The 55,507-nt window shown below is 71.1% G+C and carries 54 protein-coding genes and 5 tRNA genes (2 of these 59 cut by a window edge); 41 read left to right on the top strand and 18 right to left on the bottom strand.

Translation table 11 applies throughout. The features are described 5' to 3' along the window. Positions 1-982: the 5' portion of a threonine/serine exporter ThrE family protein gene (locus Q2K20_RS12850; protein WP_269505114.1), read on the bottom strand. 401 nt of this gene lie to the left of the window's left edge; only the first 982 of its 1,383 coding nucleotides appear in the window; it begins with the start codon at positions 980-982; its stop codon lies beyond the left edge, outside the window. A 77-nt stretch (positions 983-1,059) separates the two neighbouring features. Here Q2K20_RS12850 and Q2K20_RS12845 point away from each other — a divergent pair. The 3 genes from Q2K20_RS12845 (at position 1,060) to Q2K20_RS12835 (ending at position 2,094) form a co-directional block, all read left to right on the top strand. Then, a tRNA-Thr gene (locus Q2K20_RS12845) sits at positions 1,060-1,132 on the top strand. Positions 1,133-1,310: 178 nt separating this feature from the next. After that, a complete protein-coding gene (locus Q2K20_RS12840) occupies positions 1,311-1,685 on the top strand; it encodes a nuclear transport factor 2 family protein (protein ID WP_132064016.1) in 375 nt (124 codons plus the stop codon). 16 nt (positions 1,686-1,701) lie between these two features. Next, a complete protein-coding gene (locus Q2K20_RS12835) occupies positions 1,702-2,094 on the top strand; it encodes a nuclear transport factor 2 family protein (protein WP_235027712.1) in 393 nt (130 codons plus the stop codon). Positions 2,095-2,154: 60 nt separating this feature from the next. On the opposite strand, the gene Q2K20_RS12830 is transcribed toward Q2K20_RS12835, so the two are convergent. Next, positions 2,155-2,583 carry an HIT family protein gene (locus tag Q2K20_RS12830; protein ID WP_067711927.1) on the bottom strand — a complete coding sequence of 143 codons (429 nt, stop codon included), beginning with the start codon at positions 2,581-2,583 and terminating at the stop codon, positions 2,155-2,157. A 126-nt stretch (positions 2,584-2,709) separates the two neighbouring features. On the opposite strand from Q2K20_RS12830, the gene Q2K20_RS12825 reads away from it, so the two are divergent. Both Q2K20_RS12825 and purD read left to right on the top strand, forming a co-directional pair. Beyond that, the gene (locus Q2K20_RS12825; protein ID WP_187700044.1) at positions 2,710-3,414 is read left to right on the top strand and encodes a TetR/AcrR family transcriptional regulator; all 705 of its coding nucleotides are present in this window, start codon (positions 2,710-2,712) and stop codon (positions 3,412-3,414) included. 58 nt (positions 3,415-3,472) lie between these two features. Then, positions 3,473-4,729: a phosphoribosylamine--glycine ligase gene (gene purD, locus Q2K20_RS12820; RefSeq protein ID WP_119191921.1), complete on the top strand. Its 1,257-nt coding sequence runs from the start codon at positions 3,473-3,475 to the stop codon at positions 4,727-4,729. 14 nt (positions 4,730-4,743) lie between these two features. Here the strand turns inward: purD and idi are convergent, their stop codons facing one another. Together idi and Q2K20_RS12810 are read right to left on the bottom strand one after the other, a co-directional pair. Then, positions 4,744-5,328, bottom strand: a complete 585-nt coding sequence (gene idi / locus Q2K20_RS12815; RefSeq protein ID WP_386850702.1) for an isopentenyl-diphosphate Delta-isomerase — start codon at positions 5,326-5,328, stop codon at positions 4,744-4,746. 83 nt (positions 5,329-5,411) lie between these two features. Further along, positions 5,412-6,563 (bottom strand): acyl-CoA dehydrogenase family protein, encoded by a 1,152-nt coding sequence (locus tag Q2K20_RS12810; RefSeq protein ID WP_163375509.1) that lies wholly within the window; start codon positions 6,561-6,563, stop codon positions 5,412-5,414. 164 nt (positions 6,564-6,727) lie between these two features. Here Q2K20_RS12810 and Q2K20_RS12805 point away from each other — a divergent pair, with 164 nt between their 5' ends. The 10 genes from Q2K20_RS12805 (at position 6,728) to Q2K20_RS12760 (ending at position 19,059) form a co-directional block, all read left to right on the top strand. Continuing rightward, positions 6,728-8,359: an AMP-binding protein gene (locus tag Q2K20_RS12805; protein WP_317176841.1), complete on the top strand. Its 1,632-nt coding sequence runs from the start codon at positions 6,728-6,730 to the stop codon at positions 8,357-8,359. 109 nt (positions 8,360-8,468) lie between these two features. Continuing rightward, positions 8,469-9,941: a family 43 glycosylhydrolase gene (locus tag Q2K20_RS12800; RefSeq protein ID WP_317176840.1), complete on the top strand. Its 1,473-nt coding sequence runs from the start codon at positions 8,469-8,471 to the stop codon at positions 9,939-9,941. Between the two features lie 89 nt (positions 9,942-10,030). Then, positions 10,031-11,719: a DASS family sodium-coupled anion symporter gene (locus Q2K20_RS12795; protein ID WP_317176839.1), complete on the top strand. Its 1,689-nt coding sequence runs from the start codon at positions 10,031-10,033 to the stop codon at positions 11,717-11,719. Between the two features lie 30 nt (positions 11,720-11,749). Continuing rightward, positions 11,750-12,925: an aminotransferase class I/II-fold pyridoxal phosphate-dependent enzyme gene (locus Q2K20_RS12790; protein ID WP_317176838.1), complete on the top strand. Its 1,176-nt coding sequence runs from the start codon at positions 11,750-11,752 to the stop codon at positions 12,923-12,925. 68 nt (positions 12,926-12,993) lie between these two features. After that, entirely contained in the window at positions 12,994-13,137 is a 144-nt protein-coding gene (locus Q2K20_RS12785; protein WP_317176837.1) for a hypothetical protein, read from the top strand. A 22-nt stretch (positions 13,138-13,159) separates the two neighbouring features. Continuing rightward, positions 13,160-14,599 carry an adenylosuccinate lyase gene (gene purB, locus Q2K20_RS12780; protein WP_317176836.1) on the top strand — a complete coding sequence of 480 codons (1,440 nt, stop codon included), beginning with the start codon at positions 13,160-13,162 and terminating at the stop codon, positions 14,597-14,599. Positions 14,600-14,698: 99 nt separating this feature from the next. Next, positions 14,699-14,896 carry a hypothetical protein gene (locus tag Q2K20_RS12775; RefSeq protein WP_132064010.1) on the top strand — a complete coding sequence of 66 codons (198 nt, stop codon included), beginning with the start codon at positions 14,699-14,701 and terminating at the stop codon, positions 14,894-14,896. Between the two features lie 68 nt (positions 14,897-14,964). Then, positions 14,965-15,828, top strand: coding sequence for an alpha/beta hydrolase (locus Q2K20_RS12770; RefSeq protein ID WP_132064009.1), 864 nt, complete (start codon positions 14,965-14,967; stop codon positions 15,826-15,828). A 70-nt stretch (positions 15,829-15,898) separates the two neighbouring features. Beyond that, the gene (locus Q2K20_RS12765) at positions 15,899-16,792 is read left to right on the top strand and encodes a phosphoribosylaminoimidazolesuccinocarboxamide synthase (protein ID WP_317176835.1); all 894 of its coding nucleotides are present in this window, start codon (positions 15,899-15,901) and stop codon (positions 16,790-16,792) included. After that, positions 16,789-19,059: a S9 family peptidase gene (locus Q2K20_RS12760; RefSeq protein WP_132064008.1), complete on the top strand. Its 2,271-nt coding sequence runs from the start codon at positions 16,789-16,791 to the stop codon at positions 19,057-19,059. Before Q2K20_RS12765 ends, Q2K20_RS12760 begins: the two co-directional genes overlap by 4 nt. A gap of 186 nt (positions 19,060-19,245) precedes the next feature. Here Q2K20_RS12760 and Q2K20_RS12755 read toward each other — a convergent pair whose 3' ends face one another. After that, a complete protein-coding gene (locus tag Q2K20_RS12755) occupies positions 19,246-19,800 on the bottom strand; it encodes a hypothetical protein (RefSeq protein WP_069389638.1) in 555 nt (184 codons plus the stop codon). Continuing rightward, the gene (locus tag Q2K20_RS12750) at positions 19,797-20,075 is read right to left on the bottom strand and encodes a helix-turn-helix transcriptional regulator (protein WP_069389637.1); all 279 of its coding nucleotides are present in this window, start codon (positions 20,073-20,075) and stop codon (positions 19,797-19,799) included. Before Q2K20_RS12750 ends, Q2K20_RS12755 begins: the two co-directional genes overlap by 4 nt. A 63-nt stretch (positions 20,076-20,138) precedes the next feature. On the opposite strand from Q2K20_RS12750, the gene Q2K20_RS12745 reads away from it, so the two are divergent. The 4 genes from Q2K20_RS12745 to purQ all read left to right on the top strand — a co-directional run bounded on the left by Q2K20_RS12745 (position 20,139) and on the right by purQ (position 22,504). Further along, positions 20,139-20,636, top strand: coding sequence for a glutathione peroxidase (locus Q2K20_RS12745; RefSeq protein WP_069389636.1), 498 nt, complete (start codon positions 20,139-20,141; stop codon positions 20,634-20,636). Positions 20,637-20,772: 136 nt separating this feature from the next. Next, positions 20,773-21,477 (top strand): DUF2334 domain-containing protein, encoded by a 705-nt coding sequence (locus Q2K20_RS12740; protein WP_163377134.1) that lies wholly within the window; start codon positions 20,773-20,775, stop codon positions 21,475-21,477. A gap of 98 nt (positions 21,478-21,575) precedes the next feature. After that, positions 21,576-21,830 (top strand): phosphoribosylformylglycinamidine synthase subunit PurS, encoded by a 255-nt coding sequence (purS, locus tag Q2K20_RS12735; RefSeq protein WP_069388988.1) that lies wholly within the window; start codon positions 21,576-21,578, stop codon positions 21,828-21,830. After that, positions 21,827-22,504 (top strand): phosphoribosylformylglycinamidine synthase subunit PurQ, encoded by a 678-nt coding sequence (gene purQ, locus Q2K20_RS12730; RefSeq protein ID WP_069388989.1) that lies wholly within the window; start codon positions 21,827-21,829, stop codon positions 22,502-22,504. The genes purS and purQ overlap by 4 nt, the downstream gene beginning before the upstream one ends. Before the next feature lie 74 nt (positions 22,505-22,578). Here the strand turns inward: purQ and Q2K20_RS12725 are convergent, their stop codons facing one another. Further along, the gene (locus Q2K20_RS12725; RefSeq protein WP_069388990.1) at positions 22,579-22,773 is read right to left on the bottom strand and encodes a hypothetical protein; all 195 of its coding nucleotides are present in this window, start codon (positions 22,771-22,773) and stop codon (positions 22,579-22,581) included. Between the two features lie 207 nt (positions 22,774-22,980). Here Q2K20_RS12725 and Q2K20_RS12720 point away from each other — a divergent pair, with 207 nt between their 5' ends. From Q2K20_RS12720 to Q2K20_RS12710, 3 genes are all read left to right on the top strand, one after another. Next, positions 22,981-24,192 (top strand): saccharopine dehydrogenase family protein, encoded by a 1,212-nt coding sequence (locus Q2K20_RS12720; protein ID WP_159148462.1) that lies wholly within the window; start codon positions 22,981-22,983, stop codon positions 24,190-24,192. An 82-nt stretch (positions 24,193-24,274) separates the two neighbouring features. Then, positions 24,275-26,575 (top strand): phosphoribosylformylglycinamidine synthase subunit PurL, encoded by a 2,301-nt coding sequence (gene purL, locus Q2K20_RS12715; protein WP_317176834.1) that lies wholly within the window; start codon positions 24,275-24,277, stop codon positions 26,573-26,575. A gap of 40 nt (positions 26,576-26,615) precedes the next feature. Further along, the gene (locus Q2K20_RS12710; RefSeq protein WP_317176833.1) at positions 26,616-27,284 is read left to right on the top strand and encodes a YoaK family protein; all 669 of its coding nucleotides are present in this window, start codon (positions 26,616-26,618) and stop codon (positions 27,282-27,284) included. A gap of 21 nt (positions 27,285-27,305) precedes the next feature. Here Q2K20_RS12710 and Q2K20_RS12705 read toward each other — a convergent pair whose 3' ends face one another. Next, positions 27,306-28,451 carry a hypothetical protein gene (locus Q2K20_RS12705; RefSeq protein ID WP_317176832.1) on the bottom strand — a complete coding sequence of 382 codons (1,146 nt, stop codon included), beginning with the start codon at positions 28,449-28,451 and terminating at the stop codon, positions 27,306-27,308. Between the two features lie 54 nt (positions 28,452-28,505). Here Q2K20_RS12705 and Q2K20_RS12700 point away from each other — a divergent pair, with 54 nt between their 5' ends. The 4 genes from Q2K20_RS12700 (at position 28,506) to purM (ending at position 33,439) form a co-directional block, all read left to right on the top strand. Then, positions 28,506-30,098, top strand: coding sequence for an LssY C-terminal domain-containing protein (locus Q2K20_RS12700; protein ID WP_317176831.1), 1,593 nt, complete (start codon positions 28,506-28,508; stop codon positions 30,096-30,098). Further along, on the top strand, positions 30,095-30,484 hold the full coding sequence (locus tag Q2K20_RS12695) for a sterol carrier family protein (RefSeq protein ID WP_163377131.1): 390 nt from the start codon (positions 30,095-30,097) through the stop codon (positions 30,482-30,484). Before Q2K20_RS12700 ends, Q2K20_RS12695 begins: the two co-directional genes overlap by 4 nt. 201 nt (positions 30,485-30,685) lie before the next feature. Then, the gene (gene purF, locus Q2K20_RS12690) at positions 30,686-32,317 is read left to right on the top strand and encodes an amidophosphoribosyltransferase (protein WP_069388590.1); all 1,632 of its coding nucleotides are present in this window, start codon (positions 30,686-30,688) and stop codon (positions 32,315-32,317) included. A 39-nt stretch (positions 32,318-32,356) separates the two neighbouring features. Beyond that, positions 32,357-33,439, top strand: a complete 1,083-nt coding sequence (purM, locus tag Q2K20_RS12685; RefSeq protein ID WP_067712004.1) for a phosphoribosylformylglycinamidine cyclo-ligase — start codon at positions 32,357-32,359, stop codon at positions 33,437-33,439. A gap of 146 nt (positions 33,440-33,585) precedes the next feature. On the opposite strand, the gene Q2K20_RS12680 is transcribed toward purM, so the two are convergent. Continuing rightward, positions 33,586-33,771: a DUF3073 domain-containing protein gene (locus Q2K20_RS12680; RefSeq protein WP_067712007.1), complete on the bottom strand. Its 186-nt coding sequence runs from the start codon at positions 33,769-33,771 to the stop codon at positions 33,586-33,588. 170 nt (positions 33,772-33,941) lie between these two features. Beyond that, positions 33,942-35,105: a folate-binding protein gene (locus Q2K20_RS12675; protein WP_317176830.1), complete on the bottom strand. Its 1,164-nt coding sequence runs from the start codon at positions 35,103-35,105 to the stop codon at positions 33,942-33,944. A 39-nt stretch (positions 35,106-35,144) separates the two neighbouring features. On the opposite strand from Q2K20_RS12675, the gene Q2K20_RS12670 reads away from it, so the two are divergent. After that, entirely contained in the window at positions 35,145-36,053 is a 909-nt protein-coding gene (locus Q2K20_RS12670) for an aminodeoxychorismate lyase (RefSeq protein WP_069388594.1), read from the top strand. Positions 36,054-36,081: 28 nt separating this feature from the next. Here Q2K20_RS12670 and Q2K20_RS12665 read toward each other — a convergent pair whose 3' ends face one another. From Q2K20_RS12665 to Q2K20_RS12650, 4 genes are all read right to left on the bottom strand, one after another. Next, positions 36,082-36,771: an FABP family protein gene (locus tag Q2K20_RS12665; RefSeq protein WP_082923667.1), complete on the bottom strand. Its 690-nt coding sequence runs from the start codon at positions 36,769-36,771 to the stop codon at positions 36,082-36,084. 119 nt (positions 36,772-36,890) lie between these two features. Further along, on the bottom strand, positions 36,891-37,391 hold the full coding sequence (locus Q2K20_RS12660; protein WP_067712013.1) for a hypothetical protein: 501 nt from the start codon (positions 37,389-37,391) through the stop codon (positions 36,891-36,893). Positions 37,392-37,439: 48 nt separating this feature from the next. Continuing rightward, positions 37,440-38,270 carry a sulfurtransferase gene (locus tag Q2K20_RS12655; RefSeq protein WP_067712016.1) on the bottom strand — a complete coding sequence of 277 codons (831 nt, stop codon included), beginning with the start codon at positions 38,268-38,270 and terminating at the stop codon, positions 37,440-37,442. Positions 38,271-38,280: 10 nt separating this feature from the next. Continuing rightward, on the bottom strand, positions 38,281-39,021 hold the full coding sequence (locus Q2K20_RS12650; RefSeq protein WP_132063998.1) for a DUF2993 domain-containing protein: 741 nt from the start codon (positions 39,019-39,021) through the stop codon (positions 38,281-38,283). Between the two features lie 82 nt (positions 39,022-39,103). On the opposite strand from Q2K20_RS12650, the gene Q2K20_RS12645 reads away from it, so the two are divergent. The 6 genes from Q2K20_RS12645 (at position 39,104) to pstB (ending at position 44,959) form a co-directional block, all read left to right on the top strand. After that, entirely contained in the window at positions 39,104-39,793 is a 690-nt protein-coding gene (locus tag Q2K20_RS12645; protein ID WP_067712021.1) for a winged helix-turn-helix domain-containing protein, read from the top strand. Next, positions 39,790-40,761 (top strand): mycothiol synthase, encoded by a 972-nt coding sequence (mshD, locus tag Q2K20_RS12640; RefSeq protein WP_132063997.1) that lies wholly within the window; start codon positions 39,790-39,792, stop codon positions 40,759-40,761. Before Q2K20_RS12645 ends, mshD begins: the two co-directional genes overlap by 4 nt. Before the next feature lie 254 nt (positions 40,762-41,015). Then, positions 41,016-42,122, top strand: a complete 1,107-nt coding sequence (gene pstS / locus Q2K20_RS12635; protein WP_096905966.1) for a phosphate ABC transporter substrate-binding protein PstS — start codon at positions 41,016-41,018, stop codon at positions 42,120-42,122. Between the two features lie 77 nt (positions 42,123-42,199). After that, complete coding sequence (pstC, locus tag Q2K20_RS12630) at positions 42,200-43,252, top strand: phosphate ABC transporter permease subunit PstC (protein ID WP_082923668.1); 1,053 nt, start codon at positions 42,200-42,202, stop codon at positions 43,250-43,252. Then, entirely contained in the window at positions 43,252-44,166 is a 915-nt protein-coding gene (gene pstA / locus Q2K20_RS12625; RefSeq protein ID WP_067712026.1) for a phosphate ABC transporter permease PstA, read from the top strand. Before pstC ends, pstA begins: the two co-directional genes overlap by 1 nt. Before the next feature lie 16 nt (positions 44,167-44,182). Next, complete coding sequence (gene pstB, locus Q2K20_RS12620; protein WP_067712029.1) at positions 44,183-44,959, top strand: phosphate ABC transporter ATP-binding protein PstB; 777 nt, start codon at positions 44,183-44,185, stop codon at positions 44,957-44,959. Between the two features lie 95 nt (positions 44,960-45,054). On the opposite strand, the gene phoU is transcribed toward pstB, so the two are convergent. The 3 genes from phoU to Q2K20_RS12605 form a co-directional block, all read right to left on the bottom strand. Next, entirely contained in the window at positions 45,055-45,837 is a 783-nt protein-coding gene (phoU, locus tag Q2K20_RS12615; protein WP_067712032.1) for a phosphate signaling complex protein PhoU, read from the bottom strand. A 77-nt stretch (positions 45,838-45,914) separates the two neighbouring features. Continuing rightward, the gene (dusB, locus tag Q2K20_RS12610; RefSeq protein WP_067712036.1) at positions 45,915-47,093 is read right to left on the bottom strand and encodes a tRNA dihydrouridine synthase DusB; all 1,179 of its coding nucleotides are present in this window, start codon (positions 47,091-47,093) and stop codon (positions 45,915-45,917) included. A gap of 61 nt (positions 47,094-47,154) precedes the next feature. Further along, positions 47,155-47,230 (bottom strand) — tRNA-Lys (locus tag Q2K20_RS12605). Between the two features lie 103 nt (positions 47,231-47,333). Between Q2K20_RS12605 and Q2K20_RS12600 the strand changes: the two genes are divergently transcribed. From Q2K20_RS12600 to Q2K20_RS12570, 7 genes are all read left to right on the top strand, one after another. Beyond that, positions 47,334-47,406: transfer RNA gene (locus Q2K20_RS12600), tRNA-Glu, on the top strand. Positions 47,407-47,569: 163 nt separating this feature from the next. Further along, positions 47,570-47,646: transfer RNA gene (locus Q2K20_RS12595), tRNA-Asp, on the top strand. 49 nt (positions 47,647-47,695) lie between these two features. After that, positions 47,696-47,769: transfer RNA gene (locus tag Q2K20_RS12590), tRNA-Phe, on the top strand. A gap of 87 nt (positions 47,770-47,856) precedes the next feature. After that, the gene (locus Q2K20_RS12585) at positions 47,857-51,114 is read left to right on the top strand and encodes an arabinosyltransferase domain-containing protein (protein WP_317176829.1); all 3,258 of its coding nucleotides are present in this window, start codon (positions 47,857-47,859) and stop codon (positions 51,112-51,114) included. A gap of 85 nt (positions 51,115-51,199) precedes the next feature. Continuing rightward, a complete protein-coding gene (locus Q2K20_RS12580) occupies positions 51,200-51,985 on the top strand; it encodes an enoyl-CoA hydratase (RefSeq protein WP_067712041.1) in 786 nt (261 codons plus the stop codon). Further along, positions 51,973-53,220: a GTP-binding protein gene (locus Q2K20_RS12575; RefSeq protein ID WP_317176828.1), complete on the top strand. Its 1,248-nt coding sequence runs from the start codon at positions 51,973-51,975 to the stop codon at positions 53,218-53,220. The genes Q2K20_RS12580 and Q2K20_RS12575 overlap by 13 nt, the downstream gene beginning before the upstream one ends. 182 nt (positions 53,221-53,402) lie before the next feature. Then, on the top strand, positions 53,403-54,287 hold the full coding sequence (locus tag Q2K20_RS12570; RefSeq protein ID WP_132063991.1) for a LuxR C-terminal-related transcriptional regulator: 885 nt from the start codon (positions 53,403-53,405) through the stop codon (positions 54,285-54,287). Between the two features lie 30 nt (positions 54,288-54,317). Here Q2K20_RS12570 and Q2K20_RS12565 read toward each other — a convergent pair whose 3' ends face one another. Continuing rightward, complete coding sequence (locus Q2K20_RS12565; RefSeq protein ID WP_067712052.1) at positions 54,318-54,923, bottom strand: cob(I)yrinic acid a,c-diamide adenosyltransferase; 606 nt, start codon at positions 54,921-54,923, stop codon at positions 54,318-54,320. Between the two features lie 72 nt (positions 54,924-54,995). Here Q2K20_RS12565 and murA point away from each other — a divergent pair, with 72 nt between their 5' ends. Next, a protein-coding gene (gene murA / locus Q2K20_RS12560) for a UDP-N-acetylglucosamine 1-carboxyvinyltransferase (RefSeq protein WP_120284445.1) crosses the window boundary here: on the top strand, positions 54,996-55,507 show its 5' portion. Its footprint extends 772 nt past the window's final position; only the first 512 of its 1,284 coding nucleotides appear in the window; its start codon is at positions 54,996-54,998; its stop codon lies beyond the right edge, outside the window.

The following is a 55,507-nucleotide window of genomic DNA, read 5'->3' as shown; positions in this document are numbered from 1 at the left end:
CGCCCACGCCCGCGGCGAACACCGCGATGTGCACCGCGGCGTTGCCGGCGATGGCCGGGTCGATCGGGGGTGGGGACATGCCGAGGCGTTCGAACGCGGCGAGCGCGATCGTGATCCCGCCCAGCACACCGCCGGTCATGACCATCGTCTCGACCCCTCGCCCGGCAGAGGTCACGGGGAACCCGGTGATGGCGTCCTCGATGGCGCCGACGAGGGTGAGCCCGGCGAGCAGCACGATGATCCCGGCCGCGACCAGCTGGGACGGTTGGACCTCGATGAAGTTGTTGCTCACGGCCACGTATGCGGCGAGGGCCCACGCGGCCGCGATGAACCCGCCCACGACCTGCTGAAAGAAGCTCGGGAGTCGGTGGCGGTCCAGGTAGCGGTTGGCGTACATCAGGGCGAACGTCGAGACCATGGAGATGAGGCCGGCCAGCGGGCTACCCCCGAGCTGGATGACGACCGCGCACCCCAGCATCGCCCACCCCAGGACCGCGACGCGGAAGGAGTGCGGGTGCGGGGAGGCCACGATCCTCTCGACCTCGGCCGTGGCCTGGTCGACGGTGAGCTGACGGCGCACGATGAGGTCGATGAGACGGGACACGCGGGTCACCCGTGTCATGTCGACGGTGCGGTAGTTGACCACCCGGATGACCGAGATCGGCGGTCGGCCGCGACGTCGGTTGACCCCGATGGTCAGCGACGTGAAGGTGACCTCGACGGTCGCGCCCGGCAGGCCGAACGCCGCCGCCACGGACTCGGCCTGGGCGACGGTGTCCGCGGCGCCCTCGCCGGAGGACAGCAGGATCCCGCCGATCTCGAGGGCGAGGTTGAGGACGTCGGTGACGGCGCCGTCGTCGTCGAGGTCGACCGGCGCCATGGGGGACAGCGGGGGCTCGACCGCCAGGTCCATGGCGGACTTGCGCAGTCCCATCCACGCCAGTGGTCGGGTGAGCGGTGCCGGTGCGTCGCGGGTCTCCACGGTGCACACCGTAGTCAAGAGCCCCGACGGTGGCCGGGTTAGGATGACTGGCGGGCCGCGGCGGTGTCGCCGCCCGTGCTGGAGTGGCGCAATTGGTAGCGCACCCGACTTGTAATCGGGCGGTTGCGAGTTCAAGTCTCGTCTCCAGCTCTCGAGTGGCGTCGGCGTTCGAGCCGGAAGCTGAGGGCACGCCAAGTGTCGGGCCGTCGGTGGTGGCCGCGGGATGCGGCCCCGAGCGGGACCCCCAGTTCAGTGATCATTGTTAGCTTCCGTCTACTGATGAGTAGAATGTTCTCAACATTCCCGTCGCCAGAAGGGCGCCGCCGAGATGACGCAGTCCGCAACAGAGATCGCCACTGCGTGGATGGCCGCCCTCGCCTCGGGCGACGCCGAGCGGACCATCGCACTGTCTTCTCCGTCGATCGTCTATACGACAGGCCAGGTCAGGCGCTACGAGGGGCACGATGGTGTCCGCGACATCGTGTCCGACCTCTCCCGACTGGCCGGTTTCCTCACCATCGGGGTGGAGGGGGAGATCCTGGAATCCGAGGGGGTCGTCGCGCTGCGCCGCCTCGAGCGGTACACCCTGCCCAGCGGCGGGATCGAGATCCGCGGTTGTTCCTTCGTGGAAGTGGCGGACGGGGTGGTCACGCGGTGGGCAGACTACAAGAGCATGCACGCGATCGACGAGATCGTCGGCTAACGGGGAGGCGGATGCCGTGAGCGAACGCGGAGCCGGGGAGGTGGATCCCCGGGAAGTGGTCAGGGCGCTGGTCGAGGCGGCGTTCGCGGGGGACGTCGAGACCGCGCAGTCATGGTGCACGCCGGACGTCGTTCTCACGATCGAGGGCACGCAGACCGTCCGGGGACACGAGGGCCTGCGCCATGTGATCGAGTTCAACCAGGATGTCTCGACCGACGTCAGCGTGGACATCCACCACGTACTGGGCTCGGGCGATGTGGCGGCGCTCAACCGGACCACACACCTCACCATCGGTGGGGTCGCCCTGAAGGTGGAGGTCGGCTCGTTCTTCGCGCTCCGCGACGGTCTCGTCGCGGCGTGGACCGACTATCAGGACATGCAGGACGTCGCCCGGGCGCTCGGACACTGACGATCGGGCAGGGCCCGGCGCCGGCGGCCGACCGCCGACCCGGGGCGGACGGCCCCGGGTTCAGGCCTCCGGGACGAACTCCCCGTAGCCCAGTTCCCGCAACGACCGCCGGATGGTCTCGGCCGCCGCGTCGGACTCCTCGGCGGGCGCGTCGGGGTCCGCCAGCGACAGGTCGAATCCGGACATGTCGTCGGCGGGGAAGATGTGGATGTGGGTGTGCGGCACCTCGAAGCCGGCGATGAGATACCCGGCGCGCGCCGCACCGAGGCCTCCCACGACCGCCTTGCCGACGGCCTGTGCGACCTCGTTGAGCCGGGTCAGCAGCGCGGGCTCGAGATCGGTCCACCGATCGACCTCCGCGCGCGGGACGACCAGCGTGTGGCCGGGCGCGACCGGTGCGATGGTGAGGAAGGCGACCACCTCGGGGTCCTTCCAGACGAACCGGCCCGGCAGTTCACCGGCGATGATCTTGCTGAAAACGGTCGACATGGACCCCAGCCTACGTATCGGGGGCGATGGCCTCAGGTGGCAGACTGGCGAAAAGTGGTCTAATGGATGTATCCGCTACCCGCCGGGTGGCCCCCGTCCTCTCTACACACGCGAAGGAGCATCGACATGGTCGAGGCAGGTATTGCGACGGCAGAGGGCGCGGTGAAGAAGAAGGCCTACCACCACGGCGATCTGCGCAACGCCATCATCCAGGAGGCCACCGCTCGCGCGAGGGTCTCGGGGGAGAAGGCGATCATCCTCCGCGAGATCGCCCCGCACATCGGGGTGTCCGCCACCGCGGCGTACCGCCATTTCGCGAATCGGCAGCAGCTCGTCGAGGAGGTCGCGGCCCGCGGGTTCGTCGAGCTGGTCGGTCGCGTGGCGGCCGCGGCCGTCGGCGGTGCGGTGTCCGATCCGGTCCTCGCCGCCTACCGCGAGCTGCGCGAAGCGGCTCTCGCCGTGGTGGAGTTCTCGATCGACGAGCCTGCGTGGGCCCGCACGATGATGGAGAACCTGGGCCCGTCGGAGACCGTCGCCGCGCACGCCGATGCCATCAATGTGGAATTGCAGGCGATCGTCGAGCGCGGGATCGAGGCGGGGGCGTTCCGGCCCGAGGTCGTCATGAACGACGAGCTGCCGCTGTGGGCGGCGATCGACGGCCTCAGCGCCCAGGCGATGTTCGGGATCCGCCCGATGCGGACCCCGGACGCCGCACGGTCGACCGCACGGACCATTGATCTGTGTATGACGGACCTGCTCACCGACGAGGCGCTGCGGGCCCGCGACGCGGCGTTCCCCGCCGCCGACATCACCGCCGACGCAGGGGTCTAGGGCCCGTTCGTTCCGGGCCGGGCCAACCCGGCGCGGCGGCCGGGCTACTGTGGTCGTCGTGCGCATTCTCGTGATCGGTTCCGGTGCCCGTGAGCACGCCCTCCTCGTCGCCCTCGCCGCGGATCCCGCGGTGACGGAGTTGCACGCGGCGCCGGGCAACCCCGGCATGGTGCAGGCGCAGTGCCACGAACTCGCGGTGACCGATCCGGCGGCCGTGACGGCCCTGGCCCGTAGGCTCGACGCCGGACTGGTCGTCATCGGTCCCGAGGTGCCCCTGGTCGCGGGCGTCGCCGACGCCCTGCGCGAGGCCGGGATCCCGGTGTTCGGCCCGTCCGCCGAGGCCGCCCGCATCGAGGGGTCCAAGGCGTTCGCCAAGGACGTCATGGCGGCTGCGGGTGTGAAGACCGCGCGCGCCGAGATCGTGGACTCGCCCGCCGACCTCGACGACGCACTCGACCGGTTCGGACCGACCTGGGTGGTCAAGGACGACGGGTTGGCCGCCGGCAAGGGGGTCGTCGTGACACCCGATCGCAACGCGGCCCGGGCGCACGCTCTCGCCTGTCTCGACGACGGGCACCCGGTGCTGTTGGAGTCGTTCCTCGATGGCCCGGAGGTCTCCCTGTTCTGCCTGGTCGACGGCGAGACCGTCGTGCCGTTGCTGCCCGCCCAGGACCACAAGCGGGTCGGCGAGGGCGATCGCGGTCCCAACACCGGCGGGATGGGCGCCTACACGCCGCTGCCGTGGTTGCCGCAGGGAATGGTCGACCGGATCGTCACGGAGGTGTGCGAGCCGGTGGCCCGCGAGATGGTCGCCCGTGGCTGCGGCTTCTCAGGCCTGCTGTACGCGGGGCTGGCGATCACCTCGTCCGGGCCCGAGGTCGTGGAGTTCAACTGCCGCTTCGGCGACCCGGAGACACAGGCCGTGCTGGCGCTGCTCGAGTCGCCGCTGGGCGAGACCCTGCACTCCGTGGCCACCGGCCGACTGGCCGACCTACCGCCGCTGGTGTGGCGTGACGGCGCCGCCGTGACCGTGGTCCTGGCAGCCGAGCACTACCCGGCGACGCCGCGGCGCGGTGACCTCATCGAAGGCGCCGAACAGCCGGGCGTGCTCCACGCCGGCACGGCCCGCGACGCGGAGGGCCGGCTCGTCTCCGCCGGGGGCCGGGTCCTGTCGGTCGTGGGCACGGGGGCGGACCTGACAGCGGCCCGGGCCGAGGCCTACCGGATCCTCGACGGCATCGAGCTCGGCGGCGGGCATTTCCGCCGGGACATCGGCCAGGCCGCCGAGGAGGGGCGCATCAGCCTCCCCGGCTGACGCGCCCCGCGCGATCAGCGCGAGTAGAGCTCCATCCGGGGCACCTGCGCGACCAACCACGGGCTGAAGGCGAACGGGGTGGCGTCGACCGAGGTGCGGACATCCGCCGGACGGGCCCAGTGGTGCGCGCACACCTCGTCGGCCCGCGGGTTCACCTCGGCGCGGATGCGGGCGGTGAACACCGGACAGATCTCGTTCTCGACGATTCCCGAGTCGTCGACGGCCCGATAGCGGAAGTCCGGTACCGCGGGTTCGATCGAGTCCACTCGGGTTCCGAGCTCCTGCTCGGCCCGCCGGACTATCGCCTCGACCGGATCCTCGCCCGGACCGGGGTGGCCGCAGAACGAGTTCGTCCAGATACCGGGCCAGGTCCGCTTGTCCAGAGCTCTCCGGGTGAGGAGCACGTGCCCCTCGTCGTCGACGACATGGCACGAGAACGCCAGGTGCAGCAGCGTATCCGTGGTGTGGACCGTGGCCTTGTCGGCGGTACCGATCGGGTTGGCGTCGTCGTCGAGGAGGACGACGAGCTCGGTCGGCATGGACGGCGACCCGGCGGCGCGGGACCCGGCGGTGGCGGGGGGCTCGGAAGGGGAGGACATGCCGCCCAGCCTAGGCATTTCCGGCGGGCCCGGCCGCCGCGCGCAGCCGGAGGGCCGCCGCGCGGGGCGCCGCCGGCAGTCGATCAGCCCGCGAGGCTGCGGGCGATCACCAGCCGCTGGATCTGGTTGGTGCCCTCGAAGATCTGGGTGATCTTGGCCTCGCGCATGTACCGCTCGACCGGGAACTCGCGGGTGTAACCCACACCGCCCAGGACCTGCACCGCGTCGGTCGTCACCTTCATGGCGGCGTCGGTGGCGGTGAGCTTGGCGATCGAGGCCTCCCGCGAGTACGGGCGGCCGGCGTCCTTGCGGCGGGCGGCGTCGAGGTAGGAGGCGCGGGCCGAGGCCACCGCGGCGGCCATGTCGGCGAGGAGGAAGCCCAGCCCCTGGTGGCCGATGATCGTCTTGCCGAACGCCTCGCGCTCGCGGGCATAGGCGACCGCGTCGTCGAGGGCGCGCTGGGCGATGCCGGTGGCCACCGCGGCGATCCCGAGGCGGCCGGAGTCCAGGGCCGAGAACGCGATGCGCAGGCCGTCGCCCTCCGCGCCGAGCAGGCGGTCCGCGTCGACCCGGGCGCCCTCGTACGAGGCGGTGGTGGTGGGGACGCCGTTGAGGCCCATCTTGTCCTCGGGCTTGCCGAAGTGCAGGCCCTCGGTCTCGCGCGGAATGAGCAGGCACGAGATCCCACGGGAGCCCTCGCTGGTGCGGACGAAGGTGTTGTAGACGTCCGCGATCCCGCCGTGGGTGATCCACGACTTGGTGCCGTTGACGACGAACACGGAGCCCGGGCCGTCGCCCTCCCGCTCCGCGCGGCACCGCAGGGCGGCGGCGTCCGACCCGGCCTGCGGCTCGGACAGCGAGTACGCGCCGATCTGCTCGCCGGCGAGCATTCCCGGCAACCACTCGGCCTTCTGCTCGTCGGTCCCGGCGGTGGCGAGCGGGAAGCAGGACAGGCCGTGCACGCTGGTCGCCACGGCGACGGCCGCCCAGCGGGCGCCGAGCTCCTCCAACACCTGGAGGTACACCTCGTAGGGCTGGTCGCCGCCGCCGAACTCCTCCGGGTAGGGCAGGCCCAGCAGCCCGACCTCGCCGAGCTGGGCGAACAGGCCCTGGGGGTAGGTGTGGTTCCGCTCGTGCTCGGCGGCGATCGGCTCGAGGAGTTTATCCGCGACGGAACGCGTCATCTCGAGCAGTTCGTACGCCTCGTCGCTGGGGAGCAGGCGGTCCACGGCCATGGGGGTCCTCCGGGTGCGGGTGGGGGACCGTGCGGTCCCCGGGGTCGGTCGGCTCCCATTAGAGTGCACCGCCGGGACGCGGCACGCCCAGCCCCGATAGTGGGGGTGCCCGTTGGTGGGTGCTGCTGGTGCGTCGTGGTTCACGTGCGCCACAATCTGGCGGTATGACCGAGAACACCGCGTCCACGCCCCTGTCGCCGGAGCAGTTGCTGGAAATCTACGACGTCCCCGGTGCGAGCGCCGCGGAGTTCCTGTGCGACCGCCACGCCCCCGAGGCGGTCGCCTTCACCGTCATCGACGCCGACCTGTCCGGGCGGGACATCACCTACGGCGAGCTGCGGACCGAGAGCGAGAAGGTCGCCGCGGCGCTGGCCGAGCTCGGCGTGGGCGAGGGCGACCGGGTGGCCACGCTGATGTCCAAGTCCGCGGACCTGGTGTTCACCCTCATGGGGATCTGGCGACTCGGTGCCGTCCACATGCCGCTGTTCACCGCGTTCGCGTGGCCGGCCATCGAGATGCGTCTCACAGGTGGCGACGCCAAGGTGGTCGTCTCCGACGCGGACCAGCGCGGAAAGCTCGAGAGCGTCGCCGTCCCGGTGGTCGTCGCCGGCCTGGCGGACTGCCCCGAGGCCCGAGACGGCGACCTCGACCTGGCCACGATCACCGCCGCCCAGCAGCCCTGCCTCGCCGCGGCGGTCACCGGTCCGGACGCCGGCCTGGTCATGCTGTTCACCTCCGGCACCACCGGCACCCCGAAGGGCGTCGTCGTGCCGGTGCGCGCCCTGGCCGCGTTCCACCAGTACATCGAGACGGGCCTGGACGTGCGGGCCGACGACGTGTTCTGGAACGGTGCCGACCCGGGCTGGGCGTACGGCCTCTACTACGGCATCCTCGGCCCGCTGGCGGTCGGCCGTCGGAGCCTGCTGCTGCACGCCCGCTACAGCCCGGAGCTGGCGTTCGCGGTCCTGCAGTACTTCCACGTCACCAACTTCGCGGCCGCGCCGACCGTGTACCGCACCATGCGGGCCAAGCGGGACATCGCGCCGGCCGACGTCACGCTCCGCCGAGCCTCGGCCGCCGGTGAGCCGCTCACCCCCGAGGTGATCGAGTGGTCGACCGAGCAGTTCGGCGTCGAGGTGCGCGACCAGTACGGCCAGACCGAGCACGGGATGTTCATCATCAACCCGTGGCACGACTCGCTGCGTGAGGACGTGCGCCCGGGCTCCATGGGCGTGCCGCTGCCGGGCTGGTCGTGCACCGTGCTCGCCGCGGACTACGACGAGCCCGCCCCCGTGGGCGAGCTGGGCCGCGTGGCGATCGACGTCCCCGCCAGCCCCCTGATGTGGTTCACCGGCTACCACCAGGCCCCGGAGAAGACCGCCGAGCGCTTCAGCGCGGACGGGCGCTGGTACTACACCGGCGACGCCGCCAAGCTCGACGCGGACGGCCACTTCTACTTCTCGAGCCGCGACGACGACGTGATCATCATGTCCGGGTACCGCATCGGCCCGTTCGACGTGGAGTCCGTCCTGGCCAAGCACCCGGACGTGCTCGAGTCGGCGGTCATCGGCGTCCCCGACGACCTGGCCGGGGAGGTCCTCGAGGCGTACGTGGTCCTGCGCGACGGCGTGGAGGGTGGCCCGGAGGCCGAGTCCGGCCTACAGAAGTGGGTCAAGACGGAGTTCGCCGCCCACGCCTTCCCGCGCCGGATCCACTTCGTCCGCGAGCTGCCCAAGACCCCGTCGGGCAAGATCCAGCGGTTCCTGCTGCGCAAGGAGCGCGCCGGACAGGCCTGAGCGCGCCGGACTGAGGCGGCCCGCGCCGCACGCTGCCACCGCCGGATCCGCCCCGGCCGAACGCGGTGAACGGGGTTCACACACCCCGTGGCGGGTCTACCCTCAGCACATGAAACCGGCCGCGGCTGCCCGTGCTCTCGTGTCCGCGGCGCTCGTCGTCGTCGTCCCTCTCGCCTCGGCGACCACCGCGGCGACGGCGGCGGCCAACCCGGTGATCTCCTCGGTCGCCCCCGACCCCTCCGTGCAGCGCGGCGCCGACGGGGCGTTCCACGTCCACGCGACCTCGGACGACTGGGGCGACGGCGCCGGGTCCCGCCTCATCCCGCACTTCCGGTCCTTCGACCTGGTGGAGTGGGAGTACGTGGGCGACGCGTTCGCCGCCCGGCCCGCGTGGGCCCCGCCCGGTTCGTTCCTGTGGGCGCCCGACGTCCACATCACCGCGACGGGCGCCGTCATGTACTACACGACCGGGGGCGCAGCACCCTGTATCGGCCGGGCCACCGCGCCGGGCGTCGACGGCCCGTGGACGCACGATCCGGCGCCGATCGTCTGCCACGGCGCCCCGGAGCCGTATCAGGACCTGGATCCCATGGACCCCGAGGTAGTGGTCACCGACGCGGGCCCGGTCATGCTCATGGGGAACTTCGAGGGCATCCACGCGGTGCCGATGAACGCCACCGGCACGGTGCTGGACGGCGACCCCGTGCTCGTCGCCGGCACCGGCGTGGAGGCCCCGGCCGTGGTCACCCGTCAGGGGCGCACGCACCTGTTCACCAGCGCCGGGCTGTGCTGCGACGGGGAGGCCTCGCAGTACCGCGTGCTGGGCGGCCGCGCCGACGGGCTGTTCGGGCCGTACGAGGACAGGACCGGGCGCCCGTTGGTGCAGGCGCCGGGCGAGCCCCTTCCCGGTGACGTCATCCTGCGCGGCGACACCGACTGGGTGGGCCCGGGGCACGTGGACGTGGCCACCGACGACGCCGGCGGGGACTGGATGCTCTACCACGCCGCGCCCCGCGGCAACGCGGTGCTGCCCAGCGGCGTGCAGCGGCGCTACCTCATGCTCGACCGTCTGGACTGGGTGGGCGGCTGGCCGGTCGTCGGGGACGGCACGCCGTCGGAGGCGCGGCCCGCCGATCCGGTGGTCGCGCTCCCCGTCCGACTCACCGCGGTGGGGCAGGCCGCACTGCGACCGGGCGACGACGACACCGCCGACGGCGACGAGGTGATCGACCTGTCGGTACGGGTCGCCTCCACCGGCACGGCGTATTCCGGCGAGGTCCGGGCCACCATCACCGGCCCGGACAAGCGACGGCTCGCATTGCCGATCGTGACCGGCACCGGGGACCTGCCGGCCGTGCCAGTGAGCGTGGGCGCCGGGGCGTCGGTGGACCGCCCGCTGACGCTGCGGCCGGCCGCACCGCTCGCCCCGGGCCGCCACGAGCTGGTGATCTCGATCGGTGCCGCGGACGGCGGCGCGGCGCAGGAACTGGCGGTGTTCGGCCTCGAGGTCGCCCCGGACGGCACCCTGTCACTCGGATCGGGCGCACTCGGATCCGCCCCGATCGGATCGACCGGCTCCTGATCGGATGTGAGGCCGCCGTCCCGGGGTTACCGTGATCGCCAGAGCACCCCGCTGGTAGGCGCCGGGGTGACCGGCGGAGGGAGCGGGCCATGACCGGCGGGGGAACGGGCGCGGGCGGCACCGACGACCGCAGGATCGTGATGGCACCACACCTGAGGGGTCTGGAGCCGGACCCCGACCGCGGGATGGAGATCGACCAGAAGTCGCCCGGCGAGCTCGAACCCGCGGTGCCGCGGGGTGAGTTCGTCCGCAGCGTGATCGGCACCGTCGCCGGGCTGGCGGCGGCCGTGATCGTGTACCTGGTCATGCCGGGCGATCTCGAACACAACGCGCGCCTCACCGCGGCGGTGGCGGTCCTGCTCGGCATCTGGTGGATGACCGAGTGCATCCCCATCCCGGCCACCGCGCTGGTGCCGCTCATCGTCTTCCCCGTCCTGGGTCAGGACGTCTCGGTCAACGACGTGGGCGCCGAGTACGGCAACAACATCATCTTCCTGTTCATGGGCGGCTTCCTCATCGCGATCGCCATGCAGCGCTGGAACCTGCACCGGCGGATCGCCCTGCTCACCGTGCGCGCGATGGGTACCCGGTCGACCCGGGTGGTCGCCGGGTTCATGATCGCCACCGCGTTCCTGAGCATGTGGGTGTCCAACACGGCCACGGCGGTGATGATGCTCCCGATCGGGGTGTCGGTGCTGATGCTCGCCTCCGAGCTCGGTGGGAAGGACCGTGCCGGTGGGAACGGCAGCGCCGGTGGGAACGACGACGAGGACGCGATCCCCCGGATGGACTCCTCGTCCGATCCGCGTTCCGAACAGGTGAAGCAGGCCGTGATCCGGTCGAACTTCGGCACCGCGCTGATGCTGGGCATCGCCTACGCGGCGTCGGTCGGCTCGCTGGCGACCATCATCGGCACCCCGCCCAACACCCTCCTCGCCGGCTACCTGGAGGGCGAGCACGACATCGTCCTGGGCTTCGGACGCTGGATGCTGGTCGGACTCCCGCTGGCGGTGGTCATGCTCGTGATCACGTGGTTCCTCCTCACCAAGGTGCTGTTCCGTCCCGAGATCGAGCGGATCCCCGGCGGTCGGGCACTGTTCGACGACGAACTGCGCAGGCTCGGCCCGACCTCGTCGGGCGAACGGCGCGTCCTGGCGGTGTTCGTCGCGGCGGCCGTGGCCTGGGTGGCCGTGCCGCTGGTGTGGGAGGACCCGCCGATCTCGGACGCCGGGATCGCGCTCACTGCCGGACTGCTGCTGTTCCTGCTGCCGGCCGGCACCGAGCGCGGGGTGCGGCTGCTCACCTGGGACGCCGCGCTGGGCCTGCCGTGGGGCGTGCTGCTGCTGTTCGGCGGCGGACTGGCACTGTCCGCACAGTTCTCCGGTTCCGGGCTCACCGGGTGGATCGGCGAGCAGGCGTCGGCGCTCGACGCGCTGCCGACCGTCGCGCTGGTGCTCGTCGCGGCCGCCGGGGTCCTGTTCCTCACCGAGCTGACGAGCAACACCGCCACCGCCGCCACGTTCCTGCCGGTGGCCGGCGGCGTCGCCCTCGGCCTGGACCTGGACCCGATGTTCCTGGCCGTCCCGGTCGCGCTCGCCGCCACCTGCGCCTTCATGCTCCCGGTGGCGACCCCGCCCAACGCGATCGCCTACGGCTCGGGATACGTGACCATCGGGCAGATGATCCGCGGCGGGATCTGGCTCAACCTGATCGGGCTGATCGCCATCACCGCGGTCACCATGACGCTGTTGGTGTGGGTGTTCGGGCTGACCGGCTGATCGTCTGACCGGCGCGCTAGCGTCGGGGGCATGCCCGTCGCACGCGAACCCTCCCGCCGCTCGGCCGTCGAGCCCTTCCACGTCATGAGCGTCCTCGCCGCCGCCGCCCGCCGGCAGGAGACCCACGGCGACGTCATCTCGCTGTGCGCGGGCCAGCCCTCGACCCCGGCCCCCGGCCCGGTACTCGCCGCCGCCCGCCACGCCCTGGACACCGAGATCCTCGGCTACACCGAGGCGCTGGGCATCCGGCCGCTCCGCGAGGCGATCGCGGGGTACCACCGGCGGCGGGACGGGGTGGACGTGACGGCCGACGACGTCGTCGTCACCACCGGGTCCTCCGGAGGCTTCACCGTGCTGTTCCTCGCCGCGTTCGACCCCGGCGACACCGTCGTCATGGCACGCCCCGGCTACCCCGCCTACCGCAACACCCTCCAGGCCCTGGGCTGCCGGGTCCACGAGATCGCCTGCGGCCACGAGACCCGGTACCAACCCACGGTCGCGCAGCTCGAGGCGGTCACGGCGGAACTGGGCCACGCGCCCGCCGGCCTCATCGTGGCGAGCCCGGCGAACCCCACCGGCACGATCATCGACGCGGGCGAACTCGAGGCTCTCGCGCGCTGGTGCGAGGCCCACGGCACGCTGCTCGTCAGCGACGAGATCTACCACGGCGTCACCTACGGCCGCCGGTGCGCGAGCGCGTGGCAGACCAGCCGCGAGGCCGTGGTCATGGGCTCGGTGTCCAAATACTTCTCGATGACCGGCTGGCGGATCGGCTGGATGCTGCTCCCGCAGTACCTGCGTGACCCCGTGGACCGCCTGATCGGCAACCTCACCATCTGTCCGCCCGCCGACGCCCAGTTCGCCGCCGTCGCTGCGTTCACCGAGACCGCCGCCGCGGAGCTGGACGGTCACGTCGAGCGGTACGCCCGCAACCGCGACCTGGTCCTGCGCCGGCTGGGCGAGCTGGGCGTCGGGGAGATCGCCCCTCCGGACGGCGCCTTCTACGCGTACTTCGACGTCTCACGCTGGACCGACGACTCGGTGGCGTGGTGCGCGGAGGTCCTCGAGCGAACCGGGGTCGCGCTGACGCCGGGCGTCGACTTCGACACCGTCGACGGTGGCCACACCGTCCGGCTGAGTTTCGCCGGCGGCACCGAGGAGATCTCCCAGGCCATGGACCGGCTGGAGGCCGTGCTCACCCCGTAGGTACCGGCCCCGTGGGCGGCTGTGATGTACGGCCCCCGCCGGCGGCCGGGGAACGCTACCGTCGGCGCATGGGTTCCGCCGAGATCATCACCGCCCTCGTCTACGTCACCCGGCCGTGGCTGCTGGCGCAGGCTCCGCTCACGGTGGAGCAGGTCTACCTCAACGCCCGGGAGATCCTGGCCGGGTCCACCGGCGGCTCGATGATCTCCTGACCGGGCTGCGATACTGGGGGGCGTGACCGCCCAGAGCAGCAAGCCCCGCATCTCCAACGTCCTCGCCTCGCGCTACGCGAGCGCCGACCTGGCCACGCTGTGGTCCGCCGAGCACAAGATCGTGCTCGAGCGGCAGCTGTGGATCGCGGTGCTGCGCGCACAACGCGACCTGGGCATCGACGTCCCCGACGGGGTGATCGAGGCCTACGAAGCCGTGATCGACCGCGTCGACCTCGGCTCGATCGCCGAGCGCGAGCGCGTCACCCGGCACGACGTCAAGGCCCGCATCGAGGAGTTCAACGCCCTCGCCGGCCACGAGCACATCCACAAGGGCATGACGAGCCGGGACCTCACCGAGAACGTCGAGCAGCTCCAGGTGGTGCGGTCACTCGAGCTCGTCCGCGACCGGGGCGTCGCCGCGGTCCGGCGTCTGGCCGAGCACGCCGTCGCCCACCGCGACACCGTGATGGCCGGGCGCAGCCACAACGTCGCCGCGCAGGCCACCACGCTGGGCAAGCGTTTCGCCTCCGCGGCCGACGAACTGCTGGTGGCGTTGGAGCGCGTGGAGTCGTTGCTCGAGCGGTACCCCCTGCGCGGCATCAAGGGCCCGATGGGCACGGCGCAGGACATGCTCGACCTCCTCGGTGGCGACGCCGCCAAGATGACCGAGCTCGAGGGGCGGATCGCCGAGCATCTCGGCTTCGCCCGCACCTTCGACTCGGTGGGCCAGGTCTACCCGCGGTCGTTGGACCACGAGGTCGTCTCGGCGCTCGTCCAGCTCGGCGCAGGCCCATCGTCGTTGGCCCAGACCATCCGGCTCATGGCCGGGCACGAGCTGGTCACCGAGGGCTTCCAGCCCGGCCAGGTCGGCTCGTCCGCGATGCCGCACAAGATGAACACCCGCTCCTGCGAGCGCGTGAACGGTCTGCAGGTCGTGCTCCGCGGTTACGGCTCCATGGCCGCCGAACTCGCGGGCGCGCAGTGGAACGAGGGCGACGTCTTCTGCTCCGTGGTGCGTCGTGTCGCGCTGCCGGATGCGTTCTTCGCCCTGGACGGCATGTTCGAGACGTTCCTCACCGTGCTCGACGAGTTCGGCGCCTACCCGGCCGTGATCGACAAGGAGCTCCAGCGCTACCTGCCGTTCCTCGCCACCACGAAGGTCCTCATGGCCGCGGTGCGCGCCGGGGTCGGCCGCGAGGTCGCCCACGAGGCGATCAAGTCCAACGCGGTGGCGGTGGCGCTGGCCATGCGCGAGGAGGGCCGCGAACCCGATCTGCTGGACCGGCTCGCCGCCGACGACCGGCTGCCGCTGGATCGCGCCGCGCTCGAGGAGGCGCTCGCGGATCGTGCCGCGTTCGTCGGCGCTGCCGGCGACCAGGTCGACGCGGTCGCCGCCCGCGTCGAGGCGCTCGTGGCCCGCCACCCGGAGGCGGCCGGCTACGCGCCGGGTTCGATCCTCTGACAGCCTGTCCGTAACTCGCCGGGCCCCCCGCCCGATAAGTCCTGTACACCGACGGAGGCGGGGCCCTCCCGTCGCCGAGTGACAGGGAAGGACCACAGCATGGTCACGAGGCCCAGCGGCTCCCTCGGGGGCGCACTGTACGACGTGTTCGGGATGATCCAGGCCGGGTTCGCCACCGCCAGTTCGGCCGTCGGGATCGACCCGGGGGCGTTCATGCAGCAGTTCTACGTTCCGATCGCGTTCTCTCTGATGCCGCTCGGCGCCGGCAGCCTCATCTTGGACCAGCTCGGGATCTGAGGCCTTTGCCCGATCGGCCCCAGGCGATCGGCCTCGGCCCCGGGCGGGCTGGCACTAGTCTGTGCAGCATGCGCCAGACCCCCATCCCCGTCCCCGGCACCTCCGGCCTGCAGGCGACCCTGCACCACGCTGACCAGCCCCGGGCGTTGCTGCTGCTCGTGCACGGCTTCGCCGAGCACTCCGGCCGGTACGGGCGGACGATCCGCTTCCTCACCGACCGGGGGATCAGTGTTGCCTCCTACGATCTGCGCGGCCACGGCACGGCTCCCGGGCCCCGCGCCAAGGTGTCGATAGAGACGCACATCCGCGACAACCTCGCGGTGCGTGACGCGGTGGTGGAGTGGAGCCGGTCCGCCGAGGGCGGCGGGGCCGAGTCCCTGCCCCGGCTGCTGATGGGGCATTCGATGGGCGGGTTGATCGCGGGGGAGTCCGCGCTCCGGCGGCCGTGGGACCTCAAGGGCCTCATCCTCTCCTCGCCCGGGCTCGTCGTGGGCGAGGGGACACCGGCACCGCTGCGCGTGGCGGCGCCCGTGATCGCTCGTCTCCTGCCGTTCCTGCCGGTGGAGAAGCTCGACCCGCACGACATCTCCCGAGTGCCCGAGTACGTCGAGGACTACACCTCGGATCCGCTGGTCCACCACAAGGGCGTGCCCGCGGTGACGGCGGGGACGATGCTCGCCGGCGGCCTCAAGTTCATCGAGCGGTCGCCGGCACTGCGGTTGCCGACGCTGATCCTCAACGGCTCGGCCGACACCATCACCTACCCGTCGGGCGCGCGGCGCTTCGCGCAGATCGCCGGTTCGGACCACGACCCGCGCCCGGAGATCACCTACCGGGAGTTCGAGGGCGGCCTCCACGAGCTGTTCAACGACCTGTGCGCCGAGGACGCGTACGCGGCGTTGGGGGAGTGGCTCGAGGCCCGACTGGGCTGAGTCCGACCAACCACGGGTGGGGGCCGACGGTCTCGACTCGGGACGTGGGCGTCCGGCTACGCTGGCCGTCATGCGACCCGATCTCTCCTCTTACCGCCATCTCGTCTCCGGAAAGGTCCGCGAGCTGTACGAGATCGACGGTGAGACGCTCCTCCTGGTGGCCACCGACCGCATCTCCGCCTACGACCACGTCCTCGGCACGCCCATCCCGGACAAGGGCCGCGTGCTCACCGCGATGAGCGCCTACTTCTTCGACGCCCTCGACGTGCCCAACCACCTGGACGGGACGCTGGACGACGAGCGCATCCCGCTCGAGGTGCTCGGCCGCGCGATGGTGGTCCGTCGACTCGACATGGTTCCGGCCGAGTGTGTGGCCCGCGGTTACCTGACCGGGTCGGGGATGACCGAGTACCGGGAGTCGGGGACCGTGTGTGGCATCGAGCTGCCCGGGGGCCTGGTCGAGGCCAGCCGACTGCCCGAGCCGATCTTCACCCCGGCCACCAAGGCGGCGGTGGGGGATCACGACGAGAACATCTCGTTCGATCAGCTCACCGGGATCGTCGGGGCCGAGCTGGCCGAGCAGCTGCGTACGGCGACGCTGGACGTCTACGCGCGGGCCGCGGAGATGGCGGCCGAGCGCGGAGTGCTGCTGGCCGACACCAAGTTCGAGTTCGGCCTGGTCGACGGGGAGCTGATCCTGGCCGACGAGGTGCTCACCCCGGACTCATCGCGCTACTGGCCCGCTGACGAGTATTCGCCGGGCCGTGTGCAACCGAGCTTCGACAAGCAGTACGTGCGGAACTGGTTGACGGGCCCGGAGGCGGGCTGGAACTCCGATGCCGACACCCCGCCACCGGCTCTGCCGCAGGAGGTCGTGGACGCGACCCGGGCGCGCTACATCGAGGCCTACGAGCGCATCTCGGGCCGCTCGTTCGCCGACTGGATCGGGGGCGACGCAGCGTGAGCTCCACCGAGACGACCGACACCGACACCGCAGCCACCGACACCGCCGCCGCCGCGACCGCCACCACAGCCACCACCACGGGGCAGACGCCCACGCCGCCGCAGGCCGAGCGCCGTCCTTTCCGTCGCGAGCACCACGGCCGCGTCTTCGTCGACGACTACGAGTGGTTGCGCGACAAGGACGCTCCCGCGACCCGTGCCTACCTCGAGGCGGAGAACGCCTACACCGATGCGATGACCGCCGACCTCAAACCCCTGGAGGACGAGGTCTACGAGGAGATCCGCTCCCGCGTCAAGGAGACCGACATGTCGGTTCCGGTGCGCGCCAGCGGCTGGTGGTACTTCTCGCGCACCGAGGAGGGCCGCTCGTACGCCAGGCACTGTCGGGTCCCGGTCCCGCAGCAGTTCGTCGACGACCCGTCGGACCCTGCGGGCTGGGTTCCGCCCGAGGTCTCCCCGGGCGTGGAGTTGCCGGGTGAGCAGTTGCTCCTCGACGGAAACGCCGAGGCGGAGGGTCACGACTACTTCGCGCTGGGCGCGTTCTCGGTCAGCCACGACGGCCGCGCACTGGCGTGGGCCACCGATACCGAGGGCGACGAGCGGTACACGCTGCGCTTCCGCTCGCTCGACCCGGACTACACGGCCCCGGACGAGGAGATCTCCGGGATCGCCGCCGGCGTGACCTGGTCCCGCGATGGCCGGTACGTCTTCTACGTCACCGTCGATGACGCCTGGCGACCGGACACGGTGTGGCGTCACCGGCTGGGCACGACGAGGGACGACGACGACAAGGTCTTCCACGAGCCCGACGAGTCCTACTGGATCGGGGTCGGCGAGACACGCAGCGAGAAGTTCCTGCAGATAGCGGCGGGGTCCAAGATCACCACCGAGGTGTGGTGCCTGGACTCGAACGATCCCGCCGGCGAGTTCTGGTGCGTCCGGCCGCGGCAGGAGGGCGTCGAGTACGACGTCGAGCACGCGGTCGTCGGTGGCGAGGACCGGTTCATCATCACCCACAACGACGGCGCCCCGAACTACGAGGTGGTCGAGGCGCCTGTCGGTCCGATCGAGGGCGAGCTGCGGGATCTGCGCACGCTGGTGGCCCACCGCGACGACGTCCGGGTGGAGGGCGTGGACGCCTTCGCGCGCGTGCTGGTGCTGGGGTACCGCGAAGCGGCGCTGCCGCGGTTCGCGCTGATGCCGCTCGAGCAGGGGTCCACGGCGGGAGTCGAGGCGTACGGGCGGTTCGAGCCCGTCGAGTTCGACGAGGAGCTGTACACCTCCGGTCCGGGGTCCAACCCGGAGTGGGACTCGCCGGTCCTGCGGTTCGGCTTCGGTTCGTTCGTCACGCCGGGCCGGGTCTACTCGCTCGACCTCGCCTCGGGGGAGCGGACGCTGCTGCGTGAGCAGGAGGTGCTCGGCGGGTACGACCCGAGCGGCTACGTCCAGCGACGCGACTGGGCGACGGCCGCGGACGGCACCCGGGTGCCGATCTCGCTGGTGATGTCCACTGGCACCGCCGCCCGCGTCGATGCCGGCGAGCAGGTGCCGACGCTGCTGTACGGCTACGGCTCGTACGAGACCAGTATCGATCCCGCGTTCTCGGTGGCGAGGCTCTCGCTGCTCGACCGGGGGATGGCCTTCGCCGTGGCGCACGTGCGGGGCGGCGGTGAGATGGGTCGGCTCTGGTACGAGAACGGCAAGACGCACACGAAGCGCAACACCTTTACCGACTTCGTCGACTGTGCGCGACACCTGGTCGACTCCGGGCTCACCTCCCCGGACCGGCTGGTCGCCGAGGGCGGCAGTGCCGGTGGACTACTGATGGGGGCGGTCGCGAACCTGGCCCCCGAGTTGTTCGTGGGCATCCAGGCCGTGGTGCCGTTCGTCGACCCGCTCACCTCGATCCTCATGCCGGAGCTGCCGCTGACGGTGATCGAGTGGGACGAGTGGGGCGATCCGCTGCACTCCGAGGAGGTCTACGACTACATGGCCTCGTACGCCCCGTACGAGAACATCGAGGCCAAGGACTATCCGGCCATCCTCGCGGTGACCTCGCTCAACGACACCCGGGTGCTGTACGTGGAGCCCGCCAAGTGGGTGGCCAGGCTGCGGGCGGTGTCCCCGTCGGCCAACTCGGCGGACCGGCCGGTGCTGCTGCGCTGCGAGATGAGCGCGGGTCACGGGGGAGTGTCCGGGCGCTACGAGCGGTGGCGTCAGACCGCGTTCGAGTACGCGTGGACCCTCCGCACGGCGGGCGCAGGCTAGACCCGCCCGGCCCGCCCGGCCCGCCCGCTAGACCCGCCCGGCGCCCACCCGGAGGCGCGCCCACCCCACCCAGCGCCCACCCCGCTCAGCGCCCACCCCACCCCGAGGATCCGCTACTCCAATTCGGGATCCGCTGGTCCCATCGGGGTAGCGGATCCGGAATCGGGGTAGCGGATCTCCTGGGGATCAGGCGGTGTGGTCGGCGGCGGCGGGCGCGAAGTCGTCCGCGCTCTCGGGGGGCATGGTGCGGGTCATCGCGGCTGCGGGAATGACCGCCCCGGCCAGGAACGTGAGGATGCCGAGGCCTCCCATCACGTAGGCGAGCCGGTGTCCGTCGCCGATCTCGAAGCTCGAACCGAAGATCAGCACCATCGAGATCACGAACAGTCCGCCCGTGACCAGCGAGAGCGACTGAGAGCGGGCCTGCAGGAGCGTCGCCAGCTCGAACTCGTCCAGGTATCGGGCGGGGGCGGTGTCCTTGGAGTCGATGGTGATGCGCAGCATCGTCCAGACCACGCAGATCACCACGGTCATGGGGAGCCAGGCCAGGATGATCGGGAACCAGAAGTAACCCGCCACCGCGATCGCGGCCATGATCGCCAGGCTCGCCCAGTTCAGGCGGACGAGCAGTCGGCGACGTCCCGGGGTACGCCACGACGGGAGTCTGCCCTCCGTCCGGGTCTGCATCTTCTCGAATCGCTGCTCGGATCGGGTGAGGGTGTCGACGCGGTTGGAGGTCATGATCGGTCCTCTCGGGTGGGGCGGTAGATCTCGGCGGACATCGGTCGGAACTCCTCGCGGGAGAACACGGCCTCGACCGGCAGGTCGAAGACCGCGCAGATCCGGAAGGCCAGATCCAGGCTCGGGTAGTGGTCGCCTCTCTCGAGCGCCCCCACGGTCTGGGGGTTGACCTCGATCTGCTCGGCGAGCGCCGCACGGCTCAGGCGGCGCTCGGCCCGCAACACGGCGATCCGGTTGTGAATGGGGAGCTTTTCTCCCCGTCGGACTGGGCTCATGTATCTAAGTGTTGGGAAAACCCAACGATTTGTCAATGGTCCGTTGTGGGTAGGCTGGATCACATGAGTAGCGGAAGCATTCACGACATCTCGTTCACCACCATCGACGGCGAGCAGGCCAGCATGGGCGACTACGCGGGCCACGCGGTCCTCGTGGTCAACGTCGCCAGCGAGTGCGGGCTCACCCCGCAGTACGAGGGGCTGCAGGAGTTGGCGGACGACTACCGCGACCGCGGCCTCTTCGTGATCGGGTTCCCCTGCAACCAGTTCATGGGCCAGGAGCCGGGTGACGAGGACGCCATCAAGGAGTTCACCTCCGGCAAGTACGGGATCACCTTCCCGCTCGCGGCCAAGGTCGACGTCAACGGGCCCGACCGACACCCGCTCTACGTCGAGCTCACCAAGGTGGCCGACTCCGACGGTGAGGCGGGGGACGTGCAGTGGAACTTCGAGAAGTTCCTGCTCTCGCCCGAGGGGGAGGTCGTCGGACGGTTCCGTCCCAAGGTCGAGCCCGGAGCCCCCGAACTGGTGGACGCGCTCGAGGAGACACTTCCGATCTGACCGCGCCGGCGGGGATATCGGTCTCGGCACTGTGTCGGGTCGGCACTATGTCGGTCTCGGTACTGTGTCGGGCTCGGCAATCTGGAGTACACCTCGCCGTCGTCACCGCGTCATCACTCCCTGACACGATCCCCCCATGACCCCGCGCCTCATCGTCTCGGTCTCGGGACTCCGCGACACCACCCTCGACCACGCCGTCGACCTGGTCGGCGACCTCGAACGTCGATCCGTGCCGGTCTCGCTGCTCGTCGCCCCGCGGCGGGGGCGCGAGTACCGACTCGCCGACGACGACGGCACCCAGGAGTGGCTGCGGCATCGCCGGCGGCGGGGCGACGCCATCGTGCTGGGCGGTTACGACGACGCGGCGACCAGGCCCCGCAGGCCCGAGTTCGCCTCGATCGGACCCGCCGAGGCCGCCGTGCGTCTCACCGCCGCCGACCGGCTCATGGCGGAGATGGGCCTGCGGACCCGGGTGTTCGCCCCGCCGCGCTGGAACGCCTCCCCGGGATGCCTCCGGGCACTCCCCGGAGCGGGCTTCCACATCTGCGCCGCGCTGACCGGGATCCACGACCTCCCGCGCGGCACCACCGAGCGGGGTCGGGCGCTCTCGATCGGCGAGGGGTTCGTCGCCGACGCCTGGTGGTGCCGGGCCCTCGTCGCCGCGGCAGGGCGCACCGCCGAGGCCGGCGGGACGGTCCGGCTCAACGTCGCGGCCGGGCAACTCTCGCGCCGGGCACCCCGGTCGGCGCTGCTCGACGCGGTCGACGCGGTCGTCGGCGAGCACGGTGCGCGGCCCGCCCGCTACGAGTGGTCACCGGTCGCGCTTGTGGGTGCCGCGTGAGCTTTCGGTCCGGCGACCAGCGGCGGGTAGGATCGACCAGTGAGTCCCGGCCGGTCCGGGATCATTCCGCGTAGCCGTCCGATCGAGGAGTTCCCACCGTGGCCCGAGTCGTCGTCGAAGTCATGCCCAAGGCCGAGATCCTCGATCCGCAGGGTCAGGCCATCCACCGAGCCCTCGGCCGTCTGGGCCACGGCGGCGTCACCGACGTACGGCAGGGCAAGCGGTTCGAACTCGAGATCGCCGACGGTGTGACGGAGGCCGAGCTCGAGGAGATCGCTTCGTCCCTCCTGGCCAACACCGTGATCGAGGACTGGAAGGTCGTCCGCGTGGACACCGCGGAGGCGGCCTCGTGACCGCACGGATCGGCGTCATCACCTTCCCCGGCACGCTCGACGACATCGACGCCTCCCGTGCCGTCACCCGGGCCGGGGCCGAGGCGGTTTCGCTGTGGCACGCCGACGCCGACCTCAAGGGCGTCGACGCCGTGGTGGTCCCCGGCGGCTTCTCCTACGGCGACTACCTGCGGTGCGGTGCCATCGCTTCGATGGCCCCCGTCATGGGTGAGGTCATCTCGGCCGCGAAGGGCGGCATGCCCGTGCTGGGGATCTGCAACGGTTTCCAGATCCTGTGCGAGGCCGGGCTGCTGCCCGGCGCCATGGGTCGCAATCGCGACATGCACTTCATCTGCCGCGACGAGTGGCTGCGGGTGGAGAACAACGGCACGGCCTGGACCTCACGGTTCGAGCAGGATGCCGAGATCCTCATCCCGCTCAAGTCCGGCGAGGGCCGCTACATGGCCACGCCCGAGACCATCGAGAAGCTCGAGGCCGAGGGGCGCGTGGTCTTCCGCTTCGCCGGTGACGCCCCCAACGGTTCCACCAACAACATCGCCGGCATCAGCTCCGCCGACGGTCGCGTGGTGGGTCTCATGCCGCACCCCGAGCACGCGATCGACCCGCTGACCGGCCCGTCCGACGACGGGCTGGGCCTGTTCCTGTCCGCGCTGGACTCGATCGTCAGGGTCTGATCAGCACGCTGCGCTCAGAGCGAAGGGCCCGCCGGGATTGCTCCCGGCGGGCCCTTCGGTGTTGCAGGGGTGGATCAGCCGAGCGGGCTGCCGAGGGTGCTGCCCAGGTCGCCACCGATGCCGGCGACGAGGCCGAGGATCGTCAGGGGCAGCTCAAGGACGAAGCCGAGGATGGTGTCCACGGCGGAGGAGCCGACGCCGTCGAAGCTGCCGAAGGTCTCGATGCTGAAGGGAACGGTGGCGTCGGCGATCGAACCGGTGAGGTCCATGGGGTCTCCTTAAGAGGTACGCCCCGGAATGACCGGGGCGAGATGCGGCGCCCCGGGTGGTCGCGCGCGCGAGATGATTTTGCCCTTATCTGGTGGACAATGGTTCAACTTTCTTCACATTAGTGACAGAGGTCACTCGCGCCACTCGTGGCCGGCTGCGCCCCGTGCGTCGCCCGCCGACCGCGGTCGATGCGGTAGAACCGTGGGATGAGCGAAACCAGTAACCAGCCCGTCTCCGCCTCCGACAAGGCCGACCGGCCGTTCGACATCGTCCTCTACGGTGCGACCGGGTTCACCGGGGGACTGGTGGCCGAGTACCTGCTGCGGCACATGCCCGAGGGTGGTTCCTGGGCGGTGGCGGGTCGGAACCGGACCAAGCTGGACGCGATCGTCGCCCGACTGGCCACCGAGATGCCGGACGTCCCCGCGCCCGGGGTCGTCGTCGCGGACACCGACGACGCGCGATCGTTGGCGGAGATGGCGCGGTCCGCTCGCGTCATCATCACCACGGTCGGCCCGTACCTCGAGTACGGCGAGCCCCTGGTGGCCGCCTGCGCCGAGGCCGGAACCGACTACGTGGACCTGACCGGGGAGCCCGAGTTCGTGGACCGCATGTACCTCGAGTATCACGACGCGGCCGTGGCCTCCGGCGCACGGATCGTCCACGCCTGCGGCTTCGACTCGATCCCCCACGACCTGGGCGTGTTCTACACCATGAAGCAGGTGCCCGAGGGTGTGCCGGCGGTGGTGTACGGGGCCGTCCACGCGGACGCCCAGTTCTCCGGCGGAACCTTCCACTCGGCCATCGGCCAGTTCGCGCGCCTGCGGGACGCGGCGAAGACCGCCAAGCTGCGGCGCCAGAAGGAGGGCAGGGTCGCCGACCGGCGGATCAAGTCGGTCCAGGGCAAGCCGCACCGGGACAGCGTGCTGGGCCGCTGGCTCGTGCCGCTGCCGACCATCGACCCGCAGATCGTCCTGCGGTCGGCCGCAGCCCTCGAGAGCTACGGGCCGGACTTCACCTACTCGCACTACGCCTCGGTCGGCTCGCCCGTCACCGCCACGGCCGGCATGGTCGGTGTCGGCGCGCTCGCGCTCGGCTCGCAGGTCGGCCCCATCCGGTCGCAGATCCTCAAGCGGATCGACCGCGGGGCCGGGCCGAGCGAGTCCCGCCGGGCCCGGTCATCGTTCGACGTCACGTTCGTCGCGCTCGCCGGCGGACGTCGGATCGTCACCCGGGTCTCGGGGGGCGACCCGGGGTACACCGAGACGTCGATGATGCTCGCCGAGTCGGGTCTGAGCCTGGCGTTCGACGACCTGCCCGCGCTCTCGGGTCAGCTCACCACGGCCCAGGCCATGGGTGACGCTCTGCTGGACCGGGTCCAGCGCGGCGGCCTGACGTTCGAGGTCCTGTCGACGTAGGTCGGACCCCGGGCGACCCCGCACGAGGTGGGGCCGAAGGCGTCGATTCGCCACCCGGACGGGGCCGACTAGACTCGGCCCCGTGACCTCTCACGTGGACTCCATCTCGCACGCCTCCGACACCCCCGAGCTCGCCCAGCCGTGGGCGGAACTCGGACTCAAGGAGGACGAGTACGCCCGCATCCGGGAGATCCTGGGGCGCCGCCCCACGGACGCCGAGCTGGCCATGTACTCCGTCATGTGGTCGGAGCACTGCTCCTACAAGTCGTCCAAGGTGCACCTGAAGTACTTCGGGGAGACCACCACCGACGAGATGCGCTCGTCCATGCTCGCCGGCATCGGTGAGAACGCCGGCGTCGTGGACATCGGCGGCGGCTGGGCCGTGACGTTCAAGGTGGAGTCCCACAACCACCCCTCGTACATCGAGCCCTATCAGGGCGCCGCGACCGGTGTCGGCGGGATCATCCGCGACATCATGGCGATGGGTGCGCGGCCGGTGGCCGTCATGGACCAGCTGCGCTTCGGCCCCGCCGACGCCGACGACACGCACCGCGTGCTCCCCGGCGTCGTGGCGGGCGTCGGCGGCTACGGCAACTGCCTGGGCCTGCCCAACATCGGTGGCGAGACCGTGTTCGACGAGTCCTACGCCGCCAACCCTCTGGTCAACGCCCTCGGCGCGGGCGTCATGCGCGTCGAGGACCTGCACCTGGCGTTCGCGTCCGGCACGGGCAACCGGATCATCCTGTTCGGTGCCCGCACCGGCCTCGACGGGATCGGTGGCGTGTCGGTGCTCGCCTCCGAGACCTTCGACGTGGATGAACACGGCGCGCCGGTCAAGCCCCGCAAGCTCCCGGCCGTCCAGGTGGGAGACCCGTTCATGGAGAAGGTCCTCATCGAGTGCTGCCTCGACCTGTACCGCGAGGAACTGGTCGTGGGCATCCAGGACCTCGGCGGAGCCGGCCTGGCGTGCGCCACCTCCGAACTGGCTGCGGCCGGCGACGGCGGCATGCACATCGTGCTCGACAACGTCCCGCTGCGTGCGGAGGGCATGACCGCCGCGGAGATCCTCTCCAGTGAGTCGCAGGAGCGCATGTGCGCCGTGGTGACGCCGGAGAACGTCGAGGCCTTCATGGAGGTGTGCCGCCGCTGGGACGTGCTGGCCGCCGACATCGGCGAGGTCACCGACGGCGACCGGCTCACCATCGAGTTCCGCGGCGAGACCGTCGTGGACGCCCCGCCGGAGTCGCTGGCCGACGAGGGACCGGTCTACGAGCGCCCCGTCGAGCGCCCCGCCGACCAGGACGCCCTGCAGGCAGACACCACCGCGAACCTGGCCCGCCCGGCCACCGGTGACGAGCTGCGTCAGACCCTTCTGGACATGATCTCCAGCCCGGCGCTGTGCTCGCGCAAATTCATCACCGAGCAGTACGACCGGTACGTCCGCGGAAACACGATCCTCGCGGAGGCCGCCGACGGCGGCGTCCTGCGCATCGACGAGGAGTCCGGTCGCGGCATCGCGCTGTCCACCGACGCCTCCGGTCGCTACACCAAGCTCGACCCGTACACCGGTGCCCGGCTGGCCCTGGCGGAGGCGTACCGCAATGTCGCCGTCACCGGCGCCACCCCGGTCGCGGTGACCAACTGCCTGAACTTCGGCTCCCCCGAGGACCCGGGCGTGATGTGGCAGTTCCGCGAGGCCGTCCACGGCCTGGCCGACGGGTGTGCCGAGCTCGGCATCCCCGTCACCGGCGGCAACGTCTCGTTCTACAACCAGACCGGCTCCACGCCGATCCTGCCGACGCCCGTCGTGGGCGTGCTCGGCGTGCTCGACGACGTCGCCCGCCGCACGCCCACCGCGTTCGGTGACACCCCCGGTGAGAGCATCTACCTCCTCGGCGAGACCCGGGACGAGCTCGACGGGTCCATCTGGGCCCAGGTCGCCCACGACCACCTCGGCGGACTGCCGCCCACGGTGGATCTGAAGTGGGAGGCCACCCTGGCCCGCATCATGGCGACCAGCTCGAAGGACGGCCTCATCACCGGCGCCCACGATCTGTCCGAGGGCGGCCTCGCGCAGGCTCTCGTGGAGTCGGCGCTGGCGGGCGAGTGCGGCATCCGCGTCGTGCTGCCCGAGGGCGCCGACCCGTTCGTCTGGCTGTTCTCCGAGTCCGCCGGCCGCGTGATCGTCTCCGTGCCGCGCGGCGAGGAGATCCGCTTCCAGCAGATGCTCACCGCGCAGAACATCCCGCACGCGCGGGTCGGCGTGACCGACCCCGACTCGGGCACGTTCGAGGTGCAGGGCCAGTTCACCCTCACCACCGACGAGTTGCGCGCCGCCCACGAGGGGACGCTGCCGGCGCTGTTCGGCGTCGACCCCGTCTGAGTCGTCGGGGAGGACGGCCGGACCGGGGACAGGCGGGCGGATGCGCGACCTGCGCGGGCGTGAGCGGGTCCTCGCGGTGGTGCTCGCCGCCACCGCGGGGTTCGTCGACGCCGTCGGCTTCCTCGTGGTGGGCGGCTACTTCGTGTCCTTCATGAGCGGGAACTCCACCCGCATGGTCGTCGATCTCTCGGGCGGTGACCTCGCAGGTGCCGCCATCGCCGCCGTCGTGCTGGTCTCCTTCTTCCTGGGGGCGGTCGGGGGCGCGGTGGTGACCCGACGTCGCAACCTCGACGACCGACCGGCGGTCCTGTCCCTCGTGGCGTTCCTGCTCCTGCTCTCGCTCGTCCTGCACTGGGCCACCACGGCCACGGTGCTCGGGACGCCGGTGTCCGTCGCGGCGGCGGCGGCATCGATGGGGGCCATGAACTCCGTCTTCCACTCCCGTGGCGAGGTCTCGCTCGGCGTGACGTACATGACGGGCGCCGTGGTGAAGTCGGCCCACCGCCTGGTCGACGCGCTGGCCGGGGGGTCGTGGGCCCCGTACCGCCATCAGGTGGCCCTGTGGTCCGCGCTCGTGCTCGGCGGTGTCGCCGGCGCGGTGCTGCACCTGGCCATGGGCGCCACCGCGCTGGCGCTGGCGGCGGCCGTCGTGATCGGCGCGGCGGTCGTGACCGTCCTGCTGCGCGCCCGGGACTACCGCACCCCCTGACGGCCCGTCAGGGCCCCGGGCCTACGGCAGCCCTCGTCGTCGTGCCCCCAGGTAGGCCTCCCGCGCCGCGAGGCCACGGACCACCTCGTCGAGCATAGGACGTACGAACCGTTCCTTGTGCGCGGTGTCGGAGGCCGCCGCGGCGGCCAGGTTGAGCGCGGAGAACGTCGCCAGCATCAGCGACACGCGCACGAGGGTGACGCTGACCGGGAGACCGAACAGCAGCCCGCCGGGCTCGTCGGGAGGGCGCAGCGTCCACCGTGTCTCGGTGATCTCGGGGACGGCGATCCACCCGAGGGTCACGAAGAACAGGAACACGAGCGTGGCGAACAGCGCCGCCTGGATCAGGGTCGCCAGCACGGGCACCAGCACCAGGTTCACCCGCTCGCCCGGACGCAGCGGATGTTCCGGCGCGCGCCCACCCAGGTCCTGGAGGATGTCGTCGCGGGTGGAGATGCCCACCAGTAGCACGGTGAGCGCTACCATGACGCCCAGCACGGCGAACGTCCGCGGCCAGGACAGTTCCACCATGACCTGCCAGATCTCCACGCTGAAGAACAGGAACAGCACCGCCAGCATGAGGATCGGCAGCACCCTCGCCACCATCGGCCCCATGGTGGCCAGTTCCCGCCGCACGCGCCGCGCCGACCAGCGCACCAGCGAGCCCAGCCCCGTGTAGGTGCCCACCAGGACGCCCACCGCGAGCAGGACGGTGGTGCGGTACGAGGGGCCGTCGTGGGGGTCGAACACGACGTGGGGGACGACGACGAGGGCGATCAGTGCCCCGAGACCGACCGCCGAGCCGACCACCGGGCGCGCGCGACGGGCCGCCGTCGACACCAGCCATCCCACGAGTGGGGCGGCGACCCAGAGCGCGACCGCCAGCAGGAGGAGTTCGGCGATCGGCTCCGGGGCGTCGAGCAGATCCGGCTCCGCCCCCGGCCCGGCCCGCTCGAGCAGCGCGATCATGTAGTCGTTCGACCGGTCCACGGCGGCGATCCCGGTGGCGGCCACCGCGAGCCCGGCGCCGAGGCCGGCGGAGCGGGGGAGCACCTCGCGGCGCCGGGTGGCCGGGGCGATCACGAGCGGCAACCCCAGGGCGCGCAGGTGGTCCTCGTGGACGGTCAGGCTGCTCGCGGGGGTGGGGTCGGGCGTGGGCACGCACATATTCTCGCAGTGATCGGGCTCCGCACGGGACGGACCGGCGGCTATCGTCGATCCATGTCCACCAGCGAGCGCACGACGCCCGTCGCGGGCGGCGGCGCCGACCCGGCGGCTCCGGCCGTGACGGGAGTCCCCGTCGAGCCCGGCCGCCCGACCGAACCGCCCGTCTACGTCAGCCCGCCGACCAAGGTCCGCGACGACACGGTGCGGCCACCCCTGCCGGGACTCGCGGTGGACACCGTGTTCTTCGCTGTCGCCACCCTGTCGGCGGGCTGGCTGGGCTGGCGGTTGCTGGGCGACGTCTGGCACCACACCTGGTGGCATCTGTTCCTGCTGATCCCGTTCTGGGCGCTGGTCGCCTACCTGGTGCTGCCCCGCCTGCAGACACTCGTCACGTCGGTGTACGTGCCCGGGTACTTCATCGCCCGCACCCGCACCTCCGACGGTCTGCTGGGGGATCCGGTCAACCTCGCCGTCGACGGCACGGCCCGCCAGATCCACGAGGCGATGACCGCCTGCGGCTGGGTGCTGGCCGACGACATCACGGTCCGCTCCTCGTGGGGGATCGTCATGTCCTCGGTCCTGCGTCGGTCCTACCCGTCGGCGCCGGTCAGTCCGTTGCGGCTCTTCGGTCGCCGGCAGTGCCTGGCGTATCAGCAGGAGGTCGAGGGCAACGCCGCGCAGCGCCACCACGTGCGCTTCTGGCGGTGCCCGGACGGGTGGCTGCTGCCCGGCGGGCACCGCGTGCAGTGGCTCGGCGCCGGCACCTACGACCGTGCGGTGGGCCTGTCGCTGTTCACCCTCCAGGTGACCCACAAGATCGACGCGGACATCGACGTCGAGCGCGACTACATCGTCGACTCGATCCGGTACCACGTCCCCGGTGTGGGGGTCCGGGTGCTGGAGAACTTCTCGACCGGCTACCACTCCCGCAACGGCGGCGGTGACGCGATCCGCACCGACGGGGACCTGCCCGTGCTGGACCTGCGCACCGTGCCGGTGCCCGAGGCGTCGGCGGCCGACCTGCCGCCGGGCGTGGTGCGCGCGGCCCGCGGGTTCGACGACCCGGTCGCCGAGGGCGGCGTCGCCTCGGGGGATCCGGACCGTCCGGCCGACGACGTCGCGCCCGACCCCGGCCACCTGCCGCGGCCGGCGGCGCTCACCGCGGGGTGCGCCCTCGTCGCCGTCAGCGTCCTCGTGTTGACCGTGCTGGCGTTGCGCGACCTGCTGGGCGGGACGGACCTGGAGGAGTTCGCGGGGCTCGAGCAGTCCGAGGTGGTGCCCGCGGTCGTGGTGCTCGCGTTGTTCATCGGCGCGACCTACGGCGCGATGGGGGTTCTGGCACTGCTCACCTACCTGGGGTATGCCAGGCCGCGCGTGTGGTTGCTGACACTGACCGTGGTGAGCACCGTCTCCACCGAGTACGGGCGCGTGTCCACAGATGCCGAGCAGGACACGTTCCTCGGCGGGTACCCCGTCCTGGCGGTCAACGTCCTCATCATGCTGTTGCTCACGAGCCTGGCCGCGCGGACGTGGAGTCGGCGCACCGCCCAGGACCGTCGCGACCGCCGTCGGGGCGTGCGCACGGGCGCGCGGGGACTGCCGGCTGCCGAGGGCCCGGTCACCGTGGCGGCGGGGGATCCGACGTGAGCCGCGTCCCCGACGCCGCGGCGGTGCGCGCGGCCGTCGAGGCGGTGACACCGTGGCTCGACGACGACGACGAGGCGACCGCCAGACCTGGTCGGTCCGCGTTGGCGGCGGCGGTCCGCGGCACCGTGGAGATCCTCGCGGCGGAGCTGCCGGGACGGTCGGTCGAGGTCCGGGTGCCGCCGTTCGCCGCGGCGCAGTGCGTGGAGGGGCCCCGGCACACCCGCGGCAGCCCCCCGAACGTCGTCGAGACGGACCCCCGCACCTGGCTGGAGTTGGCGACGGGCCGGCTCGACTGGGACTCGGCGATCTCCGAGGGCCGGGTGCGCGCCTCGGGGACCCGGGCGGCGGCGGTCGCCGCGGGGCTGCCGGTCGTCCGGCCGGGGTGAGGGGCCCGACCGGGTGCGGGGCTCAGCCGGGGGGTGGGGCCCGGCCGGGTGCCTCGTGACGGGGCGGGCGCGGACGCCCGGCGGAGGGGGGCTGCGCGCCGGACTTTGGGGCCGCGGGGGTCGGTGACCGTAGACTTGCAGGCGCACCGCCGGGGTCCGTCCGGGCGGACCGCCCCGAAAGTCGCGAGGGAGCACCAGCAGGTGGAGAGTACGTCGTCACGACCGGCACCGTCCGGGTCACTCCGCCGTCCCGGTGGCAGCTCCGCCGTCGGGCTCGGGCTGCCCGATCCGTCAGCCCCCGGCCCCGCAGGCCTGCCCGTCGACGCCGAGCGCATCGGCCCGGTCGAGGAATGCGGCGTCTTCGGCGTGTGGGCCCCCGGCGAGGACGTCGCCAAGCTCACCTACTACGGCCTGTACGCACTCCAGCACCGTGGCCAGGAGGCCGCCGGGATCGCCGTGGCGGACGGTGAGCAGGTCCTGGTCTACAAGGATCTCGGCCTGGTCAGTCAGGTCTTCGACGAGCAGACCCTCGAGTCGATGCACGGTCACGTGGCGATCGGCCACTGCCGCTACTCCACCACCGGCGCGGCGAGCTGGGACAACGCCCAGCCGATGTTCAGGCCGATCATCGACGGCGGTTCCGTCGTCCTCGGCCACAACGGCAACCTCGTCAACACGCAGGAACTCAAACGGCACGCGACGGACCTGGGGATCGGCGGGTACTCGGAGGAGAGCACCCACTCGGACTCCGACATCGTCTCGACCCTGCTGGCCCACGAGGCGCGCGACGGGGGACTCGAGGAGGCCGCGGCCCGTCTGCTGCCCCGGCTGCGCGGTGCCTACTGTCTCACCTTCTCCGACGAGAACACGCTCTACGCGGCCCGAGACCCGCACGGTGTCCGCCCGCTGGCGCTCGGCCGCCTCGAGCGCGGCTGGGTCGTCTCGTCGGAGACGTCGGCCCTGGACATCGTCGGCGCCTCGTTCGTCCGCGACATCGAGCCCGGCGAACTCATCGCGATCGACGCCGACGGCGTACGGTCCCGCAAGCTCTCGCCCCCGACCCCCAAGACGTGCGTGTTCGAGTACGTCTACCTCGCCCGTCCCGACTCGGTGATCAACCAGCGCCTGGTCAACTCCGCGAGGGTGGAGATCGGGCGCCGCCTGGCCCGCGAGCATCCCGCCGAGGGCGATCTGGTGATCCCGGTACCCGAGTCCGGCACCCCGGCCGCCGTCGGTTACGCGCAGGAGTCCGGGATCCCGTTCGCGCAGGGGCTGACGAAGAACGCCTACGTGGGCCGTACGTTCATCCAACCCAGCCAGACCATCAGGCAACTGGGGATCCGGCTCAAGCTCAACCCGCTGCGTGAGGTGATCCGCGGGCAGCGGCTCGTGGTGGTGGACGACTCGATCGTTCGGGGCAACACCCAGCGCGCCCTGGTCCGCATGTTGTACGAGGCCGGAGCCCGTGAGGTGCACGTCCGGATCGCCTCGCCGCCGGTGCGCTGGCCGTGCTTCTACGGGATCGACTTCGCCAGTCCCGCCGAGCTCATCGCCAACGGCGTCGATGCCTCGGACGGGATGCTCGAGGGGGTGCGCCGCGCCATCGGTGCGGACAGCCTCGGTTACGTCTCCGTCGAGGGGATGATCGAGGCCAGCGGCCAACGCGGCGACGAACTGTGCGCAGCGTGCTTCGACGGGCACTATCCCATCGAGCTTCCCGACGACTCGCCCATGAGCGCGGCCGTGCGCGCGCTGGCAGCCGAGGTCGACGGCCTCGAGGCCGATCGCTTCCCGGTCCGCAGTGACATCGCGGACCCCGTCCGCCGACCCTGAACGGGCGCCCGACCAGGGGCGCCGACGAGGAGAGACCACATGACCGACAACTCACACCCCCCGACCGGCGCCTCGTATGCCGCCGCGGGCGTCGACATCGACGCCGGCGAGCGCGCGGTGGAGCTGTTCGCCCCCCACGCCAAGCGGGCGACCCGGCCGGAGGTGATGGGAGGCCTCGGTGGATTCGCCGGCCTGTTCTCGCTGAAGAACACCTACCGGCAACCGCTCCTCGCGTCGTCCACGGACGGCGTCGGGACCAAGATCGCCGTCGCGCAGGCGATGGACGTCCACAACACGGTCGGTATCGATCTCGTCGCCATGGTCGTCGACGACCTCGTGGTGTGCGGTGCCGAGCCGCTGTTCCTGCAGGACTACATCGCCATCGGCAAGGTCGTCCCCGAGCACGTCGCGGACATCGTCGAGGGGATCGCGGAGGGCTGCGTCCGGGCCGGGTGCGCGCTGCTGGGCGGGGAGACGGCCGAGCACCCCGGTCTCATGGCCCCGGGGGAGTACGACATCTCCGCCACCGGTGTGGGGATCGTCGAGGCCGACGAGATCCTCCAGGCCGAGAAGGTCCGCCCCGGCGACGTGATCATCGGCATGGCCTCCTCGGGGCTGCACTCCAACGGGTACTCGTTGGCCCGGCACGTCCTCCTCGAGCTCGCCCGACTTCCGCTCGAGGGGCACGTCGAGGAGTTCGGACGGACCCTGGGTGAGGAGCTGCTCGAGCCGACGCGTATCTATGCGCTCGACTGCCTGAGCCTCATCGCGGAGACCGACGTCCGGGTCTTCAGCCACGTCACCGGCGGCGGGCTCGCCGAGAACCTCGCCCGGGTGATGCCCCGCGGCCTGGTCGCGCGCCTCGACCGGGGGCGCTGGCCCGTTCCCGCCGTCTTCGGCACCATCGCCCACCACGGCCGCGTCGAACAGGCCGAGATGGAGCGCACGTTCAACATGGGGGTCGGGATGGTCGCCGTCCTGCCCGAGGAGGACGTGGACCGGGCCCAGGCCGTCCTCACCGCACGCCACGTCGAGAACTGGGTGATCGGGCGCGTGGAGAAGGCCGGCGAGGACGCCGACGCCCCCCGCGTGACACTCGAGGGTTCACACGCCCGGTTCTGACCGCTCGCAGACGACAGCGACCCGGCCGGGGCAGTTCCGGCCGGGTCGCTGTGTCGTGGTGCGGTGTCCCGGCCAGTGTGACACGCGTGAGCCGGGCATCCTCGGGGATGCCCGGCCCACGTGGGTCTACCGGGAACGGGGGATGATCAGTACCTGGTGTCGCCGTCGGACCATGACCCGTAGGGGTCATCGTCCTCATCGGTGCTGAGCCGCGTCGGCGACCCTCCACCCGACAACTCCTGCTGGAGACGTTCTAGGTCCGTCTGCGGAGTGTTGTACTTGAGTTCGCGAGCGACCTTGGTCTGCTTCGCCTTCGCGCGGCCTCGGCCCATTGACCTGACCCCCTCGGAAACGGTGCTGGGCCACCTCGGGGGTGCCCATTGCAAGTGTGAGTATCTGCCTGTCCACAGGATAGCGTGCCCGGCGCGGAATGTCCGCCCGGGTGTCGAGGGAGTCGTCTCCGGCAGTGACCCGCGGGGGTGATCCGACCCCCGCGGGGGTGTCAGGCCTGGCCGCGGAGTCGGCGGATGGCCTCTCGTCCGGCCTGGGTCCCGGTGTCCTCCGGGGCGCTGTCCGGGTCGACGGCGGCGACGACCCCGTCGATCTCGAGGGCGGCGTCGGCGGCCACGGACCGCTTGAGCAGGGCGAGGGCCACCGGTCCGTCCTCGTGGTGCTGGACCACGGTCCCGACGCGTCCGACGGGGCGGCCGGCGGCGCGGACCTCGGCGCCCGGCACGGGCAGTTCGTCGCTGGCGGATCCATCCAGCTGGAGTCGGACCAGGACCCGGGGCGACCGTCCGAGGTTGTGGACCCTGGAGACGGTCTCCTGGCCGCGGTAGCACCCCTTGTCCAGGTGCACGGCGCCGCGCTGCGCCACATCGCCGATCCAGGTGGGGAGCTCGTGGGGGATGGTCTTCTCGTCGGTGTCCACCCCGAGGCGGCCGCGTGGCGGGGTCGTCCCCGCCGCCCGTAGGGCCTCGAACGCCCACGAACCCGCCGGACGCGCTCCCGCGGCGACCGCCGCGTCGAACCACGCGCTCAGTTCGGAGCGCGGGACCAGCAGGTCGATCGATCCGGTCAGGGGCCAGGGCATCCGCCGGGCCACACCGCCGCCCGGCAGCGGGATGCCGGCGTAGTCCCCGACCGGCAGGGTCACCTCGGTGCCGTCCGGGGCCTCGAGGGTGGCGGGGAGGGCGGCGCCGGTGAGGGTGAGGACGGCGAGGTCCGCGGTCTCCGGTGTCGCGTCGGCCCAGAACACCATCTTGGTGAGGAACTGCAGCAGGTCCGCTCCCCGGCCGGGTTCGGTGTCCACGACGAGCGTGCCGGCGACGTCGGCGAGGACCGCGTGGTGTTCCACCCGCCCGTTCGCGTCCAGCACCAGCGTCTCGGCGCCGCCACCGTCCGGGATCTCGGACACGTGCTGGGAGACGAAGCCCTCCAGCCAGGTCAGCCGCTCGCCGCCACCGATGGTCAGGACGTCCCGGTGGGAGCGGTCGACGACCACCGGCGCGGAGTCGGCCGCGCGCTGCTCCCCGAACGGGTCGCCGTAGTGGTACGGCACCCCGACGTCGGGGGAGGTGTCGGCCTGGTTCACTGCTCCGGGGCGGTTCAGGATCGGGCTGCGGTAGCCGCTGTCGGTCCGCTCGGGCACAACTGGGTCGGTCACGATCGCGAGTCTACGTACCCCGCCGTAGTGTTGGGCGGCATGGGCACAGCAGCGGAAACGGGTACCGACCGGACTGACGACGCACGGGTGGTCGTCCTCGTCGCGGGCGGTCCGGAGGGGCCGCGTCCCCGGGTCCACCCGTCCGATCAGCCACTGTTGTTGGCCGACGACCTGGCCGCCGTCCGTGGCGACGGTTGCTTCGAGACACTCCTCGTCGTCGGTGGCCGCCCCGCCAAGCCGGAACGTCACCTGGCGCGACTCGCCAGATCAGCGGCCTCGCTGGGGCTGACCGGGCCGTCCCCGGAGCAGTGGCTGGCGGGCATCGACCTGGCCGCGCGCCGGTGGGGGCCGGACTCGGAGGCGATGCTGCGGTTGGTGCTGTCCCGCGGGCCCGAGCGCGGCGGGCGGGAGACGGCCTACATCACCGTCGCGCCCGTGAGCGGGGTGGCCCTGCGGGCACGGGCCGACGGAATCGCGGTGACGGCCCTCGGTCGGGGGTATGCGTCGGACGTCGCCGCGTCCGCCCCGTGGCTGCTGCTCGGATCCAAGACGCTGTCGTATGCGGCCAACATGGCGGCGCTGCGGCACGCCGCCGCGGCCGGGTTCGACGACGTGATCTACCTGTCCTCCGACGGCGAGGTGCTGGAGGGCCCCCGTTCCACCGTGGTGATCGCCCGCGGCGGTGAGCTGGTGAGCCCTCCGGCGGAGGTGGGGATCCTCGAGGGCACCACCCTGGCGGCCATGGCGGAGATCGCCGGGGCCGAGGGTGTGCGCGTGCGGCGGGAGCGGCTGCTGCTGACCGACCTGTTGGCCGCGGACGCGGTGTGGCTGTTGTCCTCGGTGACCCTGTGTGCGCGGGTCCGCAGGGTCGACGATGTGACGCTGTCGACCGGGGACCCCGGGATCGATGTCGTCGGCATGGTCGACCGCGCGGTCGGCCGCGGGTGACGGGCCCCGCCACCCGGGCGGGGAACCGCTAGCCGGCTATCCGACGCAGTCGCGCGGACATGTGGGGCACCAGGCCCCGCTCCGGGTGGACGCGCTCCTCGACCCAGCCCAGGTCGCCACCCTCGACGATCCCGTAGATGCGCTTGGCGCCGCCACGCTTGGGTCCGGTGGGGGACGCGAGGACCACGTCGGTGGTCATCTCCCAGGCCGACTGGCTGATCGGTGCGCCGTAGTACATCTCGATCACGCCGGACGCGTGGGCCACGAGGAACTCGAGCTGGTCATCCGCGGAGATCCGCCAGAATCCCGTCTCCCGGTAGGCCGCATCGTCCACGGCGCCACCGGCGTCGAAGGTCCAGGCGCGGGAGGTCCAGGTCAGATAGTTCTCGCCGTCGTGGGCGACGATGAGTTGTTGGCCGAACCGGTGCTGGCCGCGGTCCTCGGTGTCGGCCTCGCCCTCACCCTCCCAGACGCCCACGAGGGGCAGCAGGGCCAGCAGGCCCGGGTGCAGGTCGGGGCCGAACCGCAGGTTGGCGGTGTCCTCGGGGACCGGGAGCTCGGAGAACGGGGCGATGTTGCGGCGGGCGGTCTGCTCCGATTGCTCCGCCGCCGCGTCGACGGCCGCGTTTCCGGACCCGCGCACGACCGAACCGCCGCCTCCCCCGGGAGGGGTGGGCGGCGTGGGGTCACCGGTGTTCGGCTGGTCGCGTTCCGTCACGACTCGTCGGTGACCGTGCGGTACACGATGTAGCAGGTGGCCCACAGGATGGCCAGCGTGCAGAGGACCAGGAGGATCTCGAAGAAGAGCACCATGGCCCAATCCTAACCCCGAGCCTCTCAGCCGAGTGAGACGCGGGCCTCGATCGAGTGGATGAGGCAGTCCTCGGGGGGCACGACGAAGTCCTCGCTGACCCGCGCGGTGGCGCCCACGACGGTCGCCAGGGTGAAGTCCGCGTGCACGACGCCCTCGCGCCCCGGGGGGTCGACGGTGATGACGATGTCGCGGACCTCGCGGATCACCGAGTACTGCAGGTGCAGGTGGAGGTCCCACCGGAGCTGGTCCGCCCCGAACCCGGTCTTCAGGCCGTTCTCGCGACGGACACAGTCCTTCGCGAACGGCACACGGAACGCCGCGGCCGGGACCGTGAGCGCGGTGAGGTACATCCGAACGGCTGCCTCCCGCTCCTCGGGGGAGTAGGGGCCGGGGTGATCGGGCACGGCCGGGGTCGCCCCACGGCGTTGATCGATTCCCACGAGGACGGTGGAAGCGACCGCGGCGCCGACGGCGACGACGGAGGCTCGCCCGGCCATACCGAGCGCACGCGACAGGAGAGACATGGGATCGAGATTAGCCAGTCCCGCCGGCCGCCGGGGTGAACACGCGGCTCACCGCTCGACGGGGACCCCGATGAGGGAGCCGTACTCCACCCAGCTGCCGTCGTAGTTGACGACGTTCGGTTGATCGAGGAGCTCGTGGAGGACGAACCAGGTGTGGCTGGACCGCTCGCCGATCCGGCAGTACGTGACGACGCGCTGCCCGGGGGTGCCGAGAAGATCGGCGTAGATCTCGCGGAGCTCGGCGTCGGGCCGGAACGTACCGTCGCGGGTGACGGCTCGGTTCCACGGAATGCTCACCGCGCCGGGGATGTGCCCGCGCTGTCGGCCGCCCTCCTGGGGCAGGCCGGCCGGTGCGGCGAGCCGGCCGGTGAACTCGTCGACCGATCGCACGTCGACGAGCGCGTCACTGCCGAGGCCCGAGAGCACGTCCTCGCGGAACGCCCGGATCGACAGGTCCTGGGGCTCGGCGACGTACTCGGTCGCCGGGCGCTGCGGCAGCTCGGTCTCCAGTGGCAGGCCGTCCCGTTCCCAGCGCATACGGCCACCGTCGAGGAGGCGGACGTCGGGGTGCCCGTACAGCCGGAGGTACCAGTAGGCGTAGGCGGCGAACCAGTTGTGGTTACCGCCGTAGACCACCACGGTGTGCTCGCGGGTGATGCCCCGAACGGACAGGAGTTCGCCGAACCGCTCACGGTCGACGAGATCGCGCGTGTACTCCTGCTGGAGTTCGGTTCGCCAGTTCAGCGCGACGGCACCGGGGATGTGCCCGTCGGAGTGGTAGGCCGTCACGTCCTCGTCGACCTCGAGGAAGACCACCGAGTCGTCGGCCAGGCGCGAGGAGGCCCAGCGGGTGCTGACCAGTACGTCGTCGCGACTCATGGGCCCGAGTCTAGAGGTCCGTCCGTGCGAGGCCGTCGAGCGGCGCGGTGCCGGGCCCGCCGTCACCGGCGGCGGTGATGGTGCCGCCCGTGATGCTGAGGGTCTCGACCGCCACGCCCAGCGGGAGGACGTCCGGTTCCAACGTCAGTGCCGTGCGGCGCAGGGCCAGCTCGCCGTCGCCGTCGGGGAACCCCGCCGGCCCGGTCGCGGGTGCCACGGGGACGAGCCGTGCGCCGAGGTCGTCGACGACGAGGTCGACGAACGCCGAGACGCGGACGTCGGATCCCTCGAGTGTCCCGGTGACCCGGGCCCGGGTCTCGGTACCCCCGGCGAGGCTCGGGTCGTCGGCCGCGCCGACCAGCACGTCCCGCATCCCCAGGGCCGGGCCGAGCGAGGCCCCGGTGATCTGTACCGAGACCGTCACCGCCCCGGCGGTCAGCGGACCGGTCGGGTCCTCCGGCACGGAGACGTCGGTGGCCACGGCCTCCACCGCGACCGGCCCGAGCCCGGGCCGGTCGACCCCTTCGACCCGGATCGTCGCCGAGACGAGGGTGTCCGGGCCGGACCACCGCGACCCCGGCGCGCCGCCGATCGTCACCGAGGGGGGCCCGGCACCAGTGTTCCCCGGGTCGATCCGACCGGACAGGTCGGCCTCGATCCGTGAGGCGGACACCGTCTCCACGGTGAAGGCGCTGCCGGCCACGACGGCCACGGCGACAGCCGCGATGACGACGGGGCGGGGGAGTCTCATGGCATTCAGGTGTACTCCAATCCCCGTTTCGGGGGTGCGGGTCGCTAGTATCGTCTCGGCCCCCGGACGGAGAGGAAGCGACATGGACGTAGTGCTCCTCGCCGCTGAAGCAGACCCGGAGGCGGTCATCCCCGCGCTGCCTCTCCTCCCGCACTCGGTGCGTGTACTCCCGCCGCTGGCGTCCTCGCTGGGGGATCTCTCCGGTGCGGCACTCGCCCTGGTCGACGCGCGGAGTGATCTCGCGGCGTCGCGGGCACTGTGCAGACTGCTGTCCGGTGGCGGGGACCTCGCCGTCATCGCCGTCGTCTCCGAGGGGGGACTGATCGCCGTCAGCGGGGACTGGGGCCTCGACGACATCCTCCTGCCGACCACCGGGCCGGCGGAGGTGGACGCCCGGTTCCGCCTCGCCGCCGCGCGGCACTCGTCCCAGGGCGAGGCGGACGGTGGCCTCCTCACGGTCGGCGAGCTGGTCATCGACGAGGAGACCTACGTCGCCCGCGTCAAGGGGCGCCCCCTGGATCTGACCTACAAGGAGTTCGAGCTCCTCAAGCACCTGTGCCAGCATCCCGGCCGGGTCTTCTCCCGCGCGCAGCTGCTCCAGGAGGTGTGGGGTTACGACTTCTTCGGTGGAACCCGGACCGTCGACGTCCACGTCCGGCGACTGCGCGCCAAGCTCGGTCCCGATCACGAGTCGCTGATCGGCACCGTCCGTAACGTCGGGTACAAAGCGGTCCGGCCGTCGGATCGCAGGGAGGACGGAGGCGACGCATGACAGTCACCGAACGCGCACCGGACGCCGGTGCCGCCGACCGCATCGAGGCGATGGCACGGCAGGCGGGATCGGTCGACGGGGTCGCACCCCTCGGTGAGCAACCCCTCCGGGCCCTCCGCGGGCCGGCCGGCGGGGCGCGTCACTTCCTCGCGACCGACCCCGATGAGCCCGGTGCCGCCGCGGGCGGGGGTTCCGTTGACCCCGCGATCGTCGGCTACGCCCAGCTCGTCGGCGCCGGGGACGAGGCCTCGGCGGAACTGGTCGTGGACCCCTCGCACCGGCGCCGGGGGCACGGGAGCGCCCTCGTCCGCGCGGTCCTCGAAGCCGAGCCCGGCGCCGCGATGTGGGCGCACGGTGACATGCCGTCCGCGCGGGCCCTGGCAGAGGGCCTCGGGCTGGCGCGGACACGCGAACTGCTGAAGATGCGCCGGCGCGCCGCCGGCGGGCCCGCGCTTCCGGATCCGCACCCGCCCGGGGGGATCGAGACCGGAACCCTCGCCGAGGCCGCGTCGGAGGGCGGGTCGCGGTGGCCGGGGATGGACACCCGGGAGGAGTTCCTCCGCGTGAACAACGCCGCGTTCTCGTGGCATCCGGAACAGGGGGGCTGGACGCGAGAGCAGCTCGACGACCGGCTCGGCGTCGACTGGGTGGATCCCGGCGCGGTCTTCCTCGCCGTGGATGCCGCGGGCGAGACGCCGCGGCTGGCCGGGTTCCACTGGACGAAGACCGTCGCCGAGCCCGGGAAGCCGGTCGAGGGCGAGGTCTACGTGGTCGCCGTGGACCCGTCTGACCAGGGCAGGGGCCTGGGCGGTCTGCTCACCGCCGTCGGGGTCGAGCACCTCGAGGGCCGGGCCGGGGCGGAATCGGTCGTCCTCTACGTGGAGGGCGACAACCTCCCGGCCATCCGCACCTACGAGAGGCTCGGTTTCGCCGTCGAGCACCGAGACGTGACGTACGCCTCACGCTGAATTCCGCGGCGGTCCGGAGACGAGATCTCAGGATCACCCCAGGTGGGGTACCGCGGGGGGGAGGGACGGCTGTCCGGGTGAACAGCCCATGACCAGGGAGTTCATCTCGGGTTCACCTACGTCCTCGGCGTTGTTCACGTCCGCACCCTAGGTTCTCTCCACGTCGGATCGGCGTGTCCCGGTCCGGCCCTGCGACCCAGTCGCCGACAACGTGACCCGGTGGAGGTCTCCACCGGATGAACCAAGGAGATTTTGTGGACCTCAAGCGCACCGGTGCCCTGCTCGGGCTGGCCGCCCTGACGACGGCCGGACTGGCCGCCTGCTCCGACGACAACGCGGGGACCAACGACACCGCCCAGAACGTCGCGGGCGTCGAGTGCGAGGGGAAGCCCAACCTCAATGCCTCGGGATCCTCGGCGCAGAACAACGCCATGACGATCTTCGCCAACTCCTACGCCACGAGTTGTGAGGGACAGACCATCGACTACAACTCCAACGGCTCCGGCGCCGGCGTGAAGGAGTTCATCGGTGGACAGACCGACTTCGGCGGTTCCGACTCGGCGCTGAAGGAGGACGAGTACCCCCAGGCCGAGCAGCGCTGTGAGAGCCCCGCGTGGAACCTTCCGGCGGTCTTCGGTCCGATCGCGGTGGCCTACAACCTCGACGGGGTCGAGCTCAGCCTGTCGGGCTCCACCATCGCCCAGATCTTCAACGGCGAGATCACCACGTGGAACGACCCGGCCATCGCCGCGGAGAACGAGGGAGTGGAGCTCCCCGAGCAGGACATCACCGTGATCTTCCGCTCCGACGAGTCGGGTACGACCGACAACTTCCAGAAGTACCTCGTGGCCGCGTCCGACGGCGCGTGGACCCAGGAGGCCGGCAAGACGTTCAACGGCGGCGTCGGCGAGGGCGCCAAGGGCAACGAGGGCGTCTCGGCCGCGATCGGCCAGACCCCGGGGACCATCACCTACACCGAGTGGTCCTACGCCAAGAACCAGGGCCTGTCGATGGCCAAGGTCATCACGCCGGCGGACGCCGAGGGCGTGGAGCTCAACGCCGAGACCGCGGGCACGACCATCGACTCCGCCAAGCTGCAGAACGAGGGGACCAACGACCTGGTGATCGACACCTCGTCCTTCTACGTCCCGGAGGCCGCGGGGGCCTACCCGATCCTCATGCCGACCTACGAGATCGTCTGCTCCGAGTACCCCGACGCCGAGACCGCTGCTGCGGTCAAGGCCTTCCTGAACGTCGCCGTCTCCGAGTCCGTGCAGGGTGAGCTCGAGGGCGAGGGTTACATTCCGGTTCCCGACGCCTTCCGTGGCAAGCTGACTGACGCGATCGACGCGATCAAGTGATAGCCCGGTCGCTGTCCCCGTCCGCGGACGGGGACAGCGACCGACCTCATACAGACCCCCGGAAGACTGAAGGTCCCATGACTGTGCACGACTCCGTCGAACGAGACGTCGACAAGACCGCCGGCCGCCGCGGTGAATGGTCGGAGGACGACCACCCGGGGGCCGGGGGCCGGGGAGACGGCCCACGGGGCCTGCTCACCAACGGGTCGTCCCGGAATATCGACTCCGTCTTCCGGTCGGTCACGGTCGCGGCGGGCGCGATCATCGTCGGGCTCATCGCGCTGATCGGCATCGTGCTGGTCCTCCAGGCGGTGCCCTCCATCCTCCAGGACCAGGTCAACTTCTTCACCAGTTCCGAGTGGAACACGACCGATCCCGACAACCTGAGGTTCGGCATCCTCGACCTGTTGAAGGTCACGGTCCTGAGCTCGGTCTTCGCACTGCTGCTCGCGGTGCCCGTCGCGATCGGGATCGCGACGTTCCTCGTCCAGTACGCGCCACCCCGGATCTCCCGGGCGCTGTCGGCGATGATCGACCTGCTGGCGGCCGTCCCGTCGATCGTGTACGGGATGTGGGGACTCATCGTCCTCGGCCCGTGGATCACCCCCTTCGCCACCTGGCTCAACGAGAACCTGGGGTGGTTCTTCCTCTTCGCCGACGGGAACGTCTCGATCGCCGGAGGCGGGACCATCTTCACCGCGGGCATCGTGCTCGCGATCATGATCCTCCCGATCATCACCTCGATGTCCCGCGAGACGATCCGTCAGACCCCGTCGTTGCACCAGGAGGCCGCTCTGGCACTCGGCGCGACGAAGTGGGAGAAGATCCGGATGACGTGCTTCCCCTACGCCAAATCGGGCATGATCGCCGGGTCGATGCTCGCCCTCGGCAGAGCGCTCGGTGAGACGGTGGCGGTGCTCATCATCCTCCGTGCCTCGAGCTCGGCCAGCGGCCTCTCCCTGTTCGACGGGGGCTTCACGTTCGCGTCCAAGATCGCTTCCGGGTCCGCGGAGTTCAACAACCCGATGTCGACCGGGGCCTACATCGCCGCCGGGCTCGTGCTCTTCCTCCTCACGTTCATCGTCAATCTCATCGCGCGCTCGGTGTCCGGTGGAAAGGTCAACGGCTGATGTCCCAGGTAACCCCCGACCTCGCACGACCGGCCAAGCCGTCCGAGACCTTCCTCCCCGTCTCCGGTGGGCGGAAGGCGAAGAACTCCGTGGCGACGGTCGTGTTCACCCTGTCGTTCATCGTCGCGGTGATCCCGTTGATCGCGCTGCTCTACAAGGTGGTCTCCGCGGGGGCCGAGGCGATCATCAACCCGAACTGGTGGACGAACTCGCTCTTCCTGGTATCGCCGTCGTCGCTCGCCGGCGGCGTCGGTCACGCCATCTACGGCAGCCTCGTCCAGGCGCTCATCGCGGCCGTCATCTCGATCCCACTGGGTATCGCCGCCGGCATCATGCTCGTGGAGTATCCCGACTCCACGCTGGCGCGACCCACCACCCTCATGGTCGACGTCCTCGCCGGCGTCCCCTCGGTGGTCGCGGCGATCTTCATCTTCGGCATCTGGATCACGATGCTGCAGTTCGAATTGAGCGCCTTCGCTGTGGGACTCGCGTTGGTCCTGCTCATGATCCCGCTGATCGTCCGCTCCACCGAGGAGATGCTCAAGCTCGTCCCGGATGAGTTGCGTGAAGCCTCGTACGCGTTGGGGGTGCCCAAGTGGAAGACCATCACCAGCGTGGTCATCCCCACCGCGCTGTCGGGGATGATCTCGGGCATCTTCCTGGCGCTCGCCCGGGTGATGGGGGAGACCGCGCCCGTGCTGATCCTGGTGGGGTACACCGCGAGCTACAACTACGACCTCTTCCAGGGCAACATGGCCTCGCTGCCACTGCTGATCTACAACCAGCTGTCCAACCCCAACGACGCCGGTCAGTACCGCATCTGGGGCGCGGCCCTCACGCTCATCCTCATCATCGCGCTCGCGAACGTTCTCGCGGCGTTCGCTTCCAAGGCGCTCGCGCCGAAGACCAAGTAAGGACACATCGGTTCAGATGGCAAAGCGACTCGACCTCGAGAACGTCGATATCTTCTACGGTGACTTCCACGCGGTGAAGGACGTCGACCTCCACGTCCCGCCCCGGTCCGTGACCGCGTTCATCGGCCCTTCCGGATGTGGCAAGTCCACCGTCCTGCGCTCCCTCAACCGGATGCACGAGGAGATCGCCGGGGCCTACGTCAAGGGCTCCATCAAGCTCGACGGTGTGGACATCTACGACAAGAAGATCGACCCCGTCGCCGTCCGGCGGACCATCGGGATGGTCTTCCAGCGCCCCAACCCGTTCCCCACGATGTCGATCAAGGAGAACGTGGTCGCGGGGCTCAGGCTCCAGGGCGTCAAGAACAAGAAGACCCTCGACGAGGTCGCCGAGAAGTCGCTGCGCGGTGCGAATCTCTGGAACGAGGTGAAGGACCGCCTCGACAAGCCCGGTGGTGGGCTCTCCGGCGGCCAGCAGCAGCGTCTGTGCATCGCCCGCGCGATCGCCATCGAGCCGCAGGTACTCCTGATGGATGAACCCTGTTCCGCGCTCGACCCGATCTCGACACTGGCCGTGGAGGACCTCATCGCCGAGCTCAAGAACGAGTTCACGATCGTGATCGTCACCCACAACATGCAGCAGGCCGCCCGCGTGTCCGATCAGACCGCGTTCTTCTCCCTCGAGGCCACCGGCATGCCGGGTCAACTGGTCGAGGTCAACTCCACGGAGAAGATCTTCTCCAACCCGGACAACAAGCAGACCGAGGACTACGTGTCCGGCCGTTTCGGCTGACCCGTCCCGGCGCTCACACGGACGTCACTGCCCCGGTACAGGCCTCGAGGCCGGCACCGGGGCAGTGACGTTCCCCCACGTCAGGTCGCGGTGTGTCAAGAGTCCCCGGCGGTGCCGTCCCGGCCCGTGGCCTCGTGGCGGGCGATGCGCTCCTTGAAGGTCCGGTCCGTCTCGTTGAACTGGCGCACCAGTTCCTCGCTGGAGGGGGACGGGCGCTCGGGGTCGTCCTCGGGGACGGTGGCGTACTCGCCGGTCGCCAGGAAGATCACGCGCTGGGCGACCTCTACGGCGTGGTCGGCGAAGCGCTCGTAGTACCTGCCCAGGAGGGTGACGTCGACCGCGCAGGCGACGCCCCACTTCCACTCCCGGACGGTGAGCAGGGTGAACAGATGGCGCCGGAGGTCGTCGACGGCATCATCCTGCCGTGCCAGCGTGGCCGCCTGCTCGGCATCACGGTTGAGGAGGACCTCGGTGGCGGAGCGCCCCAGTGAGACCGCCACCCGGCCCATCTCGGCGAGGTAGCCGTTGACGGGCTCCGGCAGGACCGGCTCGGGATGGCGACGGCGGACGATCTTGGCGACGTGTCCGGCGAGGGTGCCCATCCGGACGAGGTCCTGCACGAGCTGGATCGACGTGACCACCTGTCGCAGGTCCCGCGCGACGGGCGCCTGGAGGGCGAGCAGGGCGAAACCCCGCTCCTCGTTCTCGGTCGCCAGCCTGGACATCTCCGTCGCGGACTCCAGGACCTTCTCCGCGGCGACGAGGTCGACCTGGAGCAGGGCGTGGGTCGCCAGCTCCATGTCATCGGTCGCGAGGGAGCACATCCGGGCCATGGACGTGGCCAGGCCCGCGAGTTCTTCGGAGTAGACAAGACGCATGTTGCCAGAATACGCGCATGTCAGGGCGGTCACCGCCGGTGCGGTGAACGACCGGTGAACATTCGTCCGCGGTGGGCTCAGCCGCCCGAGTTCTCGGCGTCCGCGCCCTCGAGCGCGGTGGCGTCGTCTTCCGGGTCATCGAGCCAGCCCTCGGGCAGCAGCACCTTGGAGGGGGAGCCCTGACGCCCCCGCGGTCCGTACCCGTCGGCAGGGAAGGGCTCGTCGGCGGGAAGGTCCGCGAGCAGCTCGGCCAGGTCGTCCAGGGTGCGGACGGCGGACAGGCCGACCCGCTTCTCCGATCCGGCCGGGAAGCCCCGGAGGTACCACGCGACGTGCTTGCGGATGTCGCGCATCCCCTTGTCCTCGCCGTGGTGCTGCGCGAGGAGTTCGCCGTGGCGGTACATGATGCGCGCGACCTCGCCCAGCGCGGGCGGGGTCGGCGCCTCGCGACCGTCCAACCGTGCGGCCAGTTCGGAGAAGAGCCACGGACGGCCGAGGCAACCGCGGCCGATCACCACGCCCGCGCAGCCGGTCTGTTCACGCATCCGCACGGCGTCCTCGGCGGAGAAGATGTCGCCGTTCCCCAGCACCGGCACATCCGAGACCGCCCCGACGTGCTCGACGAGCCGGGAGATCTGCGACCAGTCCGCCTCCCCGGAGTACCGCTGGGCGGCCGTCCGCGCGTGGAGCGCGACGGCCTGCGCGCCCTCCTCGACGGCGATGCGGCCGGCGTCGAGATGGGTGTGGTGGGCGTCGTCGATGCCGACGCGCATCTTCACCGTCACCGGGATGTCGGTGCCCTCGGTGGCGCGGACCGCCGCGGCGACGATCGAGCGGAACAACCGGCGCTTGTAGGGGATGGCGGACCCGCCACCGCGTCTGGTGACCTTGGGCACGGGGCACCCGAAGTTGATGTCGATGTGATCGGCCAGGTCCTCGTCGACGATCATCTTGGCGGCCGCGTAGGTGTACTCGGCGTCGACCGTGTACAGCTGCAGACTGCGCGGCGACTCGTCCGGGGCGAAGGTGGCCATGTGCAGCGTCCCGGGCTGGCGTTCCACCAGGGCGCGGGCGGTGACCATCTCGCAGACGTACAGGCCGGACACCGAGCCCTGCTGGTCACGCTCGATCTCGCGGCAGAGCGTGCGGAACGCGACGTTGGTGACCCCGGCCATCGGCGCCAGGACGACGGGGGACGCGAGCTCCAGGGGGCCGATGCGCAGTGCGGGGGCCGCGGCGGCGGTGGGTGCGGACATGACCCCGATTCTCCCAGCGGGGCGCGAGCAGGTCCAATGGGCCCGCGCGCCGGGCGGTACATGGTGCCCCCAGTCGGGTTCGAACCGACGACCTGCGGATTAAAAGTCCGTAGCTCTACCAACTGAGCTATAGGGGCGACGGTCACGATACCGTCCTCGTGTGCGGTTGGTTTATCCGCCCGGTGGGCGGTGCCCTACACTGGACCCCGCTGCGGACCGGGGCACCCGGACGTGGCGTAGGCCCCCTTCGTTTAGCGGCCTAGGACACCGGCCTTTCACGCCGGCAGCGCGGGTTCGAATCCCGTAGGGGGTACACATGGTCGAGGTCCCGGTCACCGTCAGGTGGCCGGGACCTCGTGCATTCACGGCCCGCGTGCCTCTGTCGCGCCGCTGACGTGCTCGGATACTGCTGGCAGGGGGCCGATTTGCGCAAAGGTCGGGCGGTCCACTAATGTTCTTTCTCGTGCGAAGAGCACGGCCCTGTGGCGCAGTTGGTTAGCGCGCCGCCCTGTCACGGCGGAGGTCGCGGGTTCGAGTCCCGTCAGGGTCGCCAGAGACATACCGGCGCATTCGGTGTTCACCGGGTGCGCCGGTGGTCTTAGGGCCAGGTAGCTCAGTTGGTACGAGCGTCCGCCTGAAAAGCGGAAGGTCGTCGGTTCGATCCCGACTCTGGCCACAACACCGACGAACGCGTCGGAGGGAACCCCCTCCGGCGCGTTCGTCGTTTCGGGGAACGTCCTCCCCTCGTTATAGCGTGGACGCCATGCCATCGACTGCCGCCGAGGTCCCTGACGTGCCGGAAAAGTCCCGTAGGGGACCTCGGTGGGGGATCGTCGCCGCCGTCAGCGGGCTCGTCGGCATCCTGCTCGCGATCATCGTGCCGCTGCTGCCGGTCACGCAGACCACCTCCACCGTCAGCTGGCCCGAGGCGGGCACCCTCGAGCCGGTCACCGCGCCGCTCGTCGCGTACTACCCACTCGACCTCACCGTCGAGGTGCCGTGCACGGCCGTCGGGCAGTTGCCCGACGGCCGCGAGGACGGCGTGCTGGTCTCGACCGCGCCCCGCGAGGCGGGGGAGAACGCGGCGGCCCGCGCGCTCATGGTGTCCGTGGCCGGCCCCGACGTGGAGGTCCGCAGCCGCAACGCGCTCGTCGCTTCCGCGCCCACCGACGCGGTCGCCGCGCCCGGCGCGTGCTCCACGATCCGCGTCACGGCCGACTCCGGCTCGATCGGTGCCGAGTTCGTCGGCCTGGAGATCGACGGGCAGGGCGTCGGGGGCCGGATCGACGCGGACCTCCGTCCACAGGTGGTCGGGGTGTTCACCGACCTGGAGGGCGCGGCACCGGAGGGCATGGCCGTCGACATCACGGTCGACTCGCGCTACACCACGCAGGCGACCGCCATCAAGCAGATCGCGATCGTCGTGGGCATCCTCGCGATCCTCGTGGCACTCGTCGCGTTGCACCGGCTCGACCTGCGGGACGGGCGGATCGCGCGCCGCATCCTCCCGCCGGGCTGGTGGAAGCCGCGACCGTTGGACCTGCTGGTCGTGGCGACGCTGCTCGTGTGGCACGTCATCGGGGCCAACACCGCCGACGACGGCTACATCCTCACCGAGGCGCGCGCTGCCGTCTCCAGCGGCTACATGCCCGAGGTGTTCCGCTACTACGGGGCCCCGTACGCGCCGTTCGGCATGCCGTACTACCTCTACACAGCGATGAGCGCCATCTCGCTGGGCAGCGTCTGGCTCCGACTGCCCGCGCTGTTGCTGGGCATCGCCTCGTGGATCCTGCTGTCCCGGGAGGTCATCCCGAGGCTAGGCATCGCCGCCCGCCGCGCCGCGGCCGTGCGGTGGAGCACCGCCGCGGTCTTCCTCGCGTTCTGGCTCACCTACAACAACGGCCTCCGGCCCGAACCGATCATCGCCTTCGGTGTCCTGGCCACCTGGGTCTCGCTCGAGCGGGCACTCGCGACGGGACGGCTGCTACCCGCGGCGACCGGGTTCATCATCGGTGGGCTCACCCTGTCCGCAGCGCCCACGGGAACGTTCTGCATCGCGGTCATCATCGCCGCGTCCAGGCCACTACTGCTGCTCGTCATCCGGCGCGCGAAGCGCGACGGCTGGGTACCGACCGTCGCGCCGCTGCTGGCCGCCGGACTGGGCGTGCTGCACCTGATCTTCCTCGACCAGCCGCTGGTCACCACGCTGCAGTCGTCGGCGCTGCTCGGGGATGTCGGCCCCTCGGGCAGCTGGTACGAGGAGGTGTGGCGCTACGAATGGCTGATGAACCCCACCCCGGACGGCTCGCTGGCCCGCCGTTTCGGTGTACTCGCCATGCTCCTGTCCCTCATCACCTGCGCGGCGATCCTGTTCCGTAAGGGCCGGATCCCCGGGGTGTCCGTGGGCCCCGCCCGCCGCATCGTGGGATTGGCGGCCATCTCGATCGCGTTCATGGCGCTCAACCCCACCAAGTGGACCCACCACTTCGGCGCCTTCGCCACCATCGGCGCGGCGCTGGCGGCACTGGTGACCATGGCGGTCCTCCCGGCGGCGACCAGGTCACTGCGCAACCGCATGCTCTTCCTCGCCGGTGTCCTGTTCGTGCTGGCGCTGAGTTTCACCTCCACCAACGGCTGGTGGTACATCTCCATCTACGGCATCCCGTGGGGCGGCACCCAGCCGACCATCGCCGGGATCACCCTGTACTCCGTGTTCCTCGGGCTGATGCTCGTGGCACTCCTCGCCGCCCTGGTCCTGCACTACCGGGAGCCGTTCATGACGCGCACCGGGCAGGAGCGGGACGGTGGCGACCGCGGACCCCTGCTCCGGTTCGCCCGTGAGGTCTCCCACGCCCCACTCGGGCTGGCCGCGGCCCTCGTCGTCGTCGTCATCGTCGCCTCCATGGCCGCAGCGGTCCGCAACCAGTACCCCGCGTACTCGGTGGGTCTGCAGAACCTCCGCGCGCTCTCCGGCGAGCCGTGCGGCATCGCCGATGTCGTGCTCGCCGAGCCCGACGCCAACGCCGGCCTGCTCGCCCCCGTCGGCGAGCCCCGGGACCAACTCGAGGCCGGCGGCGAGGCGGTCGTGTTCGACCCCGACGGGATCCCGACCGACCTCACCGCCACGCAGGCGGCCGATACCGACACCCCCGGCACCGGCGAGGGCTCCGACACCACGTCGACCACCGCCGGCACCGAGGGCGGCGTGCGCATCGGGGAGGGCATCAACGGCAGCCACGCAGTCCTGCCGTTCGGACTCGACCCCGCCCGCGTGCCGGTCCTCGGCAGCCACCAGTCGGGTGCGCAGTTCAACGCGGAGACGACCACCAACTGGTACCGGCTCCCCGAGGGGGAGGGGGAGAACGGCCAGAAGAGGGAGGACCCGCTCGTCACGATCGGCGTGGCCGGGTCCTTCGCTCCCGACGCGGTGCTCGTCGAGTATTCCACCGGCGGCGGGGAGTTCGAGGTGGCGGGCTCGGTCCTGCCGATCGACATCGGGCCGGCTCCGTCCTGGCGCAACCTGCGCGTACCGACGGACACCCTGCCCGCCGACGCCTCGGCCATCCGGTTGGTCGTGCGCGACCTCGACCCGGACCCGTCGCGGTGGATCGCGTTCACCCCGCCGCGCATGCCGGAGCTGGTCACCATGCAGCAACTGGTCGGCGACTCGAGGCCGGTGCTGCCGGACTGGGCGGTCGCGTTCCACACCCCGTGCCTGCGCCCGTTCGACGAGTACGCCGGCGTCCACGAACTGCCCGAGTACCGCGTCCTGCCCGATCGGGGACTGGCCGTGAGCTCCACCAACACGTGGCAGGCGTGGGACGGCGGTGGCCCCATCGGGTTCATCGAGTTGCTGCTCGAGGGCGAGACGGTGCCGACCTACCTCGAACACGACTGGGACCGCGACTGGGGATCGCTCGTGCGGTACACCCCGCTCGTGCCCGAGGCGCGCGAGGCGACCGTCACCCACGACCAGGCCGTACGGTCGGGACTGTGGAACGGTGGGCCGCTCGCGCGGTGACCGGCTAGCATCGGCCCCGGAGCTATTACAAGGACTTCCAAGTAATGGCGCACAGGCACCTGACGACGACAGACTGGAGACACGCATGTCCGTGACGGAGAAGCAGTTCGAGAACATCCTGGTCGAGCAGACCGACCGGGTCGCGACCATCACGCTCAACCGCCCCAAGGCGCTCAACGCGCTGTCCAGCGGCATGGAGAAGGAGGTCGTCGAGGCCGTCGAGGCGTTGGACGGCGATCCCGGGGTCGGGTGCATCGTCATCACCGGGTCGGAGAAGGCCTTCGCGGCCGGCGCCGACATCAAGGAAATGAAGGACAAGAACTACCCGGGCATCTACCTCGAGCGGTTCTTCCACGACTGGAAGCGCCTCACCGCCGCGCGCACGCCGATCATCGCCGCCGTGTCCGGTTTCGCCCTGGGCGGCGGCTGCGAGCTGGCGATGATGTGCGACATGATCATCGCCGGCGACAACGCCAAGTTCGGCCAGCCCGAGATCACCCTCGGCGTCATCCCCGGCATGGGCGGTTCGCAGCGCCTCACCCGTGCGGTGGGCAAGGCCAAGGCCATGGACCTGTGCCTGACCGGCCGCCAGATGGACGCCGACGAGGCCGAGCGCTCCGGCCTGGTCGCGCGCGTCGTCCCCGCGGCCGAGCTGCTCGACGAGACCATGAAGGTCGCCACCACGATCGCCTCCATGAGCAAGACCACGGCCATCGTCGCGAAGCAGGCGGTCAACCGCTCCTTCGAGACCACTCTCGAGGAGGGCCTGCTCGCCGAGCAGAACGCCTTCTACGCGCTGTTCGCCACGGAGGACCAGACCGAGGGCATGTCCGCGTTCGCGGAGAAGCGGAAGCCCGAGTGGCGTCGCTGAACGACGGACTGAGGCACGGGCACCTCGCCGGGGGCGGTGGGCGCGATGACGCGCACCGCGCCCCCGGCGAGCCCCTGCCCGTCCTGGTCTTGACCGGCTACCTGGGCGCCGGCAAGACCACGCTGCTCAACCACCTGCTGTCCGGCACACCGGGGCTGCGCATCGCCGCGATCGTCAACGACTTCGGCGAGATCGACGTGGACGCCACCGCCGTCGCCGGGCGGGTGGACTCCATGGTCTCGCTCGCCAACGGCTGCGTGTGCTGCGAGGTCGACGCCGGTGAGCTCGGCGAGACCCTCACCCGGCTCGCGGGTCCCGAGCTGGGCCTGGATTTCGCGGTCATCGAGGCCAGTGGCCTGGCCGAGCCGCCCGTCCTGTCGCGGATGGTCCACGACGTGCCGCGGCACGTGGCGCGCCATGCGGGGATGGTCCAGGTCGTCGACGCCGAGGGCCTCGATGACGCCATGACGCGACATCCGCGACTCGCGGCGCACCTGGCGGAGGCCGACCTCGTCGTCGTCAACAAGTGCGACCTCATCACCCGCGAGCGGTTCGGCGAGCTCCGGGCGACGATCCGCACCCACGCCCCGCGCGTGGCCGTGCTCCCGGCGGTCCGCGCCGCGGTCCCGGCCGGGTTGCTCCTGGACATGGCCCCCGACGGCGCACCGACCGCCGCGCCCGCCGCGACGTCCGGCGGCAGCCACCGGAACGGCGAGCACGGACGCCACGAGCACGGACACGGCGGGCACGGACACCACGAGCACGGACACCTGCATGACGGCTACACGGCCGTCACCGTGACGCCGGCCGGTCCCCTGCACCCGCGCCGCTTCCTCACCGCGGTCTCGGCGCCGCCGGCCGGCGCCTACCGCGCCAAGGGCACGTTGACCCTGGCAGGCGCGGACGGCCCCCGCCGCTACGAGGTGGCTCTGGTGGGTCGCCGGTTGGAGCTGCGCGCCGGGGGAGAGGGGCCGGAGGGTCTGGTGGTGATCGGCGTGGAGATGGACGACGACGAGGTGGTCCGCTTCCTCGACGAGACCGTGCTGGACACCGGGGAGACGGTTGGCGCCTCGGCCATGCTGGGCCTGCACCCGTACCTCGTCGGCGACCCGGACTCCAGCGACGTCGAGGAATGGATCTACGACGAACAGCGCGCGGCGCCCGTCACCGGGGTCGCCGCGATGTTGGCCGACCCCGAGGATCCGGAGGCATTCGATCCAGCTTTCACCCCCTGACCGCGGTGCGGGGACGAAGCTGCGGCCGGTACCCCCGACGACCTGACGCCTCTCTCATGTTCTGGTTCGGCGTCACCCCGACCACGTGCGTATAGTGGCGCTGACGACGCCGAAGTGTCGCACCGGCAGGGGGGCCAACCCGCCCGCGGCGGGGGTGCTGCACGGACGAGGGAGGAGACCTCGTGGACGAGGACAACACCGGCCACGGCCCGAGCGGCGCCGGGGACGCCCAGCGACGCAAGCGTGACCTCGCCTCGGTGCGTAGCGCGATCGCGGCGCTGCGGGAGGCCACGGGGATCCCCGTGACGATCGGTGGTGTCGTCGGGGAGGGCCACACGTTGGTCCTGTCCGAGTCCCTCGGGATGCGGACCTCGGCGATGAAGGACCTCAAGGTCCACTACGGGGCGGGCGTGGGCGGTCGGGTCATGGCCACCGGCAAGCCGGTCGGCGTGGCGGACTACCCGCGGGCCGGGGTCATCACCCACGAGTACGACCTGCCGGTGCTCTCCGAGGGGCTGCGGTCGATGGCCGCGATCCCCGTCGTGGTGGGCAAGGACGTACGCGCGGTGATCTACGCCGGTGTCCACTCCTCGGTCAGGTTCGGCGAGAAGGTCCTCAACCAGATGGCGGCCACCGCCCGTGCCCTGGAACAGGAGATCGCGGTCAACGACGCACTGGCGGCCCGCGGCGCCGCCCCGGTCGGGCCCGGCTCCGGCGAGGGCCGGTGGGACGACGTGCTGTCCAACGAGCGGATGCGCGAGACCCACGCCCGCCTGCGGATGCTCGCCTCACGCACCGAGGACCCGGACGTCCGCGCGGAGCTCGAACGCATCTGTGCCGAGATGGTCTCCCCGCCGCCCGAGATGCCCACCGCGCGGTTGTCCCGCCGCGAACTCGACGTGCTGGCGTGCGTAGCCCAGGGCAAGACCAACATCGAGACCGCCGTCGACATGGGCATCGGTGCCGAGACGGTGAAGAGCTACCTGCGGTCGGTGATGCGGAAACTCGACGCGCACACCCGGTTCGAGGCGGTCAACGCAGCACGCCGCATGGGCGCGCTGCCCTGACCCGCACCGCTCCGGCCGGTCGCGGTCCGGTCAGCCGCGCTCCGTCCGCTGAGCTCCGGTCAGCCGCGCTCCCCCGCCGGGCACCCACAGGACGTCGCCCTCCGGGTTCGCGACCCGGCCCAGGACGAACAGCAAATCCGACAGCCGGTTCAGGTACTTCGCCGGCAGGACCGAGGTCGTCTCCGGATGGGCCTCGACGGCCGCCCATGCCGAACGCTCCGCCCGTCGGGTGACGGTACGGGCGACGTGCAGGTACGCACCCCCCGGGGTCCCGCCCGGCAAAATGAACGACGTCAGGTCCGGCACCTCGGCGTTGAACTGGTCGATCCAGCTCTCGAGGCGATCGATATAGGGCTGCTCGATGCGCAGCGGCGGGTACTTGGGGTCCTCGACCTCCGGCGTCGACAGGTCCGCGCCGGCGTCGAAGAGGTCGTTCTGCACGGTCCGCAGTACCGCGACGACACGGTCGTCCAGGCCTCCGAGCGTCACGGCCACGCCGATCGCCGCGTTGGCCTCGTCGCAGTCCGCGTACGCCACCAGTCGGGGATCGTTCTTGCTCACGCGCGAGAAATCGGAGAGGCCCGTGGACCCGTCGTCGCCGGTCCGGGTATAGATCTTGGTCAGGTGAACAGCCATGTCGGCCAACCTACGCTGCCGCGGGGCCGCGGCTGGAGCGGATCCCTCCCTCCTCTCGCCTAGGGTGGAACCGTGAGCGCTAATCCCACGTCCCGCGAGGAGAGCTTCCTCGTCCGCGGCGGTACCCGACTGTCCGGCGAGATCTCCGTATCAGGCGCCAAGAACAGCGTGCTCAAGCTGATGGCGGTGGCGCTCATGGCCGAGGGGCGGACGACGCTGACCAATTGCCCGACGATCTCCGACGTCCCCGCGATGGCCGATGTGCTGCGCCACCTCGGGTGCACGGTCGAGGTCTCCGGCGACACCGTCGTGATCGACACCCCGGCTGAGTTGGGGCACGTGGCCGATGACAAAGCGGCCCAGCGCCTGCGCGCATCGGTGTGCATCCTGGGACCACTGGTCGGCCGCCATCATCGCGCCGTGATCGCGATGCCCGGCGGAGACGCGATCGGAAGCCGTCCCCTCAACTGGCACCAGAACGGACTCAACCGGCTCGGCGCCCGCACCCGCATGGACCACGGCCGACTCGTCGCCGACGCGACCGAGCTCCGGGGCGCGGACTACGAGTTGAGCTTCCCGTCCGT

This window comes from Dietzia sp. IN118 (assembly GCF_032905965.1).
Classification (GTDB): Bacteria; Actinomycetota; Actinomycetes; order Mycobacteriales; family Mycobacteriaceae; genus Dietzia; species Dietzia kunjamensis.
Note: the sequence above shows the minus strand (reverse complement) of the source record. Positions and strands in the feature narration are given on the sequence as shown.

Bases quoted from the DNA above. Each gene is read 5' to 3' on its own strand.
- Q2K20_RS12740 (WP_163377134.1), top strand. From the start codon at position 20,773: ATGACCCCGCGCCTCATCGTCTCGGTCTCGGGACTCCGCGACACCACC.
- Q2K20_RS12840 (WP_132064016.1), top strand. From the start codon at position 1,311: ATGACGCAGTCCGCAACAGAGATCGCCACTGCGTGGATGGCCGCCCTC.
- Q2K20_RS12745 (WP_069389636.1), top strand. From the start codon at position 20,139: ATGAGTAGCGGAAGCATTCACGACATCTCGTTCACCACCATCGACGGC.
- Q2K20_RS12750 (WP_069389637.1), bottom strand. From the start codon at position 20,075: ATGAGCCCAGTCCGACGGGGAGAAAAGCTCCCCATTCACAACCGGATC.
- Q2K20_RS12725 (WP_069388990.1), bottom strand. From the start codon at position 22,773: ATGGACCTCACCGGTTCGATCGCCGACGCCACCGTTCCCTTCAGCATC.
- Q2K20_RS12710 (WP_317176833.1), top strand. From the start codon at position 26,616: ATGCGCGACCTGCGCGGGCGTGAGCGGGTCCTCGCGGTGGTGCTCGCC.
- Q2K20_RS12720 (WP_159148462.1), top strand. From the start codon at position 22,981: ATGAGCGAAACCAGTAACCAGCCCGTCTCCGCCTCCGACAAGGCCGAC.
- Q2K20_RS12650 (WP_132063998.1), bottom strand. From the start codon at position 39,021: ATGAGACTCCCCCGCCCCGTCGTCATCGCGGCTGTCGCCGTGGCCGTC.
- Q2K20_RS12660 (WP_067712013.1), bottom strand. From the start codon at position 37,391: ATGTCTCTCCTGTCGCGTGCGCTCGGTATGGCCGGGCGAGCCTCCGTC.
- Q2K20_RS12680 (WP_067712007.1), bottom strand. From the start codon at position 33,771: ATGGGCCGAGGCCGCGCGAAGGCGAAGCAGACCAAGGTCGCTCGCGAA.
- Q2K20_RS12805 (WP_317176841.1), top strand. From the start codon at position 6,728: ATGACCGAGAACACCGCGTCCACGCCCCTGTCGCCGGAGCAGTTGCTG.
- pstB (WP_067712029.1), top strand. From the start codon at position 44,183: ATGGCAAAGCGACTCGACCTCGAGAACGTCGATATCTTCTACGGTGAC.
- Q2K20_RS12795 (WP_317176839.1), top strand. From the start codon at position 10,031: ATGACCGGCGGGGGAACGGGCGCGGGCGGCACCGACGACCGCAGGATC.
- Q2K20_RS12585 (WP_317176829.1), top strand. From the start codon at position 47,857: ATGCCATCGACTGCCGCCGAGGTCCCTGACGTGCCGGAAAAGTCCCGT.
- phoU (WP_067712032.1), bottom strand. From the start codon at position 45,837: ATGCGTCTTGTCTACTCCGAAGAACTCGCGGGCCTGGCCACGTCCATG.
- Q2K20_RS12800 (WP_317176840.1), top strand. From the start codon at position 8,469: ATGAAACCGGCCGCGGCTGCCCGTGCTCTCGTGTCCGCGGCGCTCGTC.
- Q2K20_RS12765 (WP_317176835.1), top strand. From the start codon at position 15,899: ATGCGACCCGATCTCTCCTCTTACCGCCATCTCGTCTCCGGAAAGGTC.
- idi (WP_386850702.1), bottom strand. From the start codon at position 5,328: ATGTCCTCCCCTTCCGAGCCCCCCGCCACCGCCGGGTCCCGCGCCGCC.
- Q2K20_RS12700 (WP_317176831.1), top strand. From the start codon at position 28,506: ATGTCCACCAGCGAGCGCACGACGCCCGTCGCGGGCGGCGGCGCCGAC.
- Q2K20_RS12785 (WP_317176837.1), top strand. From the start codon at position 12,994: ATGGGTTCCGCCGAGATCATCACCGCCCTCGTCTACGTCACCCGGCCG.
- dusB (WP_067712036.1), bottom strand. From the start codon at position 47,093: ATGTCCGCACCCACCGCCGCCGCGGCCCCCGCACTGCGCATCGGCCCC.
- Q2K20_RS12790 (WP_317176838.1), top strand. From the start codon at position 11,750: ATGCCCGTCGCACGCGAACCCTCCCGCCGCTCGGCCGTCGAGCCCTTC.
- pstA (WP_067712026.1), top strand. From the start codon at position 43,252: ATGTCCCAGGTAACCCCCGACCTCGCACGACCGGCCAAGCCGTCCGAG.
- Q2K20_RS12645 (WP_067712021.1), top strand. From the start codon at position 39,104: ATGGACGTAGTGCTCCTCGCCGCTGAAGCAGACCCGGAGGCGGTCATC.
- Q2K20_RS12670 (WP_069388594.1), top strand. From the start codon at position 35,145: ATGGGCACAGCAGCGGAAACGGGTACCGACCGGACTGACGACGCACGG.
- purM (WP_067712004.1), top strand. From the start codon at position 32,357: ATGACCGACAACTCACACCCCCCGACCGGCGCCTCGTATGCCGCCGCG.
- Q2K20_RS12810 (WP_163375509.1), bottom strand. From the start codon at position 6,563: ATGGCCGTGGACCGCCTGCTCCCCAGCGACGAGGCGTACGAACTGCTC.
- pstC (WP_082923668.1), top strand. From the start codon at position 42,200: ATGACTGTGCACGACTCCGTCGAACGAGACGTCGACAAGACCGCCGGC.
- Q2K20_RS12825 (WP_187700044.1), top strand. From the start codon at position 2,710: ATGGTCGAGGCAGGTATTGCGACGGCAGAGGGCGCGGTGAAGAAGAAG.
- Q2K20_RS12770 (WP_132064009.1), top strand. From the start codon at position 14,965: ATGCGCCAGACCCCCATCCCCGTCCCCGGCACCTCCGGCCTGCAGGCG.
- Q2K20_RS12775 (WP_132064010.1), top strand. From the start codon at position 14,699: ATGGTCACGAGGCCCAGCGGCTCCCTCGGGGGCGCACTGTACGACGTG.
- Q2K20_RS12755 (WP_069389638.1), bottom strand. From the start codon at position 19,800: ATGACCTCCAACCGCGTCGACACCCTCACCCGATCCGAGCAGCGATTC.
- Q2K20_RS12655 (WP_067712016.1), bottom strand. From the start codon at position 38,270: ATGAGTCGCGACGACGTACTGGTCAGCACCCGCTGGGCCTCCTCGCGC.
- Q2K20_RS12830 (WP_067711927.1), bottom strand. From the start codon at position 2,583: ATGTCGACCGTTTTCAGCAAGATCATCGCCGGTGAACTGCCGGGCCGG.
- mshD (WP_132063997.1), top strand. From the start codon at position 39,790: ATGACAGTCACCGAACGCGCACCGGACGCCGGTGCCGCCGACCGCATC.
- Q2K20_RS12565 (WP_067712052.1), bottom strand. From the start codon at position 54,923: ATGGCTGTTCACCTGACCAAGATCTATACCCGGACCGGCGACGACGGG.
- Q2K20_RS12580 (WP_067712041.1), top strand. From the start codon at position 51,200: ATGTCCGTGACGGAGAAGCAGTTCGAGAACATCCTGGTCGAGCAGACC.
- Q2K20_RS12705 (WP_317176832.1), bottom strand. From the start codon at position 28,451: ATGTGCGTGCCCACGCCCGACCCCACCCCCGCGAGCAGCCTGACCGTC.